This is a genomic window from Akkermansiaceae bacterium (genome assembly GCA_019634595.1).
GTDB lineage: Bacteria > Verrucomicrobiota > Verrucomicrobiia > Verrucomicrobiales > Akkermansiaceae > Luteolibacter.
Window position 1 is genome coordinate 173,015 of sequence record JAHCBC010000007.1, and the last position, 46,067, is coordinate 219,081.

Consider the following 46,067-nt stretch of genomic DNA (forward strand, 5'->3'; position numbering starts at 1 on the left):
CCTCAGTTCATTCAACCGTGCGAAGGCATCCTTCTGGCTCCGCTCCATCAGCAGGTGGCGGGTGGCCGACCGGAACTTCAAAGGCGGTGCCCCGGCACCGGAGAGCGCCCTCACCTCATTCTGCCACCCCAGCCATCCCGCACCGCCGCCGACCAGAATGGCGAGCAGCAGGTAACGGCGGTGTGGGGTGCTCCAGATGAACATCGATCTTAGGATCAGCCTGCCGTAGCCGGATCACCCATCAAGCGGATTCTCCGTTAATCCATATGATTTCCAGCCCGTTTGACACCGCCATCACCGAACCTGGGACACCCTCAGAATCAATGATCCCCGGAGATAGGTGCGTATCTGTCTCAACCGTCCCTCCCACACCTTCGCAACCACGGTCATTGATTGACATCTTCCGGGAATTGATTTGGCCTTCCAGAGTACGATCCCGTCCCTACCGAATCGTTTCCGATGAAAAAAGGTGTCGCTACTTTCACCATCTATCTGGCAGCCGGAGTTTCCATCGGCTGGCTCTCCATGCGGCATGGTGGGACCAACAAACCTGATCCGTCACCGCAGCCACAGATCCTGTCCCCCGCCCCGCGCGCTGTCCCAGCGATAGACCGCACGCCTCCCTGGACAAAGGAGGACTTCATTTCGGATGTCAGGGCGAAGCTGGTGTCCATCAATACGGGCTCCTACCCGGCACTGGAGAAGGCTTTGAGTGACTGGAGTGATGATGAAATCCGTTCCGCCCTGAATGACGCCCTTCGCGATGAGCGCACCTTGGATCAATCAGGAACGGGAATCGCCCATGTCTTGTTCCATGAATATCTCAAGCGGGATTTCGATGGGGCCCTATCCTGGTATTCAGGCTTGGACAACATCCACCGTGGGGCCTTCGCGCTTGCCATCAGCCATCAATGGCCTGAAGGGCGGGCAGAGGAAGGCATCAAGTTCCTGCTGGATCACCCGGAAAACTTCTATCGTGCCTCCCCGTGGTCCCTGGTGATTAAGGGAATCACCTCCCGCGCTACCACCGGTGCGGACGCCGTGGCGGACTTGCTGGGCAAACTTCAGGAAAAGAACCTCGATCTCAACTTCGGAGATCAGATCTCCTTTCCGGAAGGTTTCGATTTCGGACGATTAGCCTCCTCACCGTCTTTCCAAGGAGAAGGGATCGATACGTTCCGGGAGAACGTGCTGGCGGCATGGTGCCGTGAAGATCGGGAAGCAGCCTTCGACTGGGCGCTTCTCAATGACAAGGGAGGCCGGACACTGGCTTCATTCCTGACGACGGGTGGAAGCCTCGGAGCACCGGACAACCCATGGATCGCCCGCAAAATCGACGGTCTCGATCCTACAGCGAAGACCGCGGTCCTGGAGCGAATGCTTCCCACCTGGTTCACATTCCCCGCGAGTGCGAAGCCCCTGATGGATGCCACCGGGGATCCAGATCTGCGGGAAGAAATACGATCCCGGGCCATGCAGCCCATCTTCGCCGGACGGGTCCAGGAGACACTCGGCCTGATGGAGGACCTCCCTGACGATGCCAGCCGACTCCGGTATCTGGAGAACCTCGCCAAGACGGACTTCACTGTAAGTAGACAGGGAAGCGGCGGTCTGGATGCGGCAGGCGAGACAGTCCTCCGCGCGAAACTCAAGGAATGGAACGCTGGGAAAAAGCAGACGGAGGCTATCGTGGCCAACATCAAATCGACCAAGCCATGAAACCCCTGCTGCACGCGGCCACAGCGATCCTCGCCCTATCCGCAGGGATCTTCTCCGGACGCTTGATTCCGCAGCCTGGATCTGAATCCAGACGTTCTCCCCGCCCAACTCAGCCGTCCCGCTCGATGGCTTCCGAAGGCCCTGCTGCTGCACTTTCTGATACCACCGAAAACAAGAATCTGGGGCAGTTGCGTAACCTGGCCCGCCGACTGGAGGTGGATCCACTGGGCATCGATGAACAGATGCAACGACTGGGTTCCGACGCCCTCAAGGAAATGGCGTCAGCATTGGCGACCGAATCTTCTCCGACCGGCGGGGATGACCCAGCCACATCCGAGATCATGAAGGCTGCGTTCCGTCAGCTCTATCGGCTGGAAGGGCTGGCCGCCGTCGAATGGGTTTCCGGATGGCCGGAACCTGCCCGGCATAGGGGCATGGAAGAAATCTTGGCCATCGCGATACGCGACAACGTCACGGCGGCGAAGCCATGGATTGAACAGCACGAAACGAAGTATGGGCGTTCGTGGACTTCGAACTTCTATTCCCAAGCCATGAAGGGCGGAAAGGAGCGTAGCGCTGAAGACCTCATCAAGGTGTGTGACGCATTCCCGTCTGGATCCCGCCCGATGATCCGCGATCTGCTCGGCAACTTTTCGGATGACTTTGACTTCGCAAAGGTCTTCTCCGCTCTCCGGGGCAAAAGGGATCTTCAGGATCTCATCCACTATTGGGCCGCACGCGATAAGCAGGCGGCATGGTTCTCCCTGAAGGCCGATCTTCTGGAACGCGGACGCCCGGCGAGCTATGGATTCAGTCGGTTCGCGACAGGAGTGATCACGAAGGAAGGAGAGGAGCAGGGACTGAAGACCGTCATTAGCCTCCTCGGAGAACTCCCTGATGAGCAGAGGCACCTCTGTCTGCGGAGCCTGCACGGCGGAATGCTGACAACCGGCGGCATCAGGTCCGTTATTCCGGCACTCTCTGTCGGTGACAGGAAAGCCTTCGCGGAGGATCTGATTTCCTCCCACAATGCGAGCGACGGAGCCTTCATGCTGCTCGATTCATTGCCGCGGGAGGACATGATCGCCGCTCTCGAGAACAGCTTCACGAAGAACCGGGGGATGCTGGATGAGCAGAATCGGGAATTCGGGGCATCCGGCATCGGAAGGGTCTCCGATGAAATCGAACGGAGATATTCCCTCACACCGGATGAAATGATCCGTATCCGGAACGCGAGGGGCTTTTGACCACGGGCATCCCTCCCCTCGACCGCGTCCAGCGCAGCATCCATCATGAATCGCCCGACACCATCCCCACGACTGCTCACGGTGGCGACCCATCTGGGCGCTGTCTTTCTGGGCGGTCTGGCGTTCTGGAGCATCCGTCCGGGGGAAAGCGACCTCTCAACGAATGGAACCGATCATCAGAGATGGAGATCCACCGACCGTGCGGAGCGTTCTGCCACCACCGCCGGAACGCTGTTGCTGCACGAGATGACGAGGAACCTTCCATCCCCGCTGGCAGGCACATCCCCGGTGGACACGAGTCCAACGGGCCCCGACCAGCAGAATGCCGATGCCGACGCCCTGCCGCCCGCTACGGACGTCCGCGCGGCCGCGATCTCCTGCCTCTCCTCCATCAAGGAGGAATACACTCCAGAGGAGTATCGTGAGATGCAGTCCCGTCTTCTTCACTGGATGCGGGCCGACCCGGAAGAGATGATCGGTTACATCTGCTCGCTGGAGAAGCCACAACCCTACGGGAACAGCAGCTACCTCATGGCCCAGATCCTGAATGCCGCCGTGCAGCGGGCTGGCGCGGGTGCGGCCCTCGGGTGGATGCGGAACAACCCCGCCTTTTCGGAGACTTTCGCCGGACAGATGGCGCCTCATTTCGGAGCTGCGGGAGATGTCCGGCAGTTGCAGGCCTTCAGCGAACACTTGGGAACCGCTTGGTATGGCGTCCGTGATGAAGCATTGAAAGCATGGCCCATCGGGAAAGGCGACGAACTCATCGGCTATCTGGAGGAGTCTCCGTATCTCCTCATTCATTTTGCATCCATCAAAGGCGATGGAGGGGCGGAATGGCTGCTGGAGGTCCTCAAGTCCGGCAAGCTGGATGAGGTCACCCGGCAAGCGCTGGGGAAAGACATCCAGTTCCGCAATCTCCTTGTTTTTTCCTCCACCATGCCGGCGGAGCTCCGCGTCCGGGAAATCATGCGGATGGATCCCACGCAGTCCGAGCACGAGATCCGCAGGCAGGTCATCGCGAATGACGTGATGACCGCCCTCAACAGCGGCCCGGACCTCCGGTACGCATTCCGCCACGGCAGGATCACCGCGGAGCAGGTCTATCAGGACATCGCCTCCCGCCTGCCAGGGCTTGCCGGAGCCTCATCCGCCGCACTGAGGAGACAGATCTATCAGGAGCTCGCGGAGGAAAATCCGCAGGCGGCGATGGCACTCATCAAGGATTTCCCGCCGGACGCCCGGCAGGACGCCGTTACCCGTGCGTCGCTCGAGATGTTCGGCGATATGGACCCCCAGCGCCTTTACGATTTCCTGCAAACCATCCCCACCGACGGCAATGATGTCGCGTGGGACACCAGACTCAAAACATGGGAGGAACGAACGTACCGCAACCAGGAGAGACTCGGCAACGACTACATCACATGGGTGAGACAGCTACCCTCCGGGACCGACCGCGAGATGGCTCTGGTCGGACTCATCACGAACGAATACAACCCGCTGCCACCTGCGGAGGCCCAGAACCTGGCCAAGGAGATTCGTGATCCCAGATTGTTGGCGCGGCTCGAAGAGGTGCGGAAGAAACGGGAGGAGGAAGGACAATGAACCCCACCGCCCGAAAAATGGTCACCCACGGCGCCTGCGCCCTCATCGGTGTGGTGCTCATGGCCGTTGCCGGGAATACGGTCACCTCCCGACCATCTCCGGAGGTGACGTCCACTCCGTCAGCCTGTCCAAGTGGCACACGGGATGGACAGGCCGCGGCTTCCCATCCACGGGCCCGCTCCGCGGCACGCGGAAAGACAGGATACACCTCCAGGGACTATCGGGAGGCATGGAACGCGATCTCCGCGGAAAAGGGAATCTCCATCGCGCGCAGGGTCGCCCTTCAGAAAGAGATCCTCCGCCAATGGAGCCGGTCCGACCTCCATGGCGCGATGCAAGCGGCGCTGGCCAGCCCCTGGGACGGCGGCGAAACCGAAGGCGGCATCGACGCGCTCATCCCTGCATTTTCCGCCGCATTCAGGAAAACTCCCGAGGAAGCATGGGACATCATCCAGTCGGGATCCCTAGGTCCCGGAAGTGCTTTTTTCCGGGACCAGTGGGTGGAAAGCGTCACATCCATCCAGCCCCGGCTGATTCTCTCCCGGCTGGCGTTGATCAAGGACTCACAGAGAGAGCGTGTGGTCCAAAATGCCCTCCGATCCGCCGCGGGAGACGACGCCTTGCGCACCGATCTCCTCACCATCCTTTCCACATCCGGCATCAGCACGGAAGCCCGCGACAGGTTGCTCTATCTGGCGATCGGGGCCTCCCCCGCAACAGGCCAACCATCCGTCTATCGCGACCGCCTGCTCTCGGCGCTAAGTGAAGCGGAGTCCGCCCTCGCTCTCGCAGAGCTGACCTCCTCACTCATCGCCGGAGGCGAGAATCTCAGTTCCGGAATCGAAGGACTGCCTTCGGACCTTCAGAAGAAAGTCGTCGGTGCCGTGGCCCGGAGTCCGTTGTTGGACACAGATCCCATGACGGTGATGGAGATGGCCCTGAATGCGGGCCAAGGAAAGCTCGTTCTGGACAGGAGAGCCGCTCACAGCCTTGTGAGGTATGCTGCGGGGGATAAGGGGGAGGAAGTGGCCCAATGGGCCATCCATCTTACGCCAAGTCCTGAGGCTGAGGTGATCGTCGGGAACACCTTGCGCACCTATTTCAGCAGGCACTTCGGAAATGCCAGACAGACCATCGACTCGATGACACCCGACAACCCGTGGCGGGACGACGCGCTGGCCTACTACTCACGCGTGGCCGCCACCCAGCAGAACGACCCTACTGAAGCCGACCGGGCCATCGAATCCATCAGGGACCCGGCAAAGAAGGCGGCGGCGCAGGAGTGGAGAAAACAGAGCAACAATGCACGGAATAGAGGACAGTGATCCAGTCCATCTGGTGTCCCCCCACGCCCTTACTCTTACAATGGTGCTTCGGAGGTGCGACAGAGCAAGGAAAGGAGGGCTTCTCATCAATCTCTCACTTTCCGTTGCTAATGTCGGACCATGAATCCACATTCATCCTTTGCAGGCGATCTTCCACAAACCTTTGGTTTCCCAATCTTGAACGCCGGTCCGGCAATCCGGAAAACACCCCTTCATACTCATTCTCCCAACGCCGGCTCTTATTTTCTGCGTCAACCCCTGAGGACTCCTGTGAAGCAGAGTCCTGTCTCCGAAACGACGCCCCATCTCCCATTGCTCTCAGTGGTGATCCCCGTGTTCAACGAAGAAGACAATGTCCTACCCCTTGCCCGGGAAATCCTCACCGCCCTGGACTACTTCGAAAATCGGATCGAAGTGATTTTCGTGGATGATGCCAGTACCGATGCCACCGCCCATCGTCTACGGATGTGCGGGCTGCCTGGGGTGCGGGTGATCTCACATGGCCTGAATGCAGGACAAAGCGCCGCAGTTGCCACCGGCTTCCGAAATGCCACTGCCGGTTGGGTTGCGACGCTGGATGGCGACGGCCAGAATGATCCGTCGGATCTTGTGGCGATGTATGCCACCGCATTGAGAGAGAAAGTGGATTGCGTGACCGGGGTGAGGCTCAACCGGAAGGACAACATGGGAAGGAGGGTCTCGTCGAAGATCGCAAACAGCTTCCGCAACTTGATCACGGGAGATGAGGTGATCGACAGTGGTTGCGGCATCCGTGTGGTCCGTCGTTCCGCCCTCGCTGAGATTCCGGTGTTCAATGGCATGCACAGGTTTCTGCCCACCCTGCTGCGGGGACAGGGATACTCGGTGGTACAGCAGACGGTGAACCACCGGGAACGGACGCACGGTGTCTCCAAATACGGTGTTGGCAACCGCTTGTGGAGGGGTATCCGCGATTGTTTCGGCATCCGCTGGTATCTTGGACGGGCCGTGCCGTCGAACCGCACCGGAGGGATCGATCATGCTTAAGCCCCCGAATGGAGGACAGGTTTCCGGCAACAAACCTGTGAAACTGGTGGTGATGGTTGCCTCGGTATTGGCGATCATCACGCTTCATGCGATGCGGCCCGCTGGCCTGACGGACTGGAGTGATCCCAAGTCACTGGCTGCTTTCATGGGAACCGGCTCCTCCATGGGTATCGGAGGGTTCGCGCTTTTTTCCACCATTTTGATCTTCGCCGGGGTTCCGAGGCTGCTGTTCTTCGCCGCAGGAGGGTTGCTGATGGGCTTTGGCGCGGGATTTCCACTTGCTCTGACAGCCAGCGTGACCGGTTCTTATGCCAGCTTCCTGTTGCTGCGCTGGGGAGGCCGTGATTGGCTCGCAAAGCGTCGCGACAACGGCAAATTCCTTGGTAAGATCACCGGGAGCGAACCGACTGTAGCATCTGTTTTCTTCATCCGGCAGTTGCCGGTCAGCAATCTCCTCATCAATGCCGGACTGGCGATGGGAAGGGTGAAAACACCGGCATTTCTGATGGGCTCCTTGTTGGGGTTCATTCCACAAGGAGCGGTGGCAACGCTCATTGGCAGCGGCATGGCGGAAGAAAGACTGCCCCAGGGTGCGGCCCAACTGGGGATCGCGGCAGCCATCATGGCGGGCACGTGGTTCTTTTGGTCCGCGCGGGCGGGGAATCACACGGCGATGGAAGAAGGAAAAGCAAGATGAACACGGCAGCCGAATCCAGAACATGGCTATGGTTGCTGCTGGCGTTGGCTTTGGGACTCTTCGCCATCCGGATCACCGGCCCTGATGACCTGGAGGACAATTCGCAGTCCCGCAACGTCGGCTATGCCATTGATCTGGTGGATCACGGGCACTGGCTGGTCCAACGGGACCTCCAGGACCGCATCCAGTCGAAGCCGCCCCTCCACACCTGGATGATCGGCGTGCTGGCCGCTCCGTTCGGTCTGAACCGGCTGACGCTGACGCTGCCCTCCTTCGCGGCGGTTGCGGGGATGATGCTGCTCGTGTTCCACATCGGAAAGATGAGGTTCGGCCTGTTGGCGGGGATCGTCTCCGGGTTCGCGATGATCATGTGCCCCCTGATGTGGCGGCAGATGGGGATGGTGCGTTCCGATGCAGTCTTCGCCCTGGCCATCGCCGGAGGGGCATGGGCGGCGTTCCGGGCATGGGAAACCGGGAAGGGTTGGACGATGTTCTGGTTCTGCGCGGCGGTTTCACTACTGGCAAAGGGTCCGCTCGGCATCCTGCTTTCCTCCGTCGGACTGCTGGCGTGGTTCTGGGAACGACAGACCCATCGCCCGCACCCCGGACTATCAGGAAGCCATCGGAGGGGGCTGCTGATCTTCTTCGCCCTCTGCCTGTCATGGGTGATTCCCGCGCTGTGGCTTCATGGTGGTGATCTGGTGGATCAGATGATCTACCGGGAGCTGCTGGGACATACCGTGGTGCCGAACGACCATCATGGAAACGTGGTAATGCGCGTTCTCACTCCCACGATCAACTTCCTCACGCGCTTCGCTCCATTCAGTCTGTTCTCCGGTGCCGCCATCATCCGCTCGTTCCGCCGACCATCCGAACACTCTGGAGAGCGGAGGCTGGAGCGATTCCTTGTCTGCTGGATCTTGGCTGGCATGATGATTTTCACCCTGTCGGCCCATCACCGGGCGGATCTCCTGTTGCCCCTATGGCCTGCTGGAGCACTCCTCGCCGGATTTGAAGCGTCGCGTCTCGCAGTGAGGGTGGGAGAAAGGAAATTCGCCTGGGCTGCGACTATTGCCGGAAGTCTCTTGTTAGCTGGAGCCTGGTTCAAATACCACCCGCTACCCGGACGGCAACTGAGATCAGCCGCGTATTCCCAGCAAATCAGAGAAGCCGCAGGAGCATTCCGGAATACGGGAATCGATCCTCACCATCTTCACAATCTCAGTCTCCCCGCAACATTCCAGTATTACCTCGGTTCATCAGAAAAAGCCACCACTCCTCAAAGGCTCATCGAGGGACTCAAGCGGGGAGAAAAAGCATGGGTTGGAACCGGATCTCTGCCATTGGACATCACCGCCTTCCATGGAATCGAAGTGAACGAGGCATTCCGCTGGCCACTGGCTCCACACCAAAAGCCCGTGATACAAATTTACGAAGTGCTATGGCCATGAGATGGCCGGCGATGGATGCCCGTCCGCCCATTCCAACTCAAATCACTGATCGCCCCCCTCCCAACTTTCTGATACCAGATTCCACACGTCCATGCGTTGCCTGCTCGTAGAAGATTACACTCCGTTGCGAAAGAACATCAGCGAATGCCTCATCGAGGAGGGATTTGTCGTCGATTCCAGCGCGACGGGGGACGAAGGTCTCTGGTTCGCCAGGAACCACAGTTACGACTGTGTGATCCTGGACATCATGCTGCCAAAGATCGACGGCCTCTCCATCCTCCGCAAACTGCGGGAGCTTCAGAACAAGACACCGGTCCTGGTCATCAGCGCCCGGGATTCCCTCGACCAGCGCGTCGAAGGCCTAAACATGGGGGCGGATGACTACCTTGTGAAGCCATTCGCCCTGGTGGAATTGGTGGCACGGATCCATGCCCTGATCCGCCGGCGCTATGACCGTGAATCCCCTATCCTGAAGATCGGCGACCTGAAGATCGACTGCTCGCTGAAAGAAGTGACACGCGGAGACCGGGCCATCCCCCTCACCCGCCGGGAGTATCACCTGCTGGAGTACCTCGCCTACCGCGCGGGAAAACCGGTGACCAGAACGGAAATCTGGGAACACGTGTACGAAGACCAAACCGGCGGCTCCAGCAATGCAGTGGACGTTTACATCGGCTACCTGAGGAAAAAACTGAACGCAGAAGGAGAACCCGAATTGATTCACACTCGCCGGGGGATGGGCTACATGCTTGAGTATCCCCCTTCATGAAGAACCCCTCCATCCGTGCCCGGCTCATTCTGGGAACCGGAGTGCTGGTAGCACTCACTTTGTGGGGCGCGAATGTAGCGATCTACCGGGCGTTCAAGCGGACGCTCTACAAGGAGGTGGACAGCCAGTTGCTCGTGAGCGCCTCGCTGCTGGCGAAGTCCGCGGAACTGGAAGCCAACAGCCTAGACTACGAATGGAAGGAAGCCATGAAGTCCGCCGGTGCTCCTGAGATTGCCGGAGTGTTCGCCTTTTGGGACATGAAATCCGGCAAAGTCACCAAGTCACCGGAACTCGGCGACCGCGACCTGCCGCTGATCTACGGGGGGCTGAACCAGCCGCGTAAGGAAAGCGTCACGCTTGCCGACGGCCGCAGCGCCAGGGTCGTAGGCATTCTCCACTATCCTTTCACGGATCAGGCAGCCATTGATGAAGCCGCCCGCCAAGGCAGAACCCTGCGTCCCGAAGACTATCCACAGGTGGTTGTCTGTGCGCGGGAAACAGATTCACTGATTGCGCGGCTGGCTGAACTGAAGGGCCACCTGACGCGCGGTGCCCTCGCCACCCTCATCGCCATCTGGGCTTCCATCTTTGCGATCTCCACTTGGAGCCTCCGTCCCATCCGGGAGTTCGGAGCGAAGCTTCTCGCCCGCTCGGAGAGTGACACTCCGGGAGAGTCCGCCATTCCCCGGACATTGCCGTCGGAGCTGGTGGGCCTCGCGCGCATCTTCAACCTCGCCCTGGGGAAGGTCGAGAAGTCCCGGGAACGGGAAAAGGAATTCGCCCTCCACGCCGCCCATGAACTCCGGACTCCGATCTCGGGGGTCTACGTCACCCTGGAGCAGGCAGTCATGCGCGACCGTCCCGCGGCGGACCTCAAGCAACGGATCCAGGAAGCCCTCCACATCCTCGGCGGCGTGCGGGTCACGCTGAACAGCCTTATGCGCCTCGCCCGGCTCCGTGGTGGATTGGAAGGCTCCACGCGGGCCCTGTTCGAGCCAGATGCCATCGTCCGGGAGGTTCTGGATTCCTTTGACAACATGGTGGCGGCACGCGGGATGGATTTGTCTGCGGATCTCCAGACAGATGTCCCCGCCATCAGCAATGACCGGGGGCTGTTCAAAGCCGCCGCGTCCAACCTGATCGGAAATGCGGTCCGTCATGCTCCGGCGGGAGGAAAGATACACGTCCGGCTCGCAACAACCGGAAATGAACTCATCCTCCTCTGCGAAAACACCTTGGCCCGGAATGTCGAACTGTCACAGATCGACAAATGGTTCCAGCCCTTCCACCGTGGCTCGGAGGCCGCGGATGATGAAGGCGGCCACGCCGGCTTGGGCCTGAGCCTCACCCGGGAGGCTGCGAACCTCATGGGTGGCAAGGTGGACGTAGACCTCGGCCAGGATCTGGTAATCCGCTTCAGCCTCACTGTCCCCGTCTGAATCCCACCCTCTTCTGTTCAATGTGCGGGCTTCCATGACACGGCCAGCGCACCCATCACGATGAACAGCAACCCCATACACTGGATCCAGGACAATTTTTCGTGCAGGAGCACCACCGCAAATAGAACCGCGAACACCACGCCGAGCTTGTCAACGGATGCGACGCGCGCCGCCTCCCCCCAGTTGCAGCGTCCTGAAATAGCAGATCCATGACAGTCCGGTGGCGATCCCGGAGAGGGCGAGGAACAACCATGTTCTCGAACTGATGGCGAGGATCTGCTGGACCGGAACCACGGCCAGCGCCCCCCCCCAGCTGAATACCAGCACCACCGCGGTCCGGATCGCGGTTGCCAAGTGAGAATTAACGTTCTCCACTCCGATCTTGGCAAGCACGGCAGTACAACCGGCGAAGAATGCGGCCAACAGCGCCCAGATGAACCAGTTCATGGCAGCCCCTTATAATGGAGTTACCCCGGAACGGCCAGCAACACCTGACCGCCCGGGGAAACCGCAGCAACCTGAGAAAGCAATTTCCAATCCGCCAACCAGCGAATGCCCCCCTCCCCATCTCCCTTTCCAACGATCGGCAGCACGGACGGATCATCCGCTGATAGAGGCTGTCTGCCAGAGCCCCACATCGCCCCCCCCGCATTCATCAACAATGAATCCGTGATCCGAGAGGCATTCCCCGATGCTGTCCCGCAACGACAGGTATAGTCTTCGATCAACAGGCACCTCATTCGATGCGTCGTTTCGTGAGAGCAGAAACCACATCCAATCGCCGTCGCAGGTAAGGGAATCGAAGCCGAACGCCAAAACGACGGTTCTCATCATTCTATCACCTTTGTTTCCCGAGGATACGGCCAGATGACACCCGTCACCCCTCACGGAAACACCCGCAGGCTGGCCGCCCTACTGGTGGTTTTCCTGATCGTCCGCGTCATCCTGCTGATCTTCCTCCCCCATCAAGATCCATCGGAAGCACGCTATGCGGAGATCGCCCGCAAGATGGTGGAAACCGGCGACTGGATCACCCCCCAGCATGCCTACGGAGTTCCTTTCTGGGCGAAACCACCGCTGTCGATGTGGATGTCCGCGCTGGGCATGGAGATTTTTGGAGTCAATGAGTTCGGGTCCCGGTTCTTCATATTCATCGCAGCGCTCGTAATCCTCTTCCTGGTAGGCCGGTTCGCCTGGCGGGAGTGGTCGCTTTCCTCGGGCCTGACTGCCGCAGTCATCCTGCTTGCCATGCCGCTGTTCTTCTACTGTTCAGGTGCGGTGATGACGGATACCGCCCTGCTCCTGGGGACCACGCTTTCCATGATTTCCTTCATCCACGCGGTCCGGAAAGACGGCTCCAGGGCGTGGGGATACCTTTTCTTCGCCGGTCTCGCGGTCGGACTGCTGGCGAAAGGTCCGCTGGTGCTTGTCATCGTCTCGCCCCCCCTCCTCGCCTGGACGATCTTCAGCGGCGCATGGCCCAGGACATGGGACTCCATCCCATGGCTGACCGGCCCGCTCCTCATGGCCGCCGTGGTGCTGCCATGGTACAGCCTCGCGGAGCAGCGGACCCCGGGATTCATCGACTACTTCATCGTCGGCGAGCACTGGAACCGCTTCTTCAGATCCGGATGGACCGGAGATCTCTATGGGAAGGCCCATGCCGTGCCCCCCGGTATGATTTGGATATTCCTGATCCTCACCACACTGCCATGGTGCCTCGGCTTCCTCTCCCTCCCGTTCAATAGATGGAGGGACTCCGTGACGTGGGCCCGCAAGGATGATGGTCTGGGATTCTATCTCATCATGTGGGCATTCTGGCCGATCGTATTCTTCACTCCTGCCCGCAACGTCATCCTGACCTATCCGCTCCCTGCCCTACCTGCCATCGCCCTGCTCCTCGCGTGGCTCCATTGCGGCCATCTCAAGGATTCACCGGCCCGGAGGTTTCACCCGCTCCACCCGGCTCTGGTCACGGTGAGCCTGCTGATCGTGCTGGCTTTCACAACCATGTCCCTTTTCTTTCCTGAGCGGTCGCCGAAACATTCGGAGCGTGAACTCGCCCGTGTCTACCGGGACCTCCACGGCCCGCAGGATCCGCTTCTCTACTTCGGCCGCCGGAGATACTCGGCCGAGTTCTATACCTCCGGAGCCGCCATCCACACCCGCTCGCTGGATGAACTGGTGAATTATCTGGAGAGGCCGGGAACCCTCTTTCTTGCCATTCCGGAAGAAGATCATGACGCCCTCCCTGAAGGAATCCAACGCAGGCTGCGCATCATGCGCTCTTTCGAAGGCCAGATGTCACTCTACCAGGAAATCCCTCCGGACTATTCCCAGACTCCATCCCACCCTACCTCCTACTGATCACCACCAGGATGAAGCTATCAGAGAAACATGAACGAGCAGCGGTTCCCGCGAAAAGCAGTCAGCCGTGGATCACCTGCGTCGTCCCGGCATACAATGAGGCGGAAGGCATCACCGCGTTCATCAACGCGCTATGCACATACCTTTCAGGGATCACCTCCCGTTACGATGTCGTGGTGGTGGACGACGGCAGCCGGGACGAAACCGCGCTGAAGGTGATCTCCGCCTCCGGAGGCCTCCCTGTGAAACTCCTGGGCCTTTCGAGAAATTTCGGCAAGGAAGCTGCCATCAGTGCGGGGCTGGATGAAGCCCACGGTGAGGTCGTAGTGATCATGGACGCGGACTTCCAGCATCCGATCCGGATGATCGGGGAATTTGTATCCCGATGGCAGCAGGGCTATGACATGGTGTATGGTGTCCGTACACACCGGCGTTCGGACTCCCCCGTTCGCCGGCATCTGAGCCAACTTTTCTACGCCTTGCTCAGCCGTGGAGCCTCCGTGGACATACCCGCTGATGCGGGCGACTTCCGCCTGATGGACCACAGGGTGGTGGAGGCCCTGCGCTTGCTCCCCGAATCAGGGAAGTTCATGAAGGGGCTCTACAACTGGGTGGGCTTCAACAAAGTCGCGGTCCCGTTCGAATGCGGGGAGCGCGCGGCGGGCAGGTCCAGTTTCAACCTTCCGAAACTGTTCGATCTGGCTATGACCGGCTTGACCTCTTTCTCATCGTTCCCCCTGCGGATCTGGGTCGGGATAGGTTCGCTGGTATCCACCGCCTCCATCATCTATGCGGTCTATATCTCCATCCGGACCATGGTCTCCGGAACGGATGTCCCCGGCTGGGCCACCTTGGTGGTTGCCGTCAGTTTCCTGGGAGGGGTCCAGCTTCTTTCCGTAGGGGTGCTCGGCGAATACGTGGCCAGGATCTTCAACGAGGTGAAGAGACGGCCGAACTATCTCATTTCGGAAAGGCATGGATTCGACAGGGATGAAAACAGGTAAGGACGGCCTAACATTCGAACTCATCCGCTTCGCAGCCGTCGGCCTGGCATCCATGACGATCCACTTCCTCGCCGTCGCAGTTCTCGTTCCCTCCGGCATGCATCCGCTGGGAGCCAACGGAATGGGCTTTTTCATAGCATTCCAGGCGAGCTTTCTGGGGCACAGCCGCTGGACATTCCGTGCCAGGCGCAGATTCAGGCAATACCGCCGCCTCTTTCTCGTTTCAGTCACGGGGTTCATTCTGAACGAACTTTGCTACGCCTTACTGCTGGCAACCGGCCTGTTGGACTATCGCGCCGCGTTGGCGATGGTTCTGGTGGGAATCGCTGGCGGAACCTACCTCGCATCGAAGATCTGGGTCTTCACCCATCCGAAGAAAGCCCCATGAAACGTATCATTCTTTGTGCGGACGACTACTCCCAGTCCCCGGCGATCAACCGCGCCATCCTGGAACTCGTGGGGATGGGACGGCTTGATGCAGTGAGCAGCCTCACGCTCTCCCCCACTTGGCACTCCGATGCGAGGAACCTCAAGATAGCGGGATCCGCACAGCACGGCTTGCACTTCAACCTGACACTGCCTTTCAGCCAGCCTGAACGGAGGGTTTCCTGTATCTTGGCCGCCGCCATGCTCGGAAAACTCGACAGGAAGATGATCCGCTCCGCCTTTGAGAAACAGTGGAATGGATACACGCGCGCCATGGGTTCACCTCCTGATTTCGTAGATGGCCATCAACACGTCCACGTGTTCCCCACCGTCCGCGACGTGGTGATGGAATGCCTGTCAGAGTTCGGCTCCAAGTGTTGGGTCCGAACTCTCCAGCCACCGGTTGGCCTTCAATCCGGCCCTTTCAAAAAGCACCTGCTGGAGCGCATGTCCCGTTCTCTCACCGACAAGCTCGAGGAAGCCGGGATCGCCACGAACCAATACTTCGCCGGATTCCGCTCCTACCGGAGCGCAGGAAAATTCCGACAATCGTTCAACCGTTGGATCAACGCCTCCGACGAGCCGCTGCTGATCATGTGCCATCCCGGACGGCCATCCAGCGATCTGTCCGATCCCATCCGCGAATCACGGGTAGAGGAGTTCCATTATCTGACATCAGAGTATTTCCGATCCGACCGCAAAAGTGCACTGAGGTCTCCTCTGGATTCAATTTTCACCGAACCTGCTTCCTGAAGAATGCCCCATCCGCGCGTGTGGAAGGTGGCCGACGGCATTATCGAAACGCAATGCCGTGAAATCCGCGAAATGGAACACCTGATCGACGATCTGGTCCACCACGAATCGAGATAAATTTACTTTCTATCGAAAAAATATAGGGATTGGAGTTCCATCGGACATTAACGGTTAAGACCTGCTAACACGTCATCCTTCTGATCACCCATCGACCCACGATCTCCGCTCCCAGCACGAGTTCTTGGGGAGTTCCTCATCATGTGACAGCCTTGAATCTTCATGAAAAAACTCTGCCTTCTTCTCCTGCTTGTACTCGCCGGAACCGCCGGAGCGAAAGAAACCGTTTACGACCTGATGATCGCCAAAGGGCATGTGGACATCACCGGAAATCCCGTTCATGCGATGACAATCAACGGAGGCATCCCAGGGCCCACGTTGCGTTTCAAGGAGGGAGACGTGGCGATTATCAACGTCCACAACAAAATGGAGCACGACACCTCAATCCATTGGCACGGACTTCTGGTCCCACCGGATATGGATGGAGTTCCTTTTGTCTCCTTTCCTCCCATCAAGCCGGGGGCGACTTTCACTTACCGCATTCCAATCCGGCAGAGCGGGACTTACTGGTATCATTCCCACACGCATCTGCAGGAGCAGGTAGGAGTCTACGGTTCGATTGTCATCGATCCGAAATTCGGGCGTGCCTCCCCCCGCGAACATGTGGTTGTTCTTTCCGATTGGACGGACCGAAATCCACAGGAGGTCCTGCGGACCCTTCGGCGAGGTTCAGAATATTTCGGCATCAAAAAAGGAACCGCCCAGAGCGTTCTTGGAGCGGCAAAAACCGGAACCTTGGGCGATTTCTTCAAACGTGAAGCCATGCGGATGCCTCCGATGGACCTCTCCGATGTCGCCTACGACGCTTTTCTCACCAATGGAAAGCCGGAGGAATCCATCGCGGCCAATCCCGGCCAGACCATCCGACTCAGAATCATCAATGCGGCGGCCGGGAGTTACTTCCGCATGAATTGGGCGGGCGGACCATTCACCATCATTGGCGCAGACGGGCAGCCGGTCGAGCCCTTGAAAATGGAACAGCCGCTTCTTATCGCCATCGCCGAGACCTACGATGTCCTGATCAAGGTCCCCTCCGGTGGATCGTATGAATTCCGGTCCACCGCGCACGACGGGTCGGGAAAGACTTCACTCTGGATCGGCTCCGGCGAGAAACATTACGCGAAGGATATTCCCAAACCCTTCGTTTACGAAAACATGATGGGCTTCAACCTGAAGCAGATGCTCGCCCTCACCCCTCAGGGAACCATGGGGATGAACGACCGAATGGTTGAAAGCGGTGCTTTTGACAAGCCCGGCATGAATATGGGCGGAATGGATCATGGTTCGATGAATATGGAGGGTACGGACCATTCGGCCATGGAGATGGGCGGCATGCAGCACAAGCAGATGGCGATGCAAGGGATGAGCGAGGAAAACCATCATGCCATGCAGGGAATGGATCACTCGAAAATGGACATGCCGGAAAAGGATTCCGGAGCTACGAACGATGGAGGCGGAATGGACATGGCTTCCATGGACCACGGTGGCATGGACATGGGCGGTGGCATGGCGGGGATGCAGGGCATGAAACACAATTCCCCCAAGTGGTATGATTTTCTCCTTCGCGAAGATGCCGCCCGGGCTCCCATGATGATGTCGGATGGGATGGCTCCGGATCGTCCGTTTTCACCCTATGCCAAACTTCGGTCTTCAAAGAACATTTCCCTTCCTGACAAGGCCCCCAGAAGGGTGTTTCGACTCACCCTGGACGGAGAAATGGGCCGATACGTGTGGATGATCAACAACCGCCCGCTTTCTCCGGACGACGATCTCCACATCAAGAAAGGCGAGGTCGTCCAGTTCGTCATGATCAACCGGACCATGATGCATCATCCAATGCACCTCCACGGCCACTTTTTCCGGGTCATCAACGGGCAAGGTGACCGTTCTCCGTTGAAGCACACGGTGAATGTCGAGCCGATGTCGACAACCGTGATCGAATTCATGGCGGATGAACCTGGCGATTGGCTGTTCCACTGCCACATTCTGTATCACATGATGAGCGGCATGGCGCGGGTGGTCCGCTATGAAGGATTCACCCCGTCTCCGGAAACCGAGGCCATCGGCCACGGCGTGTATGAGGAACACAATCCGTTTCTCTTTTACGGCTATGCGGATCTGATGAGCAACATGACCCAGGGGCAGATCACCGCTTCTTCCCTGCTGAATATTTTCAATCTCGAATGGAAAGCCGGCTGGGACGGCGTCACCGGCACCGAGTGGGAGGCAACCTTGACCTATGAGCGGTTCATCAACCGTTTCACCAATGTCTTTGTCGGAGTGCACGCCGAGGGATTGGACTGGTCACGCGAGGATGAACGGCTTGTCGGTGGCGTGCGCTATCTCTTGCCGGGCAATTTCCTCGCGACAGCTTGGGTTGATTCGGATGGAGAGGGTCGTGCGACTCTGGAACGGGAACTGATGCTGACTCCCCGCCTCTGCATCTTCGGAGAAGTTGAATACGATACCCGGGACGCCTGGTCCTACCAAAGCGGACTCAGTTACGTGCTCACGAAGTCCCTCTCCGCTACGGCATTGTGGGATTCGGATTACGGGGTCGGTGCGGGCATTACCTTCAGGTTCTGACCAGCAGTGAAAACCAACCGGGATCGCAGAAATAATCGTTGACCCTGTAGGTCACTACAGGATCCATGATGGCGTCATGGACAAGAAAAAAGCACATGCTTTTACCCGGACCAGCCTCGCCAGGGCCGCTGGCATTGGTGCCGAAACACTCCGGTTCTACGAACAGAAGAATCTGGTCAAAGCGCCCGAACGCAACGCATCCGGATACCGCATCTACGGTCAGGACGATCTTGATCGACTGCAATTCATCCAGCGGGCCAAGGGGCTCGGCTTCAGTCTTGATGAGATCAGGGAACTGATGACGCTCACCGGCAACATCCGGACACCCCGCAGGAAAGTGCGTCAATTTGCCAAGGCCCGGCTTCAGGCCATCCGCCAGAAGATCGAAGCGTTGAATGCGATGGAACAGGCGCTCGGCGCGTTGATCGGGAAATGCGACGGCAAAGGTCCGCTCAAGGGATGTCCGATCGCAGAGTTCGTCGGGAACAAAAACCATCAAGCCAAAGGAGGATGCCATGAAGGATAATCACGATCATTGCCACGGAAACCACCAGCCATCGAACGGGCACCCGACAGAAGGGGCCGGAAACCCGTCACGCAAATCTTGTTGTTCCCCGGACAAGCAGGAGTTGTCAGATCCCGCGCCTGCCGGAGGCTCTTGTTGCGGTGGCCATCACGACCACGGTGATGTCACCCCATCCGCTGCCGCGAAATATTTTTGTCCCATGTGCCCGGGAGTCGAATCCGACAAACCCGGCGATTGCCCCAAATGCGGAATGGCGTTGGAGAGAAATCCCGCATGGCGTCCGGCGGGAAAAACGATCTACACCTGTCCGATGCATCCCGAGATCGAACGGGATCAGCCGGGTGATTGCCCGATTTGCGGAATGGCGCTGGAACCGAAAGTCCTGGCGGATACCGATGACGAGGAAATCAATAGCGAGGCTGACAAACTGCTGAGAAAGCTGTGGATCAGCGCGCTCCTGGCGATCCCGATCTTTCTTCTCGCGATGGGAGAGATGCTGTTTCCCGGAAAGCTTCCTGTCAGCGCCACCGCATCGGCTTGGATCCAGTTCCTTCTCTCAAGCGTCGTGGTCATCTGGACCGGCGGTTTCATCTTCGCCAAGGCGTGGCGCTCGCTTCTTCATCGGAGCCTGAATATGTTCACGCTGATCGCGCTCGGCGTCGGCTCGGCCTGGCTCTATAGCACTATCGCCATTCTTTTCCCTCATCTCTTTCCGCACTCTTTGCGCCATGGCGGAACCGTCGCGGTGTATTTCGAAGCGGCGGCGGTGATCACCAGTCTGGTCATTCTCGGCCAATGGCTCGAAGCCCGTGCCCGCAGCAAAACCGGTCAGGCGGTGCAGGCTTTGCTCGGACTGGCAGCAAAAACCGCGCGTCGGATCGCCGACGGCAAGGAAGAGGAGATCCCGTTGGATCTGGTGAAATCCGGAAATCTTCTCCGTGTGAAGCCAGGCGAGAAGATCCCGGTCGACGGATCCATCGTCGAAGGTAGCAGCAACGTGGATGAATCCATGATCACCGGTGAGCCGCTTCCGGTTGCAAAACGCTCCGGGGATCGAGTCGTGGGAGCCACGATCAATCAAACCGGTGCCTTCACGATGAAAGCGGAAAGGATCGGCGCGGACACGTTGCTATCGCAGATCGTACTAATGGTCGCCGACGCCCAACGAAGCCGCGCTCCCATCCAGCGTCTGGCCGATCAGGTTTCAGGTTGGTTTGTTCCCGCCGTCGTCCTCGTCGCGCTGCTGACCTTCACCGGCTGGATGATCTGGGGACCCGAGCCGCGCCTCGCCTACGCCATCGCCAACAGCGTCGCGGTCCTGATCATCGCATGTCCCTGCGCATTGGGATTGGCAACTCCGATGTCGATCATGGTTGGTGTGGGCCGCGGAGCACAGCTCGGCATTCTCATCCGCGACGCCGCAGCTCTCGAACGCGCCGAAAAGGTCAATTACCTCGTGACCGACAAAACCGGCACGCTGACCGAGGGCCGACCCGCAGTCAAAAGCGTCTTCTCAACCGACAGCCGCAACGATGACCATCTTTTGGCGATGGCCGCCGCCCTCGAATCATTGAGCGAGCATCCGCTGGCCCAAGCCATCGTCAAAGAGGCGGAGAGCCGCCGGCTTTCCATCCCGGAGGTGCGGGATTTCGACTCCGTGACTGGATCCGGTATCCAAGGTGAAATTGACGGACATCTCATCCGAATTGGAAAACCTGCATGGATCGAAAGCATTTCATCAGGCGTTCCGGACGCCTTGAGGTCCGCTTCGGAAGATCTCCAGGCACGGGCGCACACCGTCATCTGGATCGCGGAAAATGAAGACATCGCCGGGTTCATCGCCGTGGCGGATCCGATAAAGGAAGCAACCCCGCAGGCAGTGAAGTCGCTTCACGCGATGGGCTTGAAGGTGGTGATGCTCACCGGCGACAACCAGGCCACGGCGGCGAAAGTTGGGAAGGAACTCGGGATCGACGATGTCAGGGGAGATCTGGCTCCTTCCGACAAACATCGCATCATCAGGGAACTCCGGGCGAAAGGTGCCATCGTCGCCATGGCGGGCGATGGCATCAACGATGCTCCGGCCCTCGCCGAGGCGGATGTGGGTATCGCGATGGGAACCGGAACCGACATCGCCATCCAAAGCGCCGGCATGACTCTGGTGAAAGGAGACCTGCGCGGAATATCGAGGGCGCTCGAACTCAGTCATGCCGTCATGAGAAACATCCGACAGAATCTTTTCTTCGCGTTCTTCTACAACCTTGCAGGCGTTCCGATTGCAGCGGGTGTCCTTTATCCGCTGACAGGATGGCTGCTGAATCCGATGGTCGCCGGGGCGGCAATGGCCCTGAGCAGCGTCTCGGTCATCGGTAACGCGCTCCGTCTTCGCAACCAGGAGTTGGACAAATCACCCTGACCCGGCCCGGGTCATCTCCCTCCACCCTATTTTCGGAATGCGACCACTTGCAGCCACCGTCCGACAATCTCGGATTCCTGAGGGGTCGTATGCCGATCGTTCACGTAGGCGATTTCATAGCCCGCATCGTGGAGCAGGGAGAGGTAGTTGTGGGAGAGCGACAGTTCGAGTCCGTACGGAAACGTGTCGCTTTCCCTCTTCAGGTCATGGTCGGCGGCGATGCTTTCGGTGATGGCGATGACGGACGGGGTGCGGTAACCGATTTCGGAAAACAGCTCCTGAAGTTCTGGACGGGTGAAATATTCCAACACGCCACCGTTCGCGATGACGGCCGTCCCGGGCCGAATGTTGGCGGGAATCCATTCCCTGGCATCACCCAGATGGAAATTCATCCTCGGATCGGACGCGTAGATCCCGCGGTTCGCGGCCGTTTGCTCGGGATTCAGGTCGATCCCGTGGAGTCCAGCCAGACCTTCCATCCGGCGTGCGAAATGTCCGAGGATCTTGCCGTCCCCGGAACCGATCTCGATGAGTTCGGTGAAGCCTCCTCCGGCCGCCTCCAAAGCAGCGACGGTTTCCTCCACGATCCCCGAATGATAGGCGAGAAAGAGGGTTTCATAGCGGTGGGAAAGGTTGACGTAAAATTCCTCCGACGCCGGCGAGGACCAGTAATCCGCCATGAAATTCCGGATCAGATCGTGATCCCGCTTCCTCACCGCATTCACGAGATGTCCGTTCCGTATGAGCCTTCCGACGATCGGGCGCGGAACCCGGAAAGGAGCATGACGCACTTTCTCCGCATATGACGAACACAGCCCCATCAGGATAATTCCGAGACTTCCTTTCACAATTCGGGCTAGCGGCAGGTCGCTCCAGTGTCGGTAAGCACAGAGTTTTTCCGTCATCGGATGCGACGGATGGCCTACGGGAAGCGAATCGGTCCCTGACCAGAGCCCGAACTGCTTCAGATTCGGGTCATCGTTCAGCATCTTGGAGTAGGGCGTGGAAAGTGGGTATTCAGCATGGATTTCCAGTTGATGTCCGGAAATTGGAATAGCTCCCTGATTTTCCTGAATTTATTTTCGAACTTCCTTGAGCTCCTCACGGAGAATCTGGCGCGCTCGGTAGATTCGGTTCTCCACGGCTTTCACCGTGCATTTGGTGATTCCGGCGATTTCGGCATAGGTCATCCCTTCGTAGACGTAGAACGAGATCGCCTCCCTCAACTCGACAGGCAGCCGCCGCAGCGCCTCTTCGACGGCTGACCAGGTCTCCGCCCTCTCGACTTGGTCCGACGGAGAAACGAAACTCGACCGGACGAGCTCTCCCCTTTTCTGCCCGGGACCATCGAGGGAAACCGAGGGGTGCCTGCCGAGCCATCGCAAATGGTTGCGATACAGATTGACTGCGATGCCGAAAAGATAGGTGCTAAAATTACCAGTCGCCCGGTAACGTTCCCTGGCGGCATACAGTTTGACGAAAGTCTCCTGGGCCAGGTCGACCGCCGTGTCATGGCGACCGGACATTCGATAAAGGAAAGAAATGATCCGCGCACTCCACCGGTCCATGAGCACATTCAAGGCGAGGTCGTCGCCCCGCCCTAGTCTGGTCATGAGATCGCAATCCGACTCTTCCATTGATTGCTGCTCAGTGCCCTTCGTCCACATCCGAAACCCCATGGGCGGAATCCAGTGCATGCGGAATCATGATATTGAGATATTCCCGGGCTTTTTCAGGACCGAAAAGACCGGCCGTCTCATAAAGATGCTCCAGCATGGCCTCCTGACATTCCGCATGTACCGCGGCATGTTCTTCAATGGCCGCCTTGAGTTCTCCAGTCATCCCGACGCCTCCGCGTGACAATCGCTCCACCGTTTCATGAGCCGCGGAAAGCTTATGGCACATCTCCTCGCATTTGGGGCGATAGGCCCGGTGAAGGTCGGTCGCCCGCCTCAGTTGTTCATCCGTCAGGGACAACTCTGATTTCAACCAGACCAACTCCGGCAGTGTGTCGACGAGGATCCCGCTCATCCGGTACTCTTTTCTGGAACGGGAAATCCCGAACCCTAGCAGGCCGACCAACATGATCGCCAATGCGACGGTCAATCCGCGCTTCATGGTTTCTGATGGGCGAAGGGACTCACGGATTCAATGTAATCAATCTGGGCACGGTCCTCGGTGCCGGGCATCGAGTTCCCGAGAAGGACACCGATCACGAGTGCCGCGGCGGCCAGAATTCCTGCCCCCAAGGGTTGGGTGAGCTTTGCCAGAAACATCACAAGCCGCGGGATCGGAGCCGCCACCTCGATGCGGTGCCAAACTGACTGGCGGAAAGTGAACGGCACTACCAGCGGAGGTGAACTTCGCTTGAGAAAATCATCAAATTCATTATCGATCATCAAAATTGGCGGATTCGATTTCAATGGGGATCCTCAGCAAGGCGAGCATTACATACAACCATCAACGGAAGCAAATCCCAGCACGAGTCGACGTGCCGCAAAGTTACAAACATCCAGGAATGCTTTGGTCTCATGATCTTACGAATGGATGACCTCAGTTGAACACCGGCAGAACGGGAAACCCTTTCGACAATCTTGTTTTCGGGAGCAAAATCACCGAACCAGATTCGGGCAGGCAGCCAATTCCTTGGATACAAGCTCAGAGGTTTCCGACGTGAAACCCAGCAAAAAAGAAGATCTCACCCAGTCAAATATCAGGTCTGGCCGGGCACCTCGGGTGCCACGGCCAGACCAGCTTGCTTTTACCTACCAATGTCTCCGTCTCCTCCGCAATAATTGCAGCGGAACTGACCTCTCCATCCGGTGCCGTTGCAGAACGAGCATTTGACGGAGAAGGCCGTGGCGATGCCGATGGCGACCAGGGTGGTGAGCGTGATGATAATGGCGATCTTCTTCATGGTTTGTTGTTTCTTGTTGTTTGGATCGGGTTTCTTCCGACCAAGATTTGCTGTGAGGCTGCGCGCCCCAAAGCCGGAGAAGTCCACAGTCCTCCCCCGGCTTCCCCCTCACGCCGCTTCGTCCGCGGTGGATGGCTTGTATTTGAGCTGCGCCGTGACGCATTCCTTCAGCTCGATGTCGTCCCTCCGTCCCAGATAGACCGGCTGATAGACCGATCCGCTCTCCGGGAAGGCGTAGAGGTAACGGATCTCCACGATCGCTCCCGTTTGGGGGATCGCGTGATTCGGCGGAATGGTCACGTTGCCCGCCACGACCACGCTTCCGCTCCCGTCGATCAGCCCGAGACCCACGCTCCGCTTCGTCGGATGGACCGCACCGACAATGAAGGAAGCGGTCGCGTGGAACTTCAACTTGAGCTGGCTGCCACCACTGTTAGGTCGCCCTTCACCGTAGCCCGCGTGGATGTCCTTGAATACGACTCCTTCCGCATCCCGCTTCCGCAGACGATGATGCAGCGCAATCTTGTCTTCACTGTTGAAAGCTGTGGGCACCACAAGGATTCCCCCGCTGGTGTCGATCCAGCGGACCATGCAGGCCAATCGGTCGACGTAAGGCGCTGCCTTTAGATCCCGGTCGCGGAGTTCCAGCAGATCGAAGGCGTGCAACCTGTCGCTGATGGCCTCGCCGTCGATCAGGAAGTCGAATGGGATTTCCAGCGCTGCCGCCGCAATCCTCGCGGGGACCGGAGTGAAGAACCCGCGCCGGTTGATACCGACCACGGCGTCACCGGTTTTGCGGATCAGCATGCGACGCCCATCGAATTTCTCCTGGGCGCACCAACGGTCGTCCTTCAGGTATCGGTCGGCTTCGGGTTCTTCGATGGGATTGAGGAGTTGGCAATGGATGCCACTGTGTTCTCCTTCCCAGTCATTGGACACTGGCGGCGGAGCACCCGACTCGCCAACCCGGTAGCCCTTGGAGAGCTTCTGCTTCACCAGGCTGTCGAAGATCTTTCCGGCTTCTTCGGCTGGCACAGGTTTCGGGGTCTTGATCCCTGGCTGGAGGGTGCTGCCCCGTCGGCCATAGGCATAGCGGACGATGCATCCGTCGTCCTTCGGTTCGATGAAGATCTCATACACCTTATCGGATGAGCCTTCGCTGTAGTACAATGTGGTTTGTTTGTTCATGGTGGAAAATGGAAAGGCCGCCACGTCCCGGGTGAAGGAACGTGGCGGCCATGTGTTGCCCCGGCCGCGCTTTGATGGAGCGTCGGGCGACCGGGCTTGCCTCATGCGGCGCCTTGCCGAAATCAGTTCTCCTCAAAACGGCGTCGGGACCGTTTTCTCGGAGCAGGATCGTCGCCTCCGGCTTCCCGTGCCCGCCCTCTCGCCCAATCACGGAGGCGGGCGATCTCGGTGTCCATCTGGTGGATGATCGGTCGGGTGTCGAGCGCAGCGCGTGAAACATCGCGCAACCTGGGCGCCCGGTTCTCGGAGAAGGCGGTGAACATCGCCTCGACGAACACGGCTTCCATCTCGGCACCCGTGAACTGCTCGGTCACCCTGGCGAGTTCCACGCAGTCGAAGTCGGTTGGCTTGCGCCAATGCTTCTTCACGACAACCTGCCAGATCATCCCTCGCTCGATCGCCGTCGGGATGTCCACGAAGAACATCTCGTCGAAGCGGCCCTTACGGATAAACTCGGGAGGGAGTTTTGTCACATCATTCGCGGTGGCGACGACGAAAACCGGCTTCTCCTTCTCCTGCATCCAGGATAGGAAGCTGCCGAACACCCGGGCGGTCGTTCCTCCGTCGGTGCTGCCGCTGCTCTTGGTGCCGGAGAAACCCTTCTCGATTTCATCGATCCACAGCACGCACGGTGCGATGGCCTCGGCGGTCTGGATGACGGAACGCAGGTTCGCCTCGCTCTGGCCGATGATCCCGCCGAAGACCTTGCCCATGTCGAGGCGGAGTAACGGGATGCCGAATGCCGTGGCTGTTGCCTTCGCCGTCAGGCTTTTTCCGGTGCCGGGGATCCCGACGATGAGCAGCCCCTTGGGAGCGGGCAGACCGAACTCCTTCGCCTCGGCGCTGAACGCGAGTTTCCGCGTTTCGAGCCACTGTTTCAGGTTGTCCAGCCCGCCGATGGCATCGAGCGAGGGTTTGGTTTCGATGACCTCGATCAGTCCGTTGCGCTTGAGCGTGCGGGCCTTCTCGCGGGATATGATTTCCGGATCCAGCTTGCCGCTCTCGACGACCGACAGGGCGAAGACATTCTCCGCTTCGATGGTCGTGAGGCCGAGCGCGGCGTGCAGGATCTCCTCACGTTCGTCTTCCTCCGGGCTGGTGAGCTTGGCCGACTCGACGATGCCATTGAAGACGGAACCCAGTTCAGACGGTCCCGGCAGGGCGAAGTCGATGCGGGTGATCTCGTGGTCCAGTTCGGCGGGTAACCGGAGGCGGCAGCCCAGCAGGATGAGGGCGTGGCCGTTGGTCTTGGCGAGACGGAGCAGGTCCTTCAGCCGGCGGACCAGCATCGGATCGGTCTGTTCCAGATGGAGCTGAAGGTCCCGCATCACGATGACATGACGCGGAGACTCGGCAGCGAACTTCGGTCCTATCAACTGGAGGGCTTCCAGCGGATCAACACAAGGCTGTGCCCTGCGTTCGCTGGTATCCACCAGACCCTCTGACGAGGACCAGGCGGAGAGGTTTCGTCCGAGCTTGGCGCAGGTGGCGGCGATCTCCGCCTCCGCCCGTGCTTCCTCGGCGGTGATGACGGCGAGTCCGGCGTAACCGGCCCGCAGATAGGGAATGAGCTGTTGTTGCATGATGATTTGTTCAGTTGGATGAAATGAGAAAGCCCCAGTCTCCAGATGGAGACCGGGGCCGATGGGAACGGCTGATCGTTTCGGATCAGCCGAGATTTTCGTGTTCCCAGGCGAGGCAGGCCTCGCGGGAAGGATCTCGATGGATGATCTCACCGGTTCCCGCCATCACGACTTCCCATTGCTGGATTTCGTCGTGGAAGCGAATGTCGGTGAGGCGTTTGATCTCGAGGGTACCCAGCAAGCGCAGGTCGATGGCCTCGGTGTAGAGACAGGCGACCTTACCCGTGGGATTGAAGCGGAGGATGGAGGAACTCATGGTTCCCCACCCCCATTGCCGAGTTGCTGGTGGAGCGGCTGGCTGGCCACTTTTCTCTGGAACTCCGGCTTCAGGGTGCGGGCGGTCCGGGAACCAAGGGCCTCCTCGATCGCCTTGGTGGCGTCGGTGCAGCCCTTGCCTTGGAAGCCCTCCGCGTCGACCGTGATCCCGCCGGTGGGCGAGACCTTGACCAGGATGCGGCGGCTCACAGGGAACCTCCTTCCAGGGTGAGGAGGATCGTTCCATCCTCGGTAACCTGGCGTGACGTACGAAGGCCGCGCATGCGTGCCTCACGCAGCGTCTTGTGGACGCCGTAGGACTGGAGGAGCCGACCGTAGCCTGCTCCGACTTCCTTTTCGACATGACCTGCCCACCAGTCGGCGGAGAAGCCATAGCGGCCGCCCTCCGCAGGATCGACGGCGATGTCATACGGACCTTTGAGCTGGATGACATGGTCGGCCCTGCGGACGGCACCGGCATAGCCGCGGCAGGTGGTATCGGGAACGAGTTTGAGGTCCATCTCGACGCAGGCGTCGTTGAGGGCCTCCAGATCGCGGACTTCGGTTTTGATGGTGGTGAAGTGGGACATGATGGTGGTTCTGGGTAGGGGTTGGTTAGTGGTGATGATGGTTGGTGTATTCAGGCTGATAGGCGGACATTGGCGGTCGGGGTGATGGTGATGACGTGCGGGGTGTGGAAATGGGAACGGGCGGCCCGACGAATCGGACCGCCCGCTGTAGGGTGGGTTGTTGGGGGCAGGTGCGGATCAGCCCGCCTCGGCGAAACGGCGCACGCCCATCTGGCCGAAACGGCTGAGGACATCGCCCGCGTCTCCCTTGGCCAGGCGGACGGCGGATTCACGCAGGCGGTCGAGGCCTGCGGTGAGATCCCGCATCGCTCCCCCGCTGCTGCGGTAGTCCTCCGCGCTCCGGGTGAGCAGATCACGGCGAAACTTCTCCAGCGTTCCTTCCAACTCCCGGTCCCCCGCGAAGTTGAGGGAGCGGAAATCGTCGATGAACGAAGACAGCCGGTTCAGGGTCCGCTGATGGACGCCGTTCTCCGATCCCTCGATGGTGGCGAGAACATCGGAGGCGAGCTTGGCGGTTTCCTGACGGAGGGCGGTGACGCTTTCACGGATGAACTCGTCGAGGTCGCTCCGGAGCTTGCGGGAAGCTTCATCGGCGATGCGCCGGCGATCCTCAGCAACCTCCATCTGTTCGACTCCCTCGACCACCTCTAGGCGGATGCTGTCTGGGGCGGCCACCTGGAACATCCTCGTCTCGAAGACGAAGCGGTTCGCGATGGAGCCTGCCGGAGGGAATGATTGCTCGATGGTGTGGAGCAGACGCTCCGAGCCACGGAGTTGGACGGAAGCCGCCCGCCACTCGGCGAGCGCGCGGTCCCGCAGCGGTGTGTAGTCCGCAACGAAGGCGAGGGTTTCGTCACGGAATTCCTCCCGCAGCTTGGCCAGCTTCTCCACCACCTCCGCGAGGCGTGGGTTGGGGACGAAGCGGGCGATGCCTCCGAGAAACGGAAAGCTCGCCGCTTCGACCAAGGCGTGTGCCCGGGATTCGATGAGGGCGAAGCGTGACAACGCCTCACGGGGGATAAGCCGCTTGTGGCCGAGCTGGATCAGCCGGTCGCTCACGGTGGATGGATCGAGTCCGAGATCCTCGGGCGCGAGCTTCTTGCACCCGCGCCAGTAACGGACGCTGGTGGAGACAAGAACTCCCCGGCGGCAGATGGCGTCGAGGAGTGGTTGGTTCTGTGGGTTCATGGTTGTTTTCAGGGGTTGGGGTTGGAAATGAAAACGCCCGCCACGGGATCGAACCGGACGGGCGTGGGTGAACCGGCAGGATGCCGGACGGATGGCGGTCAGTGATGACGGCGGACCTGGAGCCACATGAGCGCGGCGACCGCGATCAGGATGACCGCCCACGAGTGGGACTGGACCAGTTCCAGCAGAAGCCCGGCGGTTCCGAGCACCAGGACCACCTCAACGGCGATACGGATACTCGTCGGGTTCATCTTCGTCAGGGTAGTGCCGGTCGATCACGCGTCGGCGGTGACCGGGGTCATGGTTTCTGGGGTCGGCCAGCTTCGGGTAGCTCTCGCCGATGGAAGAACCACCCCCGCCGTTGAACAACCAGATGAGCGCTCCTCCCGCCAGCAGGCAGAAGGCGACCACCCGGGCGGTCTTCCAGCGGGTCTCCGACACCTTCATTTCGGAACGGATGGTTTCCACCCGCTGGTTCACCTCCCGCTGGATGCGAGCCTCCTCCCGGCTGATACCACCTCCGCTGCCGCAGGACGGAAGCCACAGCAGGGCCAATAGGAGCAGGATGCGGGGAAGAAGGATTTCATGCCGCCCTCCTTTCCTCCCGCTCCCGCGGGAGCCGTGCCGCGCATTCGCGGCGGAACTGGCACCACGAACAATGCATCCCCGGCTGCGGATGGAACCGGTCCTCCGCGATGCCGGTGACGGCAGTTTCGAGAAGGGCGTATCACCCGCTTCTTCCGGCGGCGTCCGCCGGTGGGGATTTGACCCGGATCACCTGCGGAGTCTTCGTCTTCACCAGGAACACGAGGTCCAGCGACGGTGGACTTTCGCCCGTGGCGGCCTCCATCAGGAGCTGGTAGGACACCAGCTGGATCTCGTGCTCGAACGCCGCATGCCCGATGTCAGGCTTCGCGGCGGCGGATTTGAAGTCGATGGGGATGAGGTTCTCACCGACCAGATCCATCGCGCCGGTGAGGGGGACGGACAGGCCGGGGATTTCCTCGGTCAACTTCACCTCGACCGCCCGGGGTTTCCCTTTCAGGACTTCCGGGCTGTCGAGGTAGGCGGCGACGATTCGCAATCCGTCGGTGCGGGATCTCTCGCGCTCCGCGGCATCGTCGAAGTTCACCGGTCCTTCCTCCCGTTCGAGACGGAGGAAAGCCTCCTCGTAGGCGGTGGCGATGGTTTCAGGTGAATGGTCCCCTCCCCGCCAGCGGGCGAGGTGGAATGCCTGCAGCGCGGCGTGAACCGCCTTGCCGAGGTGCAGGTTCTTCGGCGTCGGTTTCTTCAGGCACGCCACCCGCTCGAAGTAGAAGCGGAGGGAACATGCCAGATACGACTTCGCAGCAGTCGGGCTGATGTGGTCCGGGAACGTCCCCGCGTAGGCGGAGAGCCCGGTCTCGAACCGCCCTGTGGATGTCGGAGTGATCACCGGGACCTCCTTCCGTTGGCATAGACAGAACCGTTGGTCCGTCGCTGGCCGTTGGCGGGAGGCTGCTGCTGCGGTGAGCCGTGGGTGTCCAGCAATTCGTCGATCAGCCCGGAGGCCTCCATCTTGTTGAGGGATTTGACGCCCTTGCCGAAGCGTTCGTTGGCGAGCGTTTCGATGGACGCCTTGTCGAGGCGGTGCTCATCGACAATTTTGAGGATGAGATCCCGCTGCTTGTCGGAGCATTTCCACGTCGGTCCGCGCTGCCAGGAAGCGGCAGTTCCGCCGTTGGCCGGCGGACGACCGTTCACCGGAGCCGGAGCTTCCATGCCGTAGTCGGCGGGTGGGACGAAGCCGGTGGCGAGGATCTGCTCGTCCACGTTCTGCTGGAGGAGTTGGTAGAGGCGTCCGGACTCGCCGGGGATGTCGTCGGTTGCCACTAGCTCCGTCTCGACCGAGACACTGAACTGGTGGGACGAGAACCCGGGGAGGCCGAGGCGCTTGGAGTAGTTCGCAATCAGTTTGATGGCCATGATGGTTGGGGTTGTGGGTTGAAACGAAGAAGGCCCGGCGGAGTGCCGGGCCTTCGGGGGATGGTCGGAATCCGCTACCTCCGCCTCACGGCGGTCTCACGGAAACCGGCGCAACAACGTGCGCTTATTCGGTTTCATCTAACGCGGGACAGGGCGGGATTTCACTGAGGTGGAACTTTACCCCAGATCGGGGGTAAAGTCTGGAATCAGGACTTACTCCCAGAATCGGGAGACGGTATCTCCTCAATCACACGGTACTCCCTCATGACCTATCCGCATAAAGGTTCAGCTCCTTCTGGATAACCCAGAACGCGCAACCGCCCAGGAACAGTGAAAACGGAATGGCCATCCCCGCGGAAGAAAAGGCCGTCGTGAAGGAAACGAAGTTCAGCATCGTAACGTGCCAGCAAAGTGACGGATTGCGTCCTGCTGTTCCCATTTCCTCCGAAAACTTGTTGAGCGATGCCGACAGCCATAGCTGGTAGAAGACTCCGAAAATCCCCACTGTGGCGAGAGTCAGAGTCAACAACAACCAGAAGTGCATCCGTGGCCGCCGGGACAATCGCGCGAACTGGTCGTTGTGGTGGGGAAGCAAATACAGTCCGTAGAGGCCGAAGGTCACCATCACGAACAGGATGATCTTCCACGCCTCTTCCCTCCTGATACCGCCACGCGGTTCCTCACGCGGAACCATGTATTCCGACGGGTAGGCAGCCACCACTGCCGGAAGGATGGGGGGATTCGCAGAAGGTGGCGGCGGCGGACAACCAAGGACCCGCCACAGGGGCAGCCAGTCGTCCAATCCGTCGTGCCACGCCAGATCACCCGCTGAAAGCAAGCCCCCATCCAGCATGGCCCGGATCTGCGCAACGGTAAATGGCCCCGTCTGCTTGTCCTCTCTTGTAATGTGGACTTCCAGCGTGGACGGCAGGTTTGTGTCAGGAAGCGGATTCATTTTTCGAGCTTCGTGTAGCTCCCAATCACCCGACCGCCATCGCCAAGGACTGAGATCCTCTGTCCACCAATCTCCACCGGAATCACCGATGATCCCCCTGAGCCGAAATCAAACTCGATGCGATCCCCGCCCAATACACGATACTTTCCCGAAGTAGTTCCCCCATCCCTGGAGAGAATGACGGTTCCATCCTTGAGGAACTCCACCTCCGAAACCTCACCCACAGTTGCCCGTTCGAACCACGGTTGCGGTGGCGACGATCTGACCAAGGATCGACCTCCGCTGCCGTCGTACTCCCACCGGGAGATTGTGGAGACTCCCGATTCGTGGAGCGGCATCCACCGGCCAGCGAGCTTGGAAGCGGATGAAAAAAGAAGGCTCCACGCCGCGAAGCCAAGGATCGCCAACGTCGCGGTTGCAGCACCCACAGCCATCAGACGGTTCCTGGACCGGCCCGAACGCAAACCCTGTTCCGCCGCCGTCCTTGATCTCGGGTGCCGGGTCGGTTCTACCGGAACGAAGTGTTCCGGAAGCACCATCGTGGCTTCGCAGTGAGGACAGGTCACCTCCCTCCCCGCCAGCGATTCATCGGCGGAAATGTGACCATTGCAGTTCCAGCAGGAAAATATCATAGGATCCATGGGGGTATCTATCCGCACGAATGTCTGGTATTCCGGACATAAGCAAGCGAATTTCCCGATAGATGGAGCGGAGCATGGACGCTCCGAAAAACATCGTCGGCCCCCAGATCATCGCGATCCGCAACCGCCTTGGCTGGTCGCAGGCGAAGCTGGCGAGCGTCTGTCAGTTGCAGGGATGGGATATTTCCCGTGGTGTCGTCGCCCGGATCGAGGGGCAGGTCAAATGGGTGGCGGATGTCGAACTGCTGGAACTCGCCAAGGCACTGAAGGTATCGGTTCCGGAACTGTTCCCAAAGAAGGAGTGGCGGGCATTTAAACCAAAATTGTAGCTTGCCGGAATCGCATCCAGTGTCTCCCCCAGTGTCTCCCTTAAACAAAAATCAACGCTACATCACGCAACAATCCACTACAGCCCACTAGGCTACCTCATCACTTAAAAATCTCACATGCAACGAGATGCCACGTTTTGCAACTGGTCAAATCCTGTTTATGAGTCCCCTGCTCTAACCGCTGAGCTACAGGCCCTGTCCCTTGTTTCCCAAGGAAATGGATTGCCTCCGGGAACCGGTGTTCCGTGGCTACGGTGCGGTGCGGAGGCGGGATGATCTATCTTTCCCCCAACGGCGGATGGCAAGGCCATTCCGTCGCTGGTCGCAGCGTCTTTGCTTGGCTGGAAAGGGAGGAAAGGAGTGACGGACACACGCGGGATCAAGGCCGGGAGGAATCCGGAGCGGGGATTTTCCTTGATTCCCGATGTAACCGCAATCGTTTGGAAACACAGCCTCAACCGCGGTAAAGCTCCGCGAAATCATTCGTGCTGTCGGAAAATGCCGGTGTCTCCACGCCCATCTTGTGCGCCACGGAGAGCAGCACGTTGGAGAGCGGGGGATGTTTTTCCGGATCGTTCGCGAGGTGTTGGCCGTGCTTCATGCCGAGGGCCGCGCCACCGGCGACGAGCAGGGGCAGGTTCTTCGGGGAGTGCTCGCCCTTCGGCCCGCTGTTCATGCCGGAACCATAGACGATCATCGTGTGGTCCAGCATGGGTCGGCCGCCTTCCGTGGTGGTCTTCAGGAAGGTCATGAAACGGGAGAGCCGTTCGAGATACTGTCGGTCCACTTCCGCCAGGCGGCGCAACATTTCCGGATCCCCGCCGTGGTGGGAGAGTTCGTGGTGGTTCTGCCCGCCGGGTCCGTAGCCGCCTGCCTCCCGCGCCCACTGGAAGGTGATGATGCGGGTGGCGTCCGTGACGAAGGCGAGGTAGCTGATCTCCATCATCACATCCAGCCACATCGGCCGGTCGTGGGCGTCGCCGGGCTTGCTGTTCAGTTGGAGGCCTTTCGCATCCACCTGTGGCTTCGGCACGTCGATCCACTCCACCTGCCGCCGCACGCGCAGCTCGGTTTCGCGCACGGAGGCGAGGTATTCATCGAGCTTCGATTTGTCCGCCGTTCCCAGCTTCCGCTCCAGAGCCTTCGCTTCGCCCAGCACTTCGTCCAGGATGCTGCGTTTTTCCGCGTACCGCTTCAGCGTCGCCTCGCGGGATGCGGCGTCCTCGGGGATGAATAGGCGGTCGAACAACCTCTGCGGGCTGTTTTCCGCGGGGAGCGGGGTGCCGTTCCGGTCGAAGGCCAGCGTGTGGCTGTGCAGGGCGGGGCCGGTGCCGCTCTGGTCCGCGAGCTGGAGGGAGGGGAAGCGGGTCTTTTCCCCGATCTTTTCCGCGATGACCTGGTCGATGGACACGCCGTTCGTGTAGTCCTTCCCCGGGACGGCCCGCAGATCCGCGCCGGTGAGCCAGGTATCCGCGCCGCTGTGGCCGCCTGTGCAGCGCGGGTGGCCCAGCCCGGTGAGCACGCTGAAGTCATCCCTGTGTGCCTCCAGCGTCCGCAGGGTGGGGGAGAGTCCGTAGCCTTTTCCCGCTGCCTCCGGCATCCAGTCCAGGATGTTCACCCCGTTGGATACATAGCAGAAGATCGCCCGTGGGGCGGGGGATGTCCCCGCATCCGCCAGCGGACGGTAGGTGGAGGGGGCGGCATGCAGCGTGCGTGGCAACATCGCCTCCAGCAAGGGCAGCGAGAGGGAAACGCCGAGGCCGCGCAGCACGGTGCGGCGGGAGAGAGGGTGGCGGAGATTGGGGTGCATCTGTCCTTGGGGTCCGGCGTTCTCAGCGGCGGCGGCGGCTCATGGAGACGCCCATGGCGGTGATTGCCATGAGCGTGGAGGAGACTTCCGGGATGGGGATGTGGGGCACGACATCCGCCCAGGTGTTCCCGATGCGGAGTTCATCGAAAATGAAGGCCTGGTCCGTGTCGGGAGCCGCGCCGAAGCGGACGCCGTGCATGTCATAGGCGCCGGGGTTGATGTAGTAGGCGTCACGGGTCGCACCGACCGTATTGGCCGCTTCCGATGTCAGATCGACGGGGTTGAGGTAGAAGGACAAAAGATCCCGTCCGCCCGAGCTTCCCCCGCCTTCCTCGATTTTCATCACGAAGAAATAGGTCGTGCCGGCGATGAGGGGGCTGAGGGTGGAGGAACCGCCGGTCGCGCCGTTGCCCGTGAAGTTGATCGTGCCATCGGCGGCGATGGACAGGCCGAAGGAACGATTGGACGAATCCACGGTGTAGGTGGTGAGGAAATTGATGGAACTGGCGATGACGGAACCCTCGAACGAAAACATGCCGGACATGTAGATGGAGGCCGGGAACGTATCGGTGATGCCCAGATTGAGATTCCGGGAATACGTCCGTGTTGTCGTGCCGGTATTTCCCTGGCGGAAAATGGATGTCTGCCCGGTGGTGGTCACGAGGGCCATCCCACCGGTGGAATAGGACATCTGCTGGTCCTGGACCTTGGCGTAGGTGTTGGCGGATTGCTGGCCGCCCAGGACCCAGCCATCTGCGGTGAAACCGCTGGCGGGAGGATTCTGGCCGGTGCCCGGGCCGCTGTTGCCGAACACGAGGGCATCGCCCGAACTGACATAGCCTCCGGTATGGCTGTAGCCTCCGGGCGCGGTGCCGAACCCTTCATAGGCGAGCAGGGCCGCGCCCGCGTGGGACGCCGACAGGAGGAGGAAGGAGCAGGGGAGAATGGCGGAGGGAGGGATTTGCATGGCTTTGGCGGGAGGTTATTTGGTGATGAAGGACTCCGAGGTGACGATGGATTTGATGAGCGAACGCAGCGTGTTCTTTTCCTTCCGCATGGCGGCGGTGAAGGAGCGGATGGCGGGCCGGTCGGAAAAGCCCAGCTCGCGCCCCAGCGCGTAGGTGGTGAGCTGGGTGGCCAGCGCGTTGAGGAACAGATCGTCCTTTTCCAGCAACGCATCCTGGAGGCCGCGCACGCCGGTGAATTCCGTGCCGTCCGGCATCTTCGCGGAGGCGTCGATCACGGGATCGTTCTTCTCGATGCGGCCGTTGTAGCCATGTCCTTCCTGCTCGCGCCATTTCCCGCAGGCGTCGAAGTTCTCCAGCGCGAGGCCCAGCGGGTCGATCTTGTCATGGCAGCGCGCGCAGCTCTCCACCTCCCGGTGGATGGCCAGCCGCTGGCGCACGGTGGCCTTGCCGATGCCCGGCACGGTCGGCTGGATCTCGCCCACGTTGGCCACCGGCAGGCCGGGGTCCGTGCCCAGCAGCGTCTTCAGCACCCAGGTGCCGCGCACCACCGGGGAGGTGCGCGTGCCGTTGGAGGTGATGCCGTGCATGGCCGCCAGCGTGACCAGCCCGCCGCGCTGCACGCCCTCCGGCACCGGCACGCGGCGGATGGCATCCCCCTTTACTCCGGGGATGCCGTAGAAGCGGGCGAGCCGCTCGTTGATGGTGACGAACCCGGAGCGGATGAAGTTCCGCACATCTAGGTCATGGCGCAGGATCTCGCTGAAAAAGCCCTCCGCCTCCCGCACCACGGAGATCTCCAGGTGGCGGTCGTATTCCGGATAGAGTGTCTTTGACGGCGGGTTCGCCCCCACTTTCCGCAGGCCCAGCCATTGGCCGGCGAAGTTCTCCACAAGGGCCGCGGAGCGCGGGTCCGCCAGCATCCGGTCCACCTGTGCGCCCAGCACCTCCGGCCTTGCCAGCGTGCCGTCACCGGCCAGCCGGAACAGCGTCTCATCCGGCATGGAGGACCAGAGGAAATACGACAGCCGCGAGGCCAGTTCGTAGGGAGCGAGCGGGCGCGCCTTGCCCGCAGGTGCTTCCGGCTCCACCAGATAGAGGAAATGCGGAGACGCCAGGATGGCCGCCAGCGGCACCTTCACCGCCTCCACGAACGATGGCTTCTCCGGCCGCGCCCTGGTGAAAAGCGCCAGCCGTCCGTCGATCTCCTCCGCCGTCACCGGGCGGCGGTACGCGCGCGCCATGAAGCGGGCCAGCACCTCCCGCGCGTAGCCCGCCTCATCCTTTTCCCTCAGCGGGGAATCGAAAAGCACCCGCGTGTGGCTGGCGGGCGGCCATACCGGATGGATGGGGCCTTCCAGCTCGATCCAGTCCAGCAGCAGTTCCGGGCGGGCGAACTCCGGCTTGTTCTGGATGGCGAAGTTCTCCAGCTTCCGCGGGATCTCATAGGCATAGGCGAAGGTCATGCCCGCCCGTTGGGTGGTGAAGTGGCGGCGCAGTTCATACACGCGCGGCGCGGCTTCCGTCGCATCCACATCCATCTCCGCGATGACCTCCGGCTGGCTGCCGAGCTGCTGCGTGACCTTCAGCCGCGGCGGACCGAAGTCATAGATCCGGTCCGTGCGGAAATGTTCCACCAGTCGTGCGTGGTCGAGGTCGAAGCGATCCTTCTTTCCCGGTTCCTTCGCGATGCGGGCATCCCGGCTGGCCGCCAGCATGGCCTCCACGGATGCCATGAACTTCCCCTGGTCCGGGACCCGCCCCGCCGCGCGGAAGCGGATGATGTATTCCCCCTCCACCGGCACGGCGAAGTCCCGGAAGCCCACCGTCTTGTCCCATGAATCATGGTGGATCACCGTGAAACCGCCCTCGGTGGGGTTGTTGCCGTCGTTGAGCAGGATGTTGTTTCCATCCCGTTTCACCCGCAGTTTGTCGGGACCGGCGGTGTTTTCCTCCGGCTCGAACCGCCACTTGATGCCCGCCGGTTTCTCCCCCTCCGCCAGCGCCCGGTCCAGGATCTGGCGGGCGGAGTTGTAGTAGAGTTCCATCTGCATGGGGGACATGGTCAGCGCCTGGCCGATGTTGTCGAAACCGCCCGCGGGCGGATCCTCCGGGAACTGGTCCGCCGGCCGGAAATCCACGCCCAGCAGATCGCGGATGGTGTTGTTGTATTCCGCGCGGTTCATCCGGCGCATCACCACGCGGGACGAACGTTTCGCGATCTCCGCCTCGCCCAGCCGCGCCTCCAGCCAGCCCGCGAAAGCGGCGGACTCCGCGGAGGGCGGCTGCGGCTCATCCTCCGGCGGCATCTCATGGTTGCTCACGGAGGTCACCACTTCCTTCCACTTCGAGGCGGTGTGCGGATCGCTGAAATCCACGGGCAGCGTGTCCAGCCGCAGCTTTCCCTTCTGTTTCTCCGGGCCATGGCACTCCACGCAATGCTTCCCGATGAACGGCTTCGCGATCTGGTCGAACGCGGGCTCCGCGGCCCGGGCGGCGGCGAGGGTCAGGAAGAACAGGATGGCGCGGAAGGTCATGGATGGGTTCGGCAAGCGGGATCGCCACGGTGGAAAGCAGTGGTCATAGGTATGAATAGCCGATCCGGGCCGCGCGTTAGGGGGATTTTTTTGGGTAAGGAGGAGGGACATTGCGGCAGAGCCGCCATGTCCGCTATGCTCCCATTCCTGTCCCTCGGCGGCATTGGCGATGCAGGTGAAGGGCGGATCTGTTCTGGAATGCCTTTGCTATGGGTTCCGGTTGCAGCCGGTGGACAGGAGTGTCCACCCTCCTTACTCGGGCAGCCGGAATCATGGGCGAGGGGCCGCATCATGGCACCGCCGTTATATCCGCTTACTCCCGGGGTGGGTCATCCTGTGCCTTGCCGGCTTGCTCCCGCTCCCATTGCTTCTTCGCATGCCTCATCGCCTGCTGTTCCCGCTTTTGCTGGAGTTTTCTCCCTTCGTAAACATCGGACAGGCCGTCAGCGAGGAAGATGAACCACAGGGCGATGCCCGCATACTTCGTCCATCCTCCGCTGAAGCCGATGGGAAGGATGCAGCTCGTGGAGGTGATGAGGATGTAAATGATGCTTCCCCCGGGCATCGATGCGAGCATACCGCAGAGGACCAGCAGCACCAGCGGTGGCAGGAGGAAGATGGGCTTCGGTTTCACGGTGAATCAGCATGGACATCCCGCGGAATATTTCACGCGCATTCTGGAGCGGTGTTTTTCCCGCCGGATTGCCCAAAGATTCCGCCGCCTGCCCCGTTCCGGATACATGCGCCGGGCATGATCCACCGGTGCCACCGCTGTTCCCCGCGCCGTCGCCGAAGCTTTCATCACCGGCGGTTCGGAAGGACGGTGGTCCACCGGTGGATCGTGCCCCGCATCACCTTTCCCCATAGGGTGTTGAAATTTCAGCAGAAAGATCTTGCGTGCTCATCCATGTTGAAATATCAGCATGGGATATGTGGGATGAGGAATCTGACGAATCATTGAGCCGCCGCGAGCGGCAGGTCATCGGCATCGTGATGAAGCGCGGGCGTGTCTCCGCCCGGGAAATCGGGGAGGATCTGCCGGACCCGCCGACGTATTCGGCGGTGCGGTCGATCCTGCGCCTGCTGGTGGAGAAGGGGATGCTGGTGAAGGAACAGGAGGCGGGGAGGGATTGGTTCAGCCTGCCGGTGAACGCGGGCAAGGCGAAGGTGGGGGCGCTGCGCGGCATGGTGAGGAAGTTTTTCAACAACTCCGCGCCGGAGGCGGCGATGGCGCTGCTGGGACAGAAGAACCTGAAGCTCACGGCGGAGGAGGCGGACCGGCTCATGAAACTCATCGGGGAGGCGCGGAAAAAATGAACGCGTCCGGGGCGGCATCCAGCGCGGGATTTCCCGCGGCGGCCCTCGATGCGGGGGCATTCCTCACACGGCACCCGGAACTGGCGGTGTGGTGCATGGGCGCGGTGAAGTCATCCGTGATCGTGCTGATGGTCCTGATCCTCGCCGCCCTTTTCCGCGGAGGCTCCGCCGTCGCGCGCTGCTGGATCCTGCGGCTCGCGCTCCCCGCGTTGCTGCTGACGGCGCTGTGGCCGTTCGGCTCCGGCAGACTGCCGGTGCTGTCCGTCCATGTGGCGGTTCCTGCCGTAACCGCTGGGGAAGTGGTGCGGGCGGACATCCCCGTGATCCCGCCGGAAGCGGGGATGGAGGATCACATCCCCGAGGGGATGGACTCTCCCGCAGAGTTCGTGATGCCGCAGGAGGTGCCGGTGATCCCGGAAATGGAGGAGGCGGGCGCTTTCCCCGACACCGCTTCACCACCAGCCGCAGGGCTCCCGGCCATCACGGCACCGTCTCGGAACAGCGTGTCCGGCTGGCTGGAAGCCCACCTTCTTTCCCTGTGGTCCGGCGGTGCGGCGTTGGTCGCGCTCTGGCTGGTGTTCCGGAATCTCACCGGCCTGCTCTGGCTGCACCGCCGTGGAGAACCGGCGGACGGAATGATGGCCGGCATTGGCGACCGCCTGACGGACTCCCTGCGGATGCGGCGTGCCATTTACCGCCGGGTGCCGGGCCTTGCCAGCCCGTTGCTCACCGGTTGGTTCCGCGCGCGGCTCTGGCTGCCGGAAGGGATGTCCGCCATGCCGGAAAGCCAGATCCGGGCGATCCTCCGCCATGAGCTGGCCCACCACCGCCGCAGGGACCTGTGGTGGCAGATGCTGGCATCCGCCGCGTGTGCCATCTGGTGGTGGAATCCCGCCGTATGGAGCCTGGGGAAACGGCTGCGCCATGAGGCGGAACTGGCGGCGGATGAAGCCGTCGTCTCCGGTGGCGGGGCCGCCGCGGACTACGCGGAACTGCTCGTCCGCGTGGCCAGTGGCTGGACGGCGGGGGATGCCCGGGCCATGCGCCGCACCGGCGTGCCAATGATGGGCTCCTCCGCCATCGAGCGCCGCGTCCGCGCCATCCTCGCGGAGAATCCTTTCCGCAACCGCATGGGCCGGGCCGCCGGGGTGGCGGTGGCATTCATCGCCCTGATGGGGGCTGGCATCGCCTCCCTGACCGCCGTCGCCCGGCCTGCAGAGAGCCCGCTGGTGAAGGCGGAAGACGCTTGGGACGTGGAACCTGAAGGAACCCTGGATGTGACAAGGGAGTTGGTTGAGCGGTTGAGGTCGCCGCAGTGGGGGCCGCCGGACTACCTCGATCCGCCCGGAACGGATTTCGGAAGGGAATTCGAACGCCTCCTTTCCGAACGCCTCCATTCCAGGCCGATGGATCTCAGTGATCTGGACGAACGGCAACGCCTGATGACGGACTACTATCTCAATGGTAGATACGTGGGGTCCGAAGCCGCGGATCTGATCCGCCCCCGGGTCAAAGTCATCACGCGGGAAGGCCCGCAGCCAAAGGAGGCGAGGATCCGCTTCATCCATGCGCGGACCGGCCAGCCCGTGCCGGGACTGAAATTTCATCTCGGTTTCAATGGTGGGCGCCCGTCCCAAGTGGCAGCGGATGGTGATGGGCGCTACGTTTTCACCCCGTCGCCGGAAACACTCGAGAAGGAATCCACGCCGGAGCGCATCGGATGGGCAGGCACCGAACGGCTTGGCATCCTGGTCACGGACTCCGGATTTGTCCTGGATCAGGTGGACACCTTGCGTCACTCATGGGATCGGGAAATCGAGGTGCGGGTGGAGCCGGCCCGGTCCATTTCCGGCCGGGTGGCCGGGGAGGATGGACAGCCGGTGGCGGGCGCCACGGTCAGGACGCATGGACCCTTGTCCGACTATGTGTTGATGGCCCGGCTCCCGCGCCCGTCCGGCACGAAGACGGATGATGACGGACGCTGGAGACTGGAGGGATTTCCGGAGGATCTCGGCAAGCTGGGTCTGGAGATATCCCACCCGGCCTATCTGGCATTCCGGGGCGGGGCGGCTTCCGTCCCCGGTGGAGCGGAGGCTCTCAGGAACGGCACCGCCACCGTGGTCCTGAAAAACGGGCCGCGCATCCATGGCCGGGTGGTGGATGGGAATGGCAGGCCGGTCCATGGCGCCCGCATCAACCCGCGTGCCACAAGCTCTCCGCGGGGTGCGATCACTGACGGCGACGGCAGATTCGTCCTCACAGGGCTGCGGGGAAAATACGCGCTGCTCACCATCGAGGCCGACGGATTCAGCCCATCGCAGGAAGGAGTCATGATGGGCGGGGAGAAGGAGCACGTTTTCACCCTCTCCCCGCCAACCCTGTTCCGGGGACGTGTGGTGCGGGAGGATGGACGTCCGGATGCCGGGGTGGAGGTCCGGGTGGAGCTGTGGCGGAACCAGCGGACGCTGGGCTACCGCACCCGCACGGATGAGGACGGTCGCTTCACCTGGGACAGCGCGCCGCCGGAGCCATTCACGTTCAACATCGGCGAAGGGGAGTGGATCATGTCCGGCTATCCCATCGCCAGGCCAGATGAGGAAGCGGTGATCGTCATGAAGCCCGCCCTCCGCATCAAGGCCACCGCCGTGGACGATGCCACCGGGGAGCCGGTCAGGAACTTCCGCGTCACCCCTGTCACTGCCAACCCATGGGTGTACCGGGATACCCTGGCATCACTCGGCGGAAAGCTGGAGTGGGAGAGCTACCGGTTCGACCGCGAAGGGATCCGTTTCCGCGTCGAGGCGGATGGTTTCGAGTCACTGTTCACAGACGCGCACCCCACCCGCCAGCAGAAGGTGGAGGTAGTCTGGCGGCTGAAGAGGAAGTAAGGAGGTGCGACATGGCGGCAGAGCTGCTATGTCCGCTGCGCTTCTATTGTTGTCCGCCGACGGCATTGGCGGAATAAAGTGAAGGGTGGAGCTGTCCCGCGATGCTTTTGCTATGGGTTCCCATTGCAGCCGAGTAAGGAGGGTGGACACTCCTGTCCACCGACGGCATTGGCGGAACCAAGAGAAGGGCGGATCGATCCCGGGATGCCTTTGCTATGGGTTCCGGTTGCAGCCGAGTAAGGAGGGTGGACATTGCGGCAGAGCCGCTATGTCCACTTCGCTCCCATTCCTGTCCACCGATGGCATTGGCGAAATAAAGTGAAAGGCGGAGCTATCCCGGGATGCCTTTGCTATGGGTTCCCGTTGCAGCCGGAGGACAGGAGTGTCCTCCCTCCTTACTGAGAGCAGGCGGAGAAGAGTAAGGAGGTGCGACATGGCGGCAGAGCTGCTATGTCCACCGACGGCATTGGCGAAATAAAGTGAAAGGCGGAGCTATCCCGCGATGCTTTTGCTATGGGTTCCCATTGCTGCCGGAGGACAGGAGTGTCCTCCCTCCTTACTGCGCGGGATCACGCGTAGCTGCGGATGGACGCCTTCACGGATTCATAGACGAGCGGCTCCTTGTGGAGCGTCGGGGCCTTGCCGTCGCCGTTGTATTCCCAGGCGGAGACGTGGGAGAACAGGTCGTCGTGGCGCTTCGCTTCACCGGCTTGCGTCTTGCCGGCCTGGACGTCGGGATCGGCGTCGGTGAACTGGTGCTCGGCGCGGAAGTGGCCACCGCAGGATTCCTCGCGGTCGCGGGCGTCGTAGCACATCAGTTCGCCGAACTCGAGGAAGTCGGCGACGCGGCCCGCTTTCTCCAGCTCCATGTTGGCGATGTCGCCGGAGCCGGGGATGCGGACGTTCTGCCAGAACTCCTCGCGGATCTGCGGGATCTTCGCGATCGCTTCGGTGAGGCCCTCGCGGGAGCGCTCCATGCCGCACTTGTTCCACATGACCAGGCCGAGTTCCTTGTGGAAAGAATCGACGGTGCGCTTTCCGTTGACGTTGAGAAGCTTGTTGATGCGCTCCTTCGTTTCCGCCTCCGTGGCCTTGAACTCGGGCATCTCCGTGTTGAAGGTGCCGGGCTTCTGGGTGGCCAGGTAGTTGGCGATGGTGGTGGGGATGACGAAGTAGCCGTCCGCCAGGCCCTGCATGAGGGCGGATGCCCCAAGGCGGTTCGCGCCGTGGTCGGAGAAGTTCGCCTCACCCAGCACGTGCAGGCCGGGGATGTTGGACATCAGGTTGTAGTCCACCCACAGGCCGCCCATGGTGTAGTGGACGGCGGGGTAGATCATCATTGGCTGCTGGTAGGGGTCCTCACCGACGATCTTGTCATACATCTGGAAGAGGTTGCCGTAGCGGGCGCGGATGGTCGGCTCGCCGAGGCGGGCGGTCGCATCGCGGAAGTCGAGATAGACACCCAGGCCGGTGCCGGCGACGCCGCGGCCGTCGTCACAGGCTTCCTTCGCGGCGCGGGAGGAAATGTCGCGCGGCGCGAGGTTGCCGAAGGAAGGATACTTCCGCTCCAGGAAGTAGTCGCGGTCGTCCTCCGCCACTTCGGATGGCTTCAGCTTGCCCTCGCGGATCTTCGCAGCGATCTCGCGGGACTTCGGCGCCCACACGCGGCCGTCGTTCCGCAGGGACTCCGACATCAGGGTGAGCTTCGACTGGTAGTCGCCGCTGACCGGGATGCAGGTCGGGTGGATCTGGGTGTAGCACGGGTTGGCGAAGAGGGCGCCGCGGCGTGCGGCCCGCCACGCGGCGGTCACGTTGCAGCCCATCGCGTTGGTGGAGAGGAAGAAGACGTTGCCGTAGCCGCCGGTGGCCAGGATGACGGCATCCGCCGCATGGGTGGAGATCTTCCCGGTGTTCAGGTCACGGGTGACGATGCCCTTGGCATGGCCGTCCACCAGCACCAGGTCCAGCATCTCCGTGCGCGGGAACATCTTCACCCCGCCTTTCTGGATCTCCTTTTCCAGCGCCTGATAGCAGCCGATGAGGAGCTGCTGTCCGGTCTGGCCGCGGGCGTAGAAGGTCCGGGAAACCTGCGCGCCGCCGAAGGAGCGGTTGTCCAGCAGGCCGCCGTATTCGCGGGCAAAGGGGACGCCCTGCGCCACACATTGGTCGATGATGGCGTTGGAAACCTCCGCCAGACGATACACGTTCGCCTCACGGGCGCGGAAGTCGCCGCCCTTGATGGTGTCATAGAACAGGCGGCGCACGGAGTCACCGTCGTTGCGGTAGTTTTTCGCGGCGTTGATCCCGCCCTGCGCGGCGATGGAGTGCGCCCGGCGCGGGGAGTCCTGGTAGCAGAAGCATTTCACCTGGTAGCCCAGCTCCGCCAGCGTCGCCGCGGCGGCCCCACCCGCCAGACCGGAACCGACCACGATGACCGAAAACTTCCGTTTGTTGGCCGGGTTGATGAGCTTCGAGTCCATCTTGTGCTTGGACCATTTCTGCTCAAGCGGGCCGGATGGGATCTTGCTGTCCAATACGAAAGACATGATGGGAGAGGTGGGAGTGGTGGAGAGGGTAGCGAATCTCGTGAGAGATTCGGCGGGGACGGGCGGAAATTTCTTGGAAAGGTGGTGTCGCGGGATGATGGCGGATCTTTTCAGCCGAAGCTCTCACGAGATTCGCTGCTTCATCTGCCGAATTTGAAGACGAGAATGGCGACCGGGATCGAAACGAAGCCGAGCCAGATCACCGCGCTGTAGGCCCAGGAAAACTGCTCGATGAGCGGGCGGGCCTTCTTCGAGTTGAAACCGAGGGTCTGGAAGATGGAAGCGACGCCGTGGCCGAGGTGGGAGCACAGCACCGACATGGCGATGACGTAGAAAATGGCGACCCACCAGACGGAGAAGCCGTCGATGACCATCTTCCAGGCATCATGGCGGGCTTCGCCGGTCTTCGCGAGGTAGGCGGCATCCGTGTAGAGCGCCGGGTTTGCATACTCATTCCCCACGCGGATGGTGTAGTGCATCAGGTGGTAGATGATGAAGAAGAGGATGGTCAGGCCCGTCCAGATCATGATCCGGGAGGACTTCGTCGCCTTGATGGTCGCCTGGAACTCGTAGGGCTTCCGCGCGGCCTTGTTCTGGCGGGTGAGGGCGATGGTCGCCACCACATGGAGGACGACCGCGCCGAGCAGGCCGATGCGGGCGATCCAGATGCCCGCACCGTGCAGGGCGTGGTGCAGGAACTGCGCGTAGTCGTTGAACGCCTCACGGCCCGCGAACACCAGCAGGTTGCCGGTCATGTGGCCGAAAAGGAACAAAACAAGGGCGATCCCAGTGACGGCGAC

At 61.0% G+C, this 46,067-nt stretch carries 43 protein-coding genes and 1 pseudogene (1 of these 44 cut by a window edge); 19 read left to right on the top strand and 25 right to left on the bottom strand.

The features are described 5' to 3' along the window. Positions 1-204 carry the start of a hypothetical protein gene (locus KF712_21240; protein MBX3743525.1) on the bottom strand. It extends 1,014 nt beyond the left edge of the window, so only the first 204 of its 1,218 coding nucleotides appear in the window; it begins with the start codon at positions 202-204; the stop codon falls past the left edge of the window. A gap of 255 nt (positions 205-459) precedes the next feature. On the opposite strand from KF712_21240, the gene KF712_21245 reads away from it, so the two are divergent. The 9 genes from KF712_21245 (at position 460) to KF712_21285 (ending at position 11,278) form a co-directional block, all read left to right on the top strand. Then, positions 460-1,719 (top strand): hypothetical protein, encoded by a 1,260-nt coding sequence (locus tag KF712_21245; GenBank protein ID MBX3743526.1) that lies wholly within the window; start codon positions 460-462, stop codon positions 1,717-1,719. Positions 1,720-1,844: 125 nt separating this feature from the next. Further along, positions 1,845-2,966, top strand: coding sequence for a hypothetical protein (locus KF712_21250; protein ID MBX3743527.1), 1,122 nt, complete (start codon positions 1,845-1,847; stop codon positions 2,964-2,966). A 45-nt stretch (positions 2,967-3,011) separates the two neighbouring features. Then, a complete protein-coding gene (locus tag KF712_21255) occupies positions 3,012-4,571 on the top strand; it encodes a hypothetical protein (protein ID MBX3743528.1) in 1,560 nt (519 codons plus the stop codon). A gap of 17 nt (positions 4,572-4,588) precedes the next feature. Beyond that, entirely contained in the window at positions 4,589-5,896 is a 1,308-nt protein-coding gene (locus KF712_21260; protein MBX3743529.1) for a hypothetical protein, read from the top strand. 120 nt (positions 5,897-6,016) lie between these two features. After that, positions 6,017-6,922, top strand: coding sequence for a glycosyltransferase family 2 protein (locus KF712_21265; GenBank protein MBX3743530.1), 906 nt, complete (start codon positions 6,017-6,019; stop codon positions 6,920-6,922). A 37-nt stretch (positions 6,923-6,959) separates the two neighbouring features. Beyond that, positions 6,960-7,619 carry a VTT domain-containing protein gene (locus KF712_21270; protein ID MBX3743531.1) on the top strand — a complete coding sequence of 220 codons (660 nt, stop codon included), beginning with the start codon at positions 6,960-6,962 and terminating at the stop codon, positions 7,617-7,619. Continuing rightward, positions 7,616-9,070 carry a glycosyltransferase family 39 protein gene (locus tag KF712_21275; protein MBX3743532.1) on the top strand — a complete coding sequence of 485 codons (1,455 nt, stop codon included), beginning with the start codon at positions 7,616-7,618 and terminating at the stop codon, positions 9,068-9,070. Before KF712_21270 ends, KF712_21275 begins: the two co-directional genes overlap by 4 nt. Before the next feature lie 91 nt (positions 9,071-9,161). Next, a complete protein-coding gene (locus tag KF712_21280; protein ID MBX3743533.1) occupies positions 9,162-9,839 on the top strand; it encodes a response regulator transcription factor in 678 nt (225 codons plus the stop codon). Then, positions 9,836-11,278 (top strand): hypothetical protein, encoded by a 1,443-nt coding sequence (locus tag KF712_21285; protein MBX3743534.1) that lies wholly within the window; start codon positions 9,836-9,838, stop codon positions 11,276-11,278. Before KF712_21280 ends, KF712_21285 begins: the two co-directional genes overlap by 4 nt. Positions 11,279-11,295: 17 nt before the next feature. On the opposite strand, the pseudogene KF712_21290 reads toward KF712_21285, so the two are convergent. Next, positions 11,296-11,725 (bottom strand): annotated as a pseudogene (locus tag KF712_21290) (EamA family transporter). A gap of 420 nt (positions 11,726-12,145) precedes the next feature. On the opposite strand from KF712_21290, the gene KF712_21295 reads away from it, so the two are divergent. The 7 genes from KF712_21295 to KF712_21325 all read left to right on the top strand — a co-directional run bounded on the left by KF712_21295 (position 12,146) and on the right by KF712_21325 (position 21,473). Next, entirely contained in the window at positions 12,146-13,645 is a 1,500-nt protein-coding gene (locus KF712_21295) for a glycosyltransferase family 39 protein (protein ID MBX3743535.1), read from the top strand. An 11-nt stretch (positions 13,646-13,656) separates the two neighbouring features. Then, positions 13,657-14,649 carry a glycosyltransferase family 2 protein gene (locus KF712_21300; GenBank protein MBX3743536.1) on the top strand — a complete coding sequence of 331 codons (993 nt, stop codon included), beginning with the start codon at positions 13,657-13,659 and terminating at the stop codon, positions 14,647-14,649. Continuing rightward, complete coding sequence (locus KF712_21305; GenBank protein MBX3743537.1) at positions 14,636-15,037, top strand: GtrA family protein; 402 nt, start codon at positions 14,636-14,638, stop codon at positions 15,035-15,037. The genes KF712_21300 and KF712_21305 overlap by 14 nt, the downstream gene beginning before the upstream one ends. Further along, on the top strand, positions 15,034-15,828 hold the full coding sequence (locus tag KF712_21310) for a ChbG/HpnK family deacetylase (protein MBX3743538.1): 795 nt from the start codon (positions 15,034-15,036) through the stop codon (positions 15,826-15,828). The genes KF712_21305 and KF712_21310 overlap by 4 nt, the downstream gene beginning before the upstream one ends. 279 nt (positions 15,829-16,107) lie before the next feature. Beyond that, positions 16,108-18,531: a multicopper oxidase domain-containing protein gene (locus KF712_21315; GenBank protein MBX3743539.1), complete on the top strand. Its 2,424-nt coding sequence runs from the start codon at positions 16,108-16,110 to the stop codon at positions 18,529-18,531. 76 nt (positions 18,532-18,607) lie between these two features. Then, positions 18,608-19,057: a heavy metal-responsive transcriptional regulator gene (locus KF712_21320; protein MBX3743540.1), complete on the top strand. Its 450-nt coding sequence runs from the start codon at positions 18,608-18,610 to the stop codon at positions 19,055-19,057. 361 nt (positions 19,058-19,418) lie between these two features. Beyond that, entirely contained in the window at positions 19,419-21,473 is a 2,055-nt protein-coding gene (locus KF712_21325; protein ID MBX3743541.1) for a copper-translocating P-type ATPase, read from the top strand. Between the two features lie 26 nt (positions 21,474-21,499). Here the strand turns inward: KF712_21325 and KF712_21330 are convergent, their stop codons facing one another. The 17 genes from KF712_21330 to KF712_21410 all read right to left on the bottom strand — a co-directional run bounded on the left by KF712_21330 (position 21,500) and on the right by KF712_21410 (position 32,668). Further along, positions 21,500-22,153: a class I SAM-dependent methyltransferase gene (locus KF712_21330; protein ID MBX3743542.1), complete on the bottom strand. Its 654-nt coding sequence runs from the start codon at positions 22,151-22,153 to the stop codon at positions 21,500-21,502. 396 nt (positions 22,154-22,549) lie between these two features. Beyond that, a complete protein-coding gene (locus KF712_21335) occupies positions 22,550-23,170 on the bottom strand; it encodes a sigma-70 family RNA polymerase sigma factor (protein MBX3743543.1) in 621 nt (206 codons plus the stop codon). Then, a complete protein-coding gene (locus KF712_21340) occupies positions 23,121-23,591 on the bottom strand; it encodes a periplasmic heavy metal sensor (protein MBX3743544.1) in 471 nt (156 codons plus the stop codon). Before KF712_21340 ends, KF712_21335 begins: the two co-directional genes overlap by 50 nt. Continuing rightward, complete coding sequence (locus tag KF712_21345) at positions 23,588-23,872, bottom strand: hypothetical protein (GenBank protein ID MBX3743545.1); 285 nt, start codon at positions 23,870-23,872, stop codon at positions 23,588-23,590. Before KF712_21345 ends, KF712_21340 begins: the two co-directional genes overlap by 4 nt. A 362-nt stretch (positions 23,873-24,234) precedes the next feature. Continuing rightward, on the bottom strand, positions 24,235-24,390 hold the full coding sequence (locus KF712_21350) for a hypothetical protein (protein ID MBX3743546.1): 156 nt from the start codon (positions 24,388-24,390) through the stop codon (positions 24,235-24,237). Between the two features lie 108 nt (positions 24,391-24,498). After that, positions 24,499-25,578, bottom strand: a complete 1,080-nt coding sequence (locus tag KF712_21355; protein MBX3743547.1) for a hypothetical protein — start codon at positions 25,576-25,578, stop codon at positions 24,499-24,501. 122 nt (positions 25,579-25,700) lie between these two features. Further along, positions 25,701-27,221 (bottom strand): AAA family ATPase, encoded by a 1,521-nt coding sequence (locus KF712_21360; protein MBX3743548.1) that lies wholly within the window; start codon positions 27,219-27,221, stop codon positions 25,701-25,703. An 85-nt stretch (positions 27,222-27,306) separates the two neighbouring features. Beyond that, a complete protein-coding gene (locus tag KF712_21365; protein ID MBX3743549.1) occupies positions 27,307-27,537 on the bottom strand; it encodes a hypothetical protein in 231 nt (76 codons plus the stop codon). Further along, positions 27,534-27,746: a DUF2997 domain-containing protein gene (locus KF712_21370; protein MBX3743550.1), complete on the bottom strand. Its 213-nt coding sequence runs from the start codon at positions 27,744-27,746 to the stop codon at positions 27,534-27,536. Before KF712_21370 ends, KF712_21365 begins: the two co-directional genes overlap by 4 nt. Continuing rightward, positions 27,743-28,126, bottom strand: coding sequence for a DUF1257 domain-containing protein (locus KF712_21375; protein ID MBX3743551.1), 384 nt, complete (start codon positions 28,124-28,126; stop codon positions 27,743-27,745). The genes KF712_21370 and KF712_21375 overlap by 4 nt, the downstream gene beginning before the upstream one ends. Positions 28,127-28,303: 177 nt before the next feature. Next, the gene (locus KF712_21380; GenBank protein MBX3743552.1) at positions 28,304-29,314 is read right to left on the bottom strand and encodes a hypothetical protein; all 1,011 of its coding nucleotides are present in this window, start codon (positions 29,312-29,314) and stop codon (positions 28,304-28,306) included. Between the two features lie 98 nt (positions 29,315-29,412). Then, positions 29,413-29,565 (bottom strand): hypothetical protein, encoded by a 153-nt coding sequence (locus KF712_21385; GenBank protein MBX3743553.1) that lies wholly within the window; start codon positions 29,563-29,565, stop codon positions 29,413-29,415. Beyond that, on the bottom strand, positions 29,534-29,869 hold the full coding sequence (locus KF712_21390) for a hypothetical protein (GenBank protein ID MBX3743554.1): 336 nt from the start codon (positions 29,867-29,869) through the stop codon (positions 29,534-29,536). Before KF712_21390 ends, KF712_21385 begins: the two co-directional genes overlap by 32 nt. A gap of 172 nt (positions 29,870-30,041) precedes the next feature. Next, entirely contained in the window at positions 30,042-30,749 is a 708-nt protein-coding gene (locus KF712_21395) for a PD-(D/E)XK nuclease family protein (GenBank protein MBX3743555.1), read from the bottom strand. Continuing rightward, entirely contained in the window at positions 30,746-31,279 is a 534-nt protein-coding gene (locus KF712_21400; protein MBX3743556.1) for a hypothetical protein, read from the bottom strand. The genes KF712_21395 and KF712_21400 overlap by 4 nt, the downstream gene beginning before the upstream one ends. Positions 31,280-31,541: 262 nt before the next feature. Further along, the gene (locus KF712_21405) at positions 31,542-32,234 is read right to left on the bottom strand and encodes a DUF4339 domain-containing protein (GenBank protein MBX3743557.1); all 693 of its coding nucleotides are present in this window, start codon (positions 32,232-32,234) and stop codon (positions 31,542-31,544) included. Then, positions 32,231-32,668: a hypothetical protein gene (locus KF712_21410; GenBank protein ID MBX3743558.1), complete on the bottom strand. Its 438-nt coding sequence runs from the start codon at positions 32,666-32,668 to the stop codon at positions 32,231-32,233. Before KF712_21410 ends, KF712_21405 begins: the two co-directional genes overlap by 4 nt. A gap of 281 nt (positions 32,669-32,949) precedes the next feature. Between KF712_21410 and KF712_21415 the strand changes: the two genes are divergently transcribed. Further along, a complete protein-coding gene (locus KF712_21415) occupies positions 32,950-33,204 on the top strand; it encodes a helix-turn-helix transcriptional regulator (protein MBX3743559.1) in 255 nt (84 codons plus the stop codon). A gap of 454 nt (positions 33,205-33,658) precedes the next feature. Here the strand turns inward: KF712_21415 and KF712_21420 are convergent, their stop codons facing one another. The 4 genes from KF712_21420 to KF712_21435 all read right to left on the bottom strand — a co-directional run bounded on the left by KF712_21420 (position 33,659) and on the right by KF712_21435 (position 39,150). After that, positions 33,659-35,014, bottom strand: a complete 1,356-nt coding sequence (locus KF712_21420; GenBank protein MBX3743560.1) for a DUF1552 domain-containing protein — start codon at positions 35,012-35,014, stop codon at positions 33,659-33,661. Between the two features lie 22 nt (positions 35,015-35,036). After that, complete coding sequence (locus KF712_21425; protein MBX3743561.1) at positions 35,037-35,981, bottom strand: hypothetical protein; 945 nt, start codon at positions 35,979-35,981, stop codon at positions 35,037-35,039. 15 nt (positions 35,982-35,996) lie between these two features. After that, positions 35,997-38,516 carry a DUF1592 domain-containing protein gene (locus KF712_21430; protein ID MBX3743562.1) on the bottom strand — a complete coding sequence of 840 codons (2,520 nt, stop codon included), beginning with the start codon at positions 38,514-38,516 and terminating at the stop codon, positions 35,997-35,999. Positions 38,517-38,829: 313 nt separating this feature from the next. Next, entirely contained in the window at positions 38,830-39,150 is a 321-nt protein-coding gene (locus KF712_21435; GenBank protein ID MBX3743563.1) for a hypothetical protein, read from the bottom strand. Positions 39,151-39,446: 296 nt separating this feature from the next. Between KF712_21435 and KF712_21440 the strand changes: the two genes are divergently transcribed. Together KF712_21440 and KF712_21445 are read left to right on the top strand one after the other, a co-directional pair. Beyond that, positions 39,447-39,833 (top strand): BlaI/MecI/CopY family transcriptional regulator, encoded by a 387-nt coding sequence (locus KF712_21440; GenBank protein ID MBX3743564.1) that lies wholly within the window; start codon positions 39,447-39,449, stop codon positions 39,831-39,833. After that, positions 39,830-42,721, top strand: coding sequence for a carboxypeptidase regulatory-like domain-containing protein (locus tag KF712_21445; protein ID MBX3743565.1), 2,892 nt, complete (start codon positions 39,830-39,832; stop codon positions 42,719-42,721). Before KF712_21440 ends, KF712_21445 begins: the two co-directional genes overlap by 4 nt. Before the next feature lie 569 nt (positions 42,722-43,290). Here the strand turns inward: KF712_21445 and KF712_21450 are convergent. Continuing rightward, complete coding sequence (locus KF712_21450) at positions 43,291-45,267, bottom strand: fumarate reductase/succinate dehydrogenase flavoprotein subunit (protein ID MBX3743566.1); 1,977 nt, start codon at positions 45,265-45,267, stop codon at positions 43,291-43,293. A gap of 140 nt (positions 45,268-45,407) precedes the next feature. Then, positions 45,408-46,067, bottom strand: a 660-nt coding sequence (locus KF712_21455) for a succinate dehydrogenase cytochrome b subunit (GenBank protein ID MBX3743567.1), incomplete at its 5' end; no start/stop codon positions are given.

What these genes read in the sequence shown, in the direction of transcription:
- KF712_21245 (MBX3743526.1), top strand. Translation starts at nt 460, where the DNA reads ATGAAAAAAGGTGTCGCTACTTTCACCATCTATCTGGCAGCCGGAGTT.
- KF712_21250 (MBX3743527.1), top strand. Translation starts at nt 1,845, where the DNA reads ATGGCTTCCGAAGGCCCTGCTGCTGCACTTTCTGATACCACCGAAAAC.
- KF712_21255 (MBX3743528.1), top strand. Translation starts at nt 3,012, where the DNA reads ATGAATCGCCCGACACCATCCCCACGACTGCTCACGGTGGCGACCCAT.
- KF712_21260 (MBX3743529.1), top strand. Translation starts at nt 4,589, where the DNA reads ATGGTCACCCACGGCGCCTGCGCCCTCATCGGTGTGGTGCTCATGGCC.
- KF712_21265 (MBX3743530.1), top strand. Translation starts at nt 6,017, where the DNA reads ATGAATCCACATTCATCCTTTGCAGGCGATCTTCCACAAACCTTTGGT.
- KF712_21275 (MBX3743532.1), top strand. Translation starts at nt 7,616, where the DNA reads ATGAACACGGCAGCCGAATCCAGAACATGGCTATGGTTGCTGCTGGCG.
- KF712_21280 (MBX3743533.1), top strand. Translation starts at nt 9,162, where the DNA reads ATGCGTTGCCTGCTCGTAGAAGATTACACTCCGTTGCGAAAGAACATC.
- KF712_21285 (MBX3743534.1), top strand. Translation starts at nt 9,836, where the DNA reads ATGAAGAACCCCTCCATCCGTGCCCGGCTCATTCTGGGAACCGGAGTG.
- KF712_21295 (MBX3743535.1), top strand. Translation starts at nt 12,146, where the DNA reads ATGACACCCGTCACCCCTCACGGAAACACCCGCAGGCTGGCCGCCCTA.
- KF712_21300 (MBX3743536.1), top strand. Translation starts at nt 13,657, where the DNA reads ATGAAGCTATCAGAGAAACATGAACGAGCAGCGGTTCCCGCGAAAAGC.
- KF712_21305 (MBX3743537.1), top strand. Translation starts at nt 14,636, where the DNA reads ATGAAAACAGGTAAGGACGGCCTAACATTCGAACTCATCCGCTTCGCA.
- KF712_21310 (MBX3743538.1), top strand. Translation starts at nt 15,034, where the DNA reads ATGAAACGTATCATTCTTTGTGCGGACGACTACTCCCAGTCCCCGGCG.
- KF712_21315 (MBX3743539.1), top strand. Translation starts at nt 16,108, where the DNA reads ATGAAAAAACTCTGCCTTCTTCTCCTGCTTGTACTCGCCGGAACCGCC.
- KF712_21320 (MBX3743540.1), top strand. Translation starts at nt 18,608, where the DNA reads ATGGACAAGAAAAAAGCACATGCTTTTACCCGGACCAGCCTCGCCAGG.
- KF712_21325 (MBX3743541.1), top strand. Translation starts at nt 19,419, where the DNA reads ATGGCGCTGGAACCGAAAGTCCTGGCGGATACCGATGACGAGGAAATC.
- KF712_21330 (MBX3743542.1), bottom strand. Translation starts at nt 22,153, where the DNA reads ATGGCGGATTACTGGTCCTCGCCGGCGTCGGAGGAATTTTACGTCAAC.
- KF712_21335 (MBX3743543.1), bottom strand. Translation starts at nt 23,170, where the DNA reads ATGCACTGGATTCCGCCCATGGGGTTTCGGATGTGGACGAAGGGCACT.
- KF712_21340 (MBX3743544.1), bottom strand. Translation starts at nt 23,591, where the DNA reads ATGAAGCGCGGATTGACCGTCGCATTGGCGATCATGTTGGTCGGCCTG.
- KF712_21345 (MBX3743545.1), bottom strand. Translation starts at nt 23,872, where the DNA reads ATGATCGATAATGAATTTGATGATTTTCTCAAGCGAAGTTCACCTCCG.
- KF712_21350 (MBX3743546.1), bottom strand. Translation starts at nt 24,390, where the DNA reads ATGAAGAAGATCGCCATTATCATCACGCTCACCACCCTGGTCGCCATC.
- KF712_21355 (MBX3743547.1), bottom strand. Translation starts at nt 25,578, where the DNA reads ATGAACAAACAAACCACATTGTACTACAGCGAAGGCTCATCCGATAAG.
- KF712_21360 (MBX3743548.1), bottom strand. Translation starts at nt 27,221, where the DNA reads ATGCAACAACAGCTCATTCCCTATCTGCGGGCCGGTTACGCCGGACTC.
- KF712_21365 (MBX3743549.1), bottom strand. Translation starts at nt 27,537, where the DNA reads ATGAGTTCCTCCATCCTCCGCTTCAATCCCACGGGTAAGGTCGCCTGT.
- KF712_21375 (MBX3743551.1), bottom strand. Translation starts at nt 28,126, where the DNA reads ATGTCCCACTTCACCACCATCAAAACCGAAGTCCGCGATCTGGAGGCC.
- KF712_21380 (MBX3743552.1), bottom strand. Translation starts at nt 29,314, where the DNA reads ATGAACCCACAGAACCAACCACTCCTCGACGCCATCTGCCGCCGGGGA.
- KF712_21385 (MBX3743553.1), bottom strand. Translation starts at nt 29,565, where the DNA reads ATGAACCCGACGAGTATCCGTATCGCCGTTGAGGTGGTCCTGGTGCTC.
- KF712_21400 (MBX3743556.1), bottom strand. Translation starts at nt 31,279, where the DNA reads ATGGCCATCAAACTGATTGCGAACTACTCCAAGCGCCTCGGCCTCCCC.
- KF712_21405 (MBX3743557.1), bottom strand. Translation starts at nt 32,234, where the DNA reads ATGAATCCGCTTCCTGACACAAACCTGCCGTCCACGCTGGAAGTCCAC.
- KF712_21410 (MBX3743558.1), bottom strand. Translation starts at nt 32,668, where the DNA reads ATGGCTGTGGGTGCTGCAACCGCGACGTTGGCGATCCTTGGCTTCGCG.
- KF712_21415 (MBX3743559.1), top strand. Translation starts at nt 32,950, where the DNA reads ATGGACGCTCCGAAAAACATCGTCGGCCCCCAGATCATCGCGATCCGC.
- KF712_21420 (MBX3743560.1), bottom strand. Translation starts at nt 35,014, where the DNA reads ATGCACCCCAATCTCCGCCACCCTCTCTCCCGCCGCACCGTGCTGCGC.
- KF712_21425 (MBX3743561.1), bottom strand. Translation starts at nt 35,981, where the DNA reads ATGCAAATCCCTCCCTCCGCCATTCTCCCCTGCTCCTTCCTCCTCCTG.
- KF712_21430 (MBX3743562.1), bottom strand. Translation starts at nt 38,516, where the DNA reads ATGACCTTCCGCGCCATCCTGTTCTTCCTGACCCTCGCCGCCGCCCGG.
- KF712_21440 (MBX3743564.1), top strand. Translation starts at nt 39,447, where the DNA reads ATGTGGGATGAGGAATCTGACGAATCATTGAGCCGCCGCGAGCGGCAG.
- KF712_21445 (MBX3743565.1), top strand. Translation starts at nt 39,830, where the DNA reads ATGAACGCGTCCGGGGCGGCATCCAGCGCGGGATTTCCCGCGGCGGCC.
- KF712_21450 (MBX3743566.1), bottom strand. Translation starts at nt 45,267, where the DNA reads ATGTCTTTCGTATTGGACAGCAAGATCCCATCCGGCCCGCTTGAGCAG.